This window comes from Pseudomonas sp. SM4 (assembly GCF_051913165.1).
Classification (GTDB): domain Bacteria; phylum Pseudomonadota; class Gammaproteobacteria; order Pseudomonadales; family Pseudomonadaceae; genus Aquipseudomonas.
Window position 1 is genome coordinate 114,585 of sequence record NZ_JBODOE010000011.1, and the last position, 54,384, is coordinate 168,968.

61 protein-coding genes and 1 tRNA gene (2 of these 62 running past the window's edge) are annotated in these 54,384 nt (G+C 58.9%); 21 read left to right on the top strand and 41 right to left on the bottom strand.

Annotated features, from left to right (window positions below):
- The 3 genes from ACQ4MY_RS20555 to cysK all read right to left on the bottom strand — a co-directional run.
- Positions 1-929, bottom strand: partial view of a TerD family protein gene (locus ACQ4MY_RS20555; RefSeq protein ID WP_440096292.1) — the 5' portion only. 304 nt of this gene lie to the left of the window's left edge; 929 of the gene's 1,233 nt are visible here — the first part of the coding sequence; the start codon lies at positions 927-929; its stop codon lies beyond the left edge, outside the window.
- A 174-nt stretch (positions 930-1,103) separates the two neighbouring features.
- On the bottom strand, positions 1,104-2,042 hold the full coding sequence (locus ACQ4MY_RS20560; RefSeq protein ID WP_440096293.1) for an aspartyl/asparaginyl beta-hydroxylase domain-containing protein: 939 nt from the start codon (positions 2,040-2,042) through the stop codon (positions 1,104-1,106).
- A 238-nt stretch (positions 2,043-2,280) separates the two neighbouring features.
- Complete coding sequence (gene cysK, locus ACQ4MY_RS20565) at positions 2,281-3,255, bottom strand: cysteine synthase A (protein WP_008085926.1); 975 nt, start codon at positions 3,253-3,255, stop codon at positions 2,281-2,283.
- 128 nt (positions 3,256-3,383) lie between these two features.
- Here cysK and ACQ4MY_RS20570 point away from each other — a divergent pair, with 128 nt between their 5' ends.
- Entirely contained in the window at positions 3,384-4,460 is a 1,077-nt protein-coding gene (locus ACQ4MY_RS20570) for a DUF748 domain-containing protein (protein ID WP_008085924.1), read from the top strand.
- Here ACQ4MY_RS20570 and ACQ4MY_RS20575 read toward each other — a convergent pair.
- Together ACQ4MY_RS20575 and ACQ4MY_RS20580 are read right to left on the bottom strand one after the other, a co-directional pair.
- A complete protein-coding gene (locus ACQ4MY_RS20575; protein WP_440096294.1) occupies positions 4,457-4,954 on the bottom strand; it encodes a helix-turn-helix domain-containing protein in 498 nt (165 codons plus the stop codon). The genes ACQ4MY_RS20570 and ACQ4MY_RS20575 overlap by 4 nt on opposite strands.
- Positions 4,942-5,172: a DUF4160 domain-containing protein gene (locus tag ACQ4MY_RS20580; RefSeq protein WP_440096295.1), complete on the bottom strand. Its 231-nt coding sequence runs from the start codon at positions 5,170-5,172 to the stop codon at positions 4,942-4,944. The genes ACQ4MY_RS20575 and ACQ4MY_RS20580 overlap by 13 nt, the downstream gene beginning before the upstream one ends.
- 201 nt (positions 5,173-5,373) lie before the next feature.
- On the opposite strand from ACQ4MY_RS20580, the gene ACQ4MY_RS20585 reads away from it, so the two are divergent.
- Positions 5,374-6,219: an AAA family ATPase gene (locus ACQ4MY_RS20585; RefSeq protein WP_008085923.1), complete on the top strand. Its 846-nt coding sequence runs from the start codon at positions 5,374-5,376 to the stop codon at positions 6,217-6,219.
- A gap of 12 nt (positions 6,220-6,231) precedes the next feature.
- Positions 6,232-7,410: a vWA domain-containing protein gene (locus ACQ4MY_RS20590; RefSeq protein ID WP_053118130.1), complete on the top strand. Its 1,179-nt coding sequence runs from the start codon at positions 6,232-6,234 to the stop codon at positions 7,408-7,410.
- A gap of 92 nt (positions 7,411-7,502) precedes the next feature.
- On the opposite strand, the gene ACQ4MY_RS20595 is transcribed toward ACQ4MY_RS20590, so the two are convergent.
- From ACQ4MY_RS20595 to ACQ4MY_RS20610, 4 genes are all read right to left on the bottom strand, one after another.
- Positions 7,503-8,426, bottom strand: coding sequence for a biotin-dependent carboxyltransferase family protein (locus tag ACQ4MY_RS20595; RefSeq protein ID WP_440096296.1), 924 nt, complete (start codon positions 8,424-8,426; stop codon positions 7,503-7,505).
- The gene (gene pxpB / locus ACQ4MY_RS20600) at positions 8,423-9,127 is read right to left on the bottom strand and encodes a 5-oxoprolinase subunit PxpB (RefSeq protein WP_440096297.1); all 705 of its coding nucleotides are present in this window, start codon (positions 9,125-9,127) and stop codon (positions 8,423-8,425) included. Before pxpB ends, ACQ4MY_RS20595 begins: the two co-directional genes overlap by 4 nt.
- On the bottom strand, positions 9,124-9,876 hold the full coding sequence (locus ACQ4MY_RS20605; protein ID WP_440096298.1) for a 5-oxoprolinase subunit PxpA: 753 nt from the start codon (positions 9,874-9,876) through the stop codon (positions 9,124-9,126). The genes pxpB and ACQ4MY_RS20605 overlap by 4 nt, the downstream gene beginning before the upstream one ends.
- Positions 9,877-9,938: 62 nt before the next feature.
- Positions 9,939-11,225 carry an MFS transporter gene (locus ACQ4MY_RS20610; protein WP_440096299.1) on the bottom strand — a complete coding sequence of 429 codons (1,287 nt, stop codon included), beginning with the start codon at positions 11,223-11,225 and terminating at the stop codon, positions 9,939-9,941.
- Positions 11,226-11,384: 159 nt separating this feature from the next.
- Between ACQ4MY_RS20610 and ACQ4MY_RS20615 the strand changes: the two genes are divergently transcribed.
- A complete protein-coding gene (locus ACQ4MY_RS20615) occupies positions 11,385-12,299 on the top strand; it encodes a LysR family transcriptional regulator (protein WP_158835425.1) in 915 nt (304 codons plus the stop codon).
- A 168-nt stretch (positions 12,300-12,467) separates the two neighbouring features.
- Here ACQ4MY_RS20615 and ACQ4MY_RS20620 read toward each other — a convergent pair whose 3' ends face one another.
- Genes ACQ4MY_RS20620 through ACQ4MY_RS20630 form a run of 3 tightly spaced genes read right to left on the bottom strand, consistent with a single transcriptional unit; the run spans position 12,468 to position 14,314 of the window.
- Positions 12,468-13,010 carry a DUF2937 family protein gene (locus ACQ4MY_RS20620; RefSeq protein ID WP_440096300.1) on the bottom strand — a complete coding sequence of 181 codons (543 nt, stop codon included), beginning with the start codon at positions 13,008-13,010 and terminating at the stop codon, positions 12,468-12,470.
- A 13-nt stretch (positions 13,011-13,023) separates the two neighbouring features.
- Entirely contained in the window at positions 13,024-13,800 is a 777-nt protein-coding gene (locus tag ACQ4MY_RS20625; RefSeq protein ID WP_440096301.1) for a class II glutamine amidotransferase, read from the bottom strand.
- Positions 13,801-13,816: 16 nt separating this feature from the next.
- The gene (locus tag ACQ4MY_RS20630) at positions 13,817-14,314 is read right to left on the bottom strand and encodes an MFS transporter (RefSeq protein ID WP_158835419.1); all 498 of its coding nucleotides are present in this window, start codon (positions 14,312-14,314) and stop codon (positions 13,817-13,819) included.
- Between the two features lie 226 nt (positions 14,315-14,540).
- Here ACQ4MY_RS20630 and ACQ4MY_RS20635 point away from each other — a divergent pair, with 226 nt between their 5' ends.
- Together ACQ4MY_RS20635 and ACQ4MY_RS20640 are read left to right on the top strand one after the other, a co-directional pair.
- On the top strand, positions 14,541-16,595 hold the full coding sequence (locus ACQ4MY_RS20635) for a S9 family peptidase (protein WP_440096302.1): 2,055 nt from the start codon (positions 14,541-14,543) through the stop codon (positions 16,593-16,595).
- Positions 16,596-16,797: 202 nt separating this feature from the next.
- A complete protein-coding gene (locus ACQ4MY_RS20640) occupies positions 16,798-17,271 on the top strand; it encodes a Crp/Fnr family transcriptional regulator (RefSeq protein ID WP_008085900.1) in 474 nt (157 codons plus the stop codon).
- Here the strand turns inward: ACQ4MY_RS20640 and ACQ4MY_RS20645 are convergent.
- Entirely contained in the window at positions 17,268-17,552 is a 285-nt protein-coding gene (locus ACQ4MY_RS20645; protein ID WP_440096303.1) for a hypothetical protein, read from the bottom strand. The genes ACQ4MY_RS20640 and ACQ4MY_RS20645 overlap by 4 nt on opposite strands.
- An 80-nt stretch (positions 17,553-17,632) precedes the next feature.
- On the opposite strand from ACQ4MY_RS20645, the gene ACQ4MY_RS20650 reads away from it, so the two are divergent.
- From ACQ4MY_RS20650 to ACQ4MY_RS20665, 4 genes are all read left to right on the top strand, one after another.
- Positions 17,633-18,319 (top strand): spermidine synthase, encoded by a 687-nt coding sequence (locus tag ACQ4MY_RS20650; RefSeq protein WP_007911335.1) that lies wholly within the window; start codon positions 17,633-17,635, stop codon positions 18,317-18,319.
- A 48-nt stretch (positions 18,320-18,367) separates the two neighbouring features.
- Positions 18,368-18,739, top strand: coding sequence for a YajD family HNH nuclease (locus ACQ4MY_RS20655; RefSeq protein WP_007911336.1), 372 nt, complete (start codon positions 18,368-18,370; stop codon positions 18,737-18,739).
- A 209-nt stretch (positions 18,740-18,948) separates the two neighbouring features.
- Entirely contained in the window at positions 18,949-19,419 is a 471-nt protein-coding gene (locus ACQ4MY_RS20660) for an RNA methyltransferase (protein WP_007911337.1), read from the top strand.
- A gap of 81 nt (positions 19,420-19,500) precedes the next feature.
- Complete coding sequence (locus ACQ4MY_RS20665; protein ID WP_008087099.1) at positions 19,501-19,878, top strand: YgaP family membrane protein; 378 nt, start codon at positions 19,501-19,503, stop codon at positions 19,876-19,878.
- A gap of 86 nt (positions 19,879-19,964) precedes the next feature.
- Here ACQ4MY_RS20665 and ACQ4MY_RS20670 read toward each other — a convergent pair whose 3' ends face one another.
- Together ACQ4MY_RS20670 and ACQ4MY_RS20675 are read right to left on the bottom strand one after the other, a co-directional pair.
- Positions 19,965-21,194, bottom strand: coding sequence for a hypothetical protein (locus ACQ4MY_RS20670; protein WP_440096305.1), 1,230 nt, complete (start codon positions 21,192-21,194; stop codon positions 19,965-19,967).
- Between the two features lie 78 nt (positions 21,195-21,272).
- Positions 21,273-21,722 carry a YcgN family cysteine cluster protein gene (locus tag ACQ4MY_RS20675; protein ID WP_440096306.1) on the bottom strand — a complete coding sequence of 150 codons (450 nt, stop codon included), beginning with the start codon at positions 21,720-21,722 and terminating at the stop codon, positions 21,273-21,275.
- Between the two features lie 280 nt (positions 21,723-22,002).
- Here ACQ4MY_RS20675 and ACQ4MY_RS20680 point away from each other — a divergent pair, with 280 nt between their 5' ends.
- Positions 22,003-22,596 (top strand): nitroreductase family protein, encoded by a 594-nt coding sequence (locus ACQ4MY_RS20680; protein WP_440096308.1) that lies wholly within the window; start codon positions 22,003-22,005, stop codon positions 22,594-22,596.
- Positions 22,597-22,719: 123 nt separating this feature from the next.
- On the opposite strand, the gene ACQ4MY_RS20685 is transcribed toward ACQ4MY_RS20680, so the two are convergent.
- The 4 genes from ACQ4MY_RS20685 to ACQ4MY_RS20700 all read right to left on the bottom strand — a co-directional run bounded on the left by ACQ4MY_RS20685 (position 22,720) and on the right by ACQ4MY_RS20700 (position 27,064).
- The gene (locus ACQ4MY_RS20685; protein ID WP_440096310.1) at positions 22,720-23,652 is read right to left on the bottom strand and encodes a D-2-hydroxyacid dehydrogenase; all 933 of its coding nucleotides are present in this window, start codon (positions 23,650-23,652) and stop codon (positions 22,720-22,722) included.
- A 105-nt stretch (positions 23,653-23,757) separates the two neighbouring features.
- Entirely contained in the window at positions 23,758-24,051 is a 294-nt protein-coding gene (locus tag ACQ4MY_RS20690; protein ID WP_008087107.1) for a YcgL domain-containing protein, read from the bottom strand.
- Positions 24,048-25,181 carry a ribonuclease D gene (gene rnd / locus ACQ4MY_RS20695; RefSeq protein ID WP_008087109.1) on the bottom strand — a complete coding sequence of 378 codons (1,134 nt, stop codon included), beginning with the start codon at positions 25,179-25,181 and terminating at the stop codon, positions 24,048-24,050. The genes ACQ4MY_RS20690 and rnd overlap by 4 nt, the downstream gene beginning before the upstream one ends.
- 233 nt (positions 25,182-25,414) lie before the next feature.
- Positions 25,415-27,064, bottom strand: coding sequence for a phosphoethanolamine transferase (locus ACQ4MY_RS20700; protein ID WP_440096311.1), 1,650 nt, complete (start codon positions 27,062-27,064; stop codon positions 25,415-25,417).
- Positions 27,065-27,409: 345 nt separating this feature from the next.
- Here ACQ4MY_RS20700 and ACQ4MY_RS20705 point away from each other — a divergent pair, with 345 nt between their 5' ends.
- Both ACQ4MY_RS20705 and ACQ4MY_RS20710 read left to right on the top strand, forming a co-directional pair.
- Positions 27,410-28,594 carry a cyanate transporter gene (locus tag ACQ4MY_RS20705; protein ID WP_440096312.1) on the top strand — a complete coding sequence of 395 codons (1,185 nt, stop codon included), beginning with the start codon at positions 27,410-27,412 and terminating at the stop codon, positions 28,592-28,594.
- 185 nt (positions 28,595-28,779) lie between these two features.
- Positions 28,780-29,715, top strand: coding sequence for a LysR family transcriptional regulator (locus tag ACQ4MY_RS20710; protein WP_158833723.1), 936 nt, complete (start codon positions 28,780-28,782; stop codon positions 29,713-29,715).
- A gap of 3 nt (positions 29,716-29,718) precedes the next feature.
- Here ACQ4MY_RS20710 and ACQ4MY_RS20715 read toward each other — a convergent pair whose 3' ends face one another.
- The 6 genes from ACQ4MY_RS20715 to ACQ4MY_RS20740 form a co-directional block, all read right to left on the bottom strand.
- Positions 29,719-30,084, bottom strand: coding sequence for a 5-carboxymethyl-2-hydroxymuconate Delta-isomerase (locus tag ACQ4MY_RS20715; RefSeq protein WP_008087117.1), 366 nt, complete (start codon positions 30,082-30,084; stop codon positions 29,719-29,721).
- A 146-nt stretch (positions 30,085-30,230) separates the two neighbouring features.
- Positions 30,231-31,151, bottom strand: a complete 921-nt coding sequence (locus tag ACQ4MY_RS20720) for a LysR substrate-binding domain-containing protein (protein ID WP_440096313.1) — start codon at positions 31,149-31,151, stop codon at positions 30,231-30,233.
- Positions 31,152-31,237: 86 nt separating this feature from the next.
- A complete protein-coding gene (locus ACQ4MY_RS20725) occupies positions 31,238-33,334 on the bottom strand; it encodes a DUF6311 domain-containing protein (RefSeq protein WP_440096314.1) in 2,097 nt (698 codons plus the stop codon).
- Positions 33,331-33,717 (bottom strand): GtrA family protein, encoded by a 387-nt coding sequence (locus tag ACQ4MY_RS20730; protein WP_008087124.1) that lies wholly within the window; start codon positions 33,715-33,717, stop codon positions 33,331-33,333. Before ACQ4MY_RS20730 ends, ACQ4MY_RS20725 begins: the two co-directional genes overlap by 4 nt.
- Complete coding sequence (locus tag ACQ4MY_RS20735) at positions 33,714-34,424, bottom strand: class I SAM-dependent methyltransferase (protein WP_440096315.1); 711 nt, start codon at positions 34,422-34,424, stop codon at positions 33,714-33,716. The genes ACQ4MY_RS20730 and ACQ4MY_RS20735 overlap by 4 nt, the downstream gene beginning before the upstream one ends.
- Before the next feature lie 3 nt (positions 34,425-34,427).
- Complete coding sequence (locus ACQ4MY_RS20740; RefSeq protein WP_008087127.1) at positions 34,428-35,393, bottom strand: glycosyltransferase family 2 protein; 966 nt, start codon at positions 35,391-35,393, stop codon at positions 34,428-34,430.
- Positions 35,394-35,670: 277 nt separating this feature from the next.
- Between ACQ4MY_RS20740 and ACQ4MY_RS20745 the strand changes: the two genes are divergently transcribed.
- Positions 35,671-35,862, top strand: a complete 192-nt coding sequence (locus ACQ4MY_RS20745) for a YegP family protein (RefSeq protein ID WP_440096316.1) — start codon at positions 35,671-35,673, stop codon at positions 35,860-35,862.
- A 151-nt stretch (positions 35,863-36,013) separates the two neighbouring features.
- Here ACQ4MY_RS20745 and ACQ4MY_RS20750 read toward each other — a convergent pair whose 3' ends face one another.
- The 7 genes from ACQ4MY_RS20750 to dapA form a co-directional block, all read right to left on the bottom strand.
- Positions 36,014-36,346 (bottom strand): type II toxin-antitoxin system HicB family antitoxin, encoded by a 333-nt coding sequence (locus ACQ4MY_RS20750; protein WP_440096317.1) that lies wholly within the window; start codon positions 36,344-36,346, stop codon positions 36,014-36,016.
- Positions 36,343-36,597 carry a type II toxin-antitoxin system HicA family toxin gene (locus ACQ4MY_RS20755; protein ID WP_440096319.1) on the bottom strand — a complete coding sequence of 85 codons (255 nt, stop codon included), beginning with the start codon at positions 36,595-36,597 and terminating at the stop codon, positions 36,343-36,345. Before ACQ4MY_RS20755 ends, ACQ4MY_RS20750 begins: the two co-directional genes overlap by 4 nt.
- A 299-nt stretch (positions 36,598-36,896) precedes the next feature.
- Positions 36,897-36,986, bottom strand: a tRNA-Ser gene (locus ACQ4MY_RS20760).
- A gap of 83 nt (positions 36,987-37,069) precedes the next feature.
- A complete protein-coding gene (gene purC, locus ACQ4MY_RS20765) occupies positions 37,070-37,783 on the bottom strand; it encodes a phosphoribosylaminoimidazolesuccinocarboxamide synthase (protein WP_008077821.1) in 714 nt (237 codons plus the stop codon).
- Positions 37,784-37,811: 28 nt separating this feature from the next.
- Positions 37,812-38,573, bottom strand: coding sequence for an MBL fold metallo-hydrolase (locus ACQ4MY_RS20770; RefSeq protein WP_008077820.1), 762 nt, complete (start codon positions 38,571-38,573; stop codon positions 37,812-37,814).
- A 6-nt stretch (positions 38,574-38,579) separates the two neighbouring features.
- Entirely contained in the window at positions 38,580-39,695 is a 1,116-nt protein-coding gene (bamC, locus tag ACQ4MY_RS20775; RefSeq protein ID WP_008077818.1) for an outer membrane protein assembly factor BamC, read from the bottom strand.
- A 17-nt stretch (positions 39,696-39,712) separates the two neighbouring features.
- Positions 39,713-40,591 (bottom strand): 4-hydroxy-tetrahydrodipicolinate synthase, encoded by an 879-nt coding sequence (dapA, locus tag ACQ4MY_RS20780; protein ID WP_007911392.1) that lies wholly within the window; start codon positions 40,589-40,591, stop codon positions 39,713-39,715.
- 337 nt (positions 40,592-40,928) lie between these two features.
- Here dapA and ACQ4MY_RS20785 point away from each other — a divergent pair, with 337 nt between their 5' ends.
- Both ACQ4MY_RS20785 and ACQ4MY_RS20790 read left to right on the top strand, forming a co-directional pair.
- Positions 40,929-41,489 (top strand): glycine cleavage system protein R, encoded by a 561-nt coding sequence (locus ACQ4MY_RS20785; protein WP_008077813.1) that lies wholly within the window; start codon positions 40,929-40,931, stop codon positions 41,487-41,489.
- Positions 41,490-41,499: 10 nt separating this feature from the next.
- Entirely contained in the window at positions 41,500-41,973 is a 474-nt protein-coding gene (locus ACQ4MY_RS20790) for a peroxiredoxin (RefSeq protein WP_440096320.1), read from the top strand.
- A gap of 135 nt (positions 41,974-42,108) precedes the next feature.
- Here ACQ4MY_RS20790 and ACQ4MY_RS20795 read toward each other — a convergent pair whose 3' ends face one another.
- Together ACQ4MY_RS20795 and ACQ4MY_RS20800 are read right to left on the bottom strand one after the other, a co-directional pair.
- Positions 42,109-43,179, bottom strand: a complete 1,071-nt coding sequence (locus tag ACQ4MY_RS20795; protein ID WP_158833713.1) for an AI-2E family transporter — start codon at positions 43,177-43,179, stop codon at positions 42,109-42,111.
- A 32-nt stretch (positions 43,180-43,211) separates the two neighbouring features.
- A complete protein-coding gene (locus tag ACQ4MY_RS20800) occupies positions 43,212-43,451 on the bottom strand; it encodes a sulfurtransferase TusA family protein (RefSeq protein ID WP_158833711.1) in 240 nt (79 codons plus the stop codon).
- A 99-nt stretch (positions 43,452-43,550) separates the two neighbouring features.
- Between ACQ4MY_RS20800 and ACQ4MY_RS20805 the strand changes: the two genes are divergently transcribed.
- A complete protein-coding gene (locus ACQ4MY_RS20805) occupies positions 43,551-44,984 on the top strand; it encodes a M48 family metalloprotease (protein ID WP_440096322.1) in 1,434 nt (477 codons plus the stop codon).
- 79 nt (positions 44,985-45,063) lie between these two features.
- On the opposite strand, the gene ACQ4MY_RS20810 is transcribed toward ACQ4MY_RS20805, so the two are convergent.
- Positions 45,064-46,497 (bottom strand): DegQ family serine endoprotease, encoded by a 1,434-nt coding sequence (locus tag ACQ4MY_RS20810; RefSeq protein WP_008077807.1) that lies wholly within the window; start codon positions 46,495-46,497, stop codon positions 45,064-45,066.
- Between the two features lie 34 nt (positions 46,498-46,531).
- Here ACQ4MY_RS20810 and ACQ4MY_RS20815 point away from each other — a divergent pair, with 34 nt between their 5' ends.
- Complete coding sequence (locus tag ACQ4MY_RS20815) at positions 46,532-46,693, top strand: hypothetical protein (protein ID WP_008077806.1); 162 nt, start codon at positions 46,532-46,534, stop codon at positions 46,691-46,693.
- An 11-nt stretch (positions 46,694-46,704) separates the two neighbouring features.
- Here ACQ4MY_RS20815 and ACQ4MY_RS20820 read toward each other — a convergent pair whose 3' ends face one another.
- From ACQ4MY_RS20820 to rpoE, 3 genes are read right to left on the bottom strand one after another with little or no spacing between them, the layout of a single operon-like run.
- Positions 46,705-47,670, bottom strand: coding sequence for a MucB/RseB C-terminal domain-containing protein (locus tag ACQ4MY_RS20820; RefSeq protein WP_440096323.1), 966 nt, complete (start codon positions 47,668-47,670; stop codon positions 46,705-46,707).
- A gap of 8 nt (positions 47,671-47,678) precedes the next feature.
- Positions 47,679-48,266 carry a sigma-E factor negative regulatory protein gene (locus ACQ4MY_RS20825; protein ID WP_039760898.1) on the bottom strand — a complete coding sequence of 196 codons (588 nt, stop codon included), beginning with the start codon at positions 48,264-48,266 and terminating at the stop codon, positions 47,679-47,681.
- Positions 48,267-48,296: 30 nt separating this feature from the next.
- The gene (gene rpoE / locus ACQ4MY_RS20830) at positions 48,297-48,878 is read right to left on the bottom strand and encodes an RNA polymerase sigma factor RpoE (RefSeq protein ID WP_003172477.1); all 582 of its coding nucleotides are present in this window, start codon (positions 48,876-48,878) and stop codon (positions 48,297-48,299) included.
- A gap of 559 nt (positions 48,879-49,437) precedes the next feature.
- Between rpoE and nadB the strand changes: the two genes are divergently transcribed.
- Positions 49,438-51,054 carry an L-aspartate oxidase gene (nadB, locus tag ACQ4MY_RS20835; RefSeq protein ID WP_440096325.1) on the top strand — a complete coding sequence of 539 codons (1,617 nt, stop codon included), beginning with the start codon at positions 49,438-49,440 and terminating at the stop codon, positions 51,052-51,054.
- On the opposite strand, the gene ACQ4MY_RS20840 is transcribed toward nadB, so the two are convergent.
- Positions 51,023-51,475, bottom strand: coding sequence for a protein YgfX (locus ACQ4MY_RS20840; protein WP_045122945.1), 453 nt, complete (start codon positions 51,473-51,475; stop codon positions 51,023-51,025). The two genes, nadB and ACQ4MY_RS20840, sit on opposite strands and share 32 nt — an antisense overlap.
- Entirely contained in the window at positions 51,459-51,713 is a 255-nt protein-coding gene (locus ACQ4MY_RS20845) for an FAD assembly factor SdhE (RefSeq protein WP_053118052.1), read from the bottom strand. The genes ACQ4MY_RS20840 and ACQ4MY_RS20845 overlap by 17 nt, the downstream gene beginning before the upstream one ends.
- Before the next feature lie 150 nt (positions 51,714-51,863).
- Here ACQ4MY_RS20845 and ygfZ point away from each other — a divergent pair, with 150 nt between their 5' ends.
- Positions 51,864-52,805 carry a CAF17-like 4Fe-4S cluster assembly/insertion protein YgfZ gene (gene ygfZ, locus ACQ4MY_RS20850; protein ID WP_440096326.1) on the top strand — a complete coding sequence of 314 codons (942 nt, stop codon included), beginning with the start codon at positions 51,864-51,866 and terminating at the stop codon, positions 52,803-52,805.
- A 35-nt stretch (positions 52,806-52,840) separates the two neighbouring features.
- Positions 52,841-53,662: an HDOD domain-containing protein gene (locus ACQ4MY_RS20855; RefSeq protein WP_008077797.1), complete on the top strand. Its 822-nt coding sequence runs from the start codon at positions 52,841-52,843 to the stop codon at positions 53,660-53,662.
- Positions 53,663-53,815: 153 nt separating this feature from the next.
- On the opposite strand, the gene ACQ4MY_RS20860 is transcribed toward ACQ4MY_RS20855, so the two are convergent.
- Positions 53,816-54,384, bottom strand: the end of a protein-coding gene (locus ACQ4MY_RS20860; RefSeq protein ID WP_008083567.1) for a sensor histidine kinase. It continues 817 nt past the right edge of the window; only the last 569 of its 1,386 coding nucleotides appear in the window; the start codon falls outside the window, past its right edge; its stop codon occupies positions 53,816-53,818.

The window sequence follows — 54,384 nt, forward strand, 5'->3', positions numbered from 1 at the left end:
CCGTTGTCCAGCGCAGAATAGACACTGCAAACCAACGCAACCTTGCCACCCATTTGCTGGGAGATGGCCGGGTTGATGTCGACTGTTTCGATGGCCGGTGCCGAATCGCTGGCGCTGACCACGTCGCCGGTGTGGAACACGAAAGGATCGATATCGAAGGCGCCACTCTTGTCCGGCGCCTGGATGAAGGACATTCGGCCATCGGGGCGCAGAATGCCGATCCGGAGGTCGAGATCGTCATTGTCGTCATCATCGCCGTTATCCACCCAGGTCGCGCTGACGCGGATGACTTTCGGTGCCGACGGGCCTTTTTCCAGGGAGACCTTGTGGCTGGTGCCCGGTTTGTCGAGGGTGATCAGTGACTTGGTAATGTTCACCGGTTTGGCAGCGGGAGCCGCTGGCGCCTCTTCTTCAACCTCCACCCCGTAGAGCCCGCACAGCCCGGCCAGTCCCGAGGCAAAACCCTGCCATACCGAACGCGCCTTGCACTGGCCGTTTCGCACGTACAGATCGAGCACGATAATGCCCGTTTCCTGGGTGAAACTACCCGGCGCGAGCTCCAGAACCTGATCGCCGACGACCACTTGGGCGCGCAGGTCCTTTACAGCGGCAAAACCACCACTGCCATCCTGAGTCAGGGTGATGGCGATCTTGGTGATACCCGCCGGCATGCGCGAAAGATCAAAACCGATGCGGTGGCTGACAATGCCGCTCTGTGTGACCGGTGCGATGAACATGGCGGCGCCGGACGCATGTTCCGGTGCGTTGAAAAACACCATGTCGCTGTCACTGGTGACCTTGCCGGCCTCAGTGACGAGAAACGCCGTGAGGTTCACGTCCAGATTGTCGCCTGCGGCATGAGTGACCACGACGTGCCCATTGGGCAGGTCCAGGGAGGTGTTTTCGCCAGGCTTGAGGGATTGATTCAAGGGGAGTCGCCTATTCCATGGGGTGTATGGCAGCACACTGCGGGTGCTGCGCCTTCATTGAGAGCTTGCGCGTGAGAGTTTAACGGCTGGCAGATGGCAGTGGTGCGTTGTAACAGTTTTGACCCGCATAAAAAAACCGCTCATTTAGAGCGGTTCCTTTAAACGAGACCGACTTTACCCAAACAGCCAATAGCCCAACAACGTCAGTACCACAACGGCCAATACCGGACGCATGATGCGGTAGGCCTTGGGGTTGCGACGCTTCCACTGTTTGACCACTCCGCTGAACTTGTCGCTGAAGTTCTTGCTCCAGGCGTAAGCCTGGTTGATCCCGCCGACGCGTTCATCATCGAGGTTCTGCGGTGCGGTCGCACGGCCGAGCCAGGCGCTGATGGTTCGGTTGATGCGGGTCATGTAACGGTTGCTCAGCGGTCGCTCGACGTCGCAGAACAGAATCACCCGGGTCTTTTCGGTTTCGTTCTTCACCCAGTGCACGTAAGTCTCGTCGAACATCACGTCTTCACCGTCGCGCCAGGCGTAGACCTGACCGTCGACGAAGATCCGGCAATCGTCGGAGTTGGGTGTCGACAGACCGAGGTGATAGCGCAAGGAGCCGGCAAACGGATCGCGGTGTGGGTTGAGATGACTACCGCCCGGCAACAGCGCGAACATGGCGCCCTTGACGTTGGGAATCGCACTGACCAGCGCCACGGTTTTCGGGCACAGGGTTTCGGCCGACGGCAGCGGTTTGTCGTACCACTTGAGGTAGAAACGCTTCCAGCCCTTTTTGAAGAACGACCCGAAACCGGCGTCATTGTTCTTCTCGGCGGCGCGGATGTAGCCCTCGTCGAACAGGTGCATGGCTTCGTCGCGAATGGTTTCCCAGTTATCGCGAAGTACGTCCAGCTCCGGGAATTTGCTGCGATCCAGGTAAGGCTTGGACGGCACGCCGGAAAACATGTACATCAAAGCGTTGTACGGGGCGAACAGCGCCGAATGGTTGACGAACTGACGCAGTACCGGCAAACGCGCCTTGCCGCGCAAATGCACATAGAGCGTGCTGCCCAGAAACAGCAACAGCACAAACGCCTTGGCGGCAAACGAAAAGGTCATCAACAACTCCTTGAATAAAGACAACGCTGCACAATGCCATTTACCCGGCATGGCAGCCGGCCATGATAAACACTACCGGCTTCGGGAAAAACCCGCTTCAGCCAAGATTCAGTGTTAAGGATTGCGCAACAAAGCGCTTATTAACATAACGATCCTGAACCTTGGCTGACCTGAATCATGAAGATCAAAAGATCGCAGCCTGCGGCAGCTCCTACAGGGACGGATTGCAGGCTGCGACTTATTGCTGGGTCTCCTGCTCGGTGAACAGGTCGCTGAACAACATGCTCGACAGATAACGCTCGCCCGAGTCCGGCAGAATCACCACAATGGTTTTGCCCTGCATTTCCGGGGTTTCTGCCAGACGCACGGCCACGGCCATCGCTGCGCCACAGGAAATCCCGCAGAGAATGCCTTCTTCCTGCATCAGGCGCAGGGCCATGGCCTTGGACTCTTCGTCAGTCACCAGCTCAACCCGATCCACCATCGACAGATCGAGGTTTTTCGGCACAAAACCGGCACCAATGCCCTGAATCTTGTGCGGGCTGGGCTTGATCTCTTCACCGGCCAGCGCCTGGGTGATCACTGGAGAGGACACCGGCTCCACGGCCACGGAAAGAATCGGTTTGCCCTGGGTATTCTTGATATACCGCGAAACGCCAGTGATGGTTCCGCCGGTGCCGACACCCGCCACCAACACGTCGACAGCGCCGTCGGTGTCGTTCCAGATTTCCGGGCCGGTAGTCTTTTCATGAATCGCCGGGTTGGCCGGGTTATCGAACTGCGCCGGCATGAAGTATTTATCGACATCGCTGGCGACGATTTCAGCGGCCTTCTCGATCGCGCCCTTCATGCCCTTGGCTGGCTCGGTCAGCACCAGTTCAGCGCCCAAGGCCTTGAGCACTTTGCGGCGCTCGATGCTCATGGAAGCCGGCATGGTCAGCATCAACTTGTAACCGCGAGCGGCGGCCACAAACGCCAGACCGATACCGGTATTACCCGAGGTCGGCTCGACGATGGTCATGCCCGGCTTGAGTTTGCCGCTGCTTTCGGCGTCCCAGATCATGTTGGCGCCGATCCGGCACTTGACCGAATAACCGGGGTTGCGCCCCTCGATCTTGGCCAGAATGGTCACGCCACGCGGCGCAATACGGTTGATCTGCACCAGCGGTGTGTTACCGATGGAATGGGCGTTGTCGGCAAAAATACGGCTCATGGCTGGGTCCTTATGCAGCGTTGAATTCAGCGCTCCAAGGTATGCCTGTTGCCCAGCACAGTCCAGTCGGGGCGAACGTCTGCAACACACAGTAGTCAATCGCTTTACATCGTTCGGGAATTGTCACCATGAAACGTCGCTACAGCTGGCCGTTATGGACTTTTGCGGGAATCGTCGTGCTGCTGATCGCACTGCACATCGCCCTGCCTTACGTGGTACGCGACTACCTGAACGACAAACTGGCGAATATGGGCGACTACCGTGGCCAGATCACCGATGTTGACCTGGCGTGGTGGCGCGGCGCCTACAAAATCAACGGTCTGAAGATCGTCAAAGTCGACGGCAAAGTACCGGTGCCGTTCGTCAATGCGCCGTTGATCGACCTTTCAGTCAGTTGGCACTCGCTGTGGTACGACCATGCCGTCGTCGCTCAAGTGAAGTTCTTCAAACCTGAAATCAACTTCGTCGACGGTGGCGCCAACAAACAGAATTCCCAAACCGGTCAAGGCACCGACTGGCGTGAGCAGTTGGGCAAATTGTTGCCAATCACGCTCGACGAAGTGCAGATCAACGACGGTCGTATCAGTTTCCGCAACTTCAATTCCAAACCGCCCGTGAACATGAATGCCACTGACGTCAACGCGAGCATCTACAACCTGACCAACGTGGTCGACAAGGAAGGTAAACGCGACGCCCGTTTCGAAGGCAAAGCCTTGCTACTCGGCCACGCGCCGCTGGAAACCACCGCCACCTTTGATCCGTTAAGCAATTTCGAAGACTTCGAATTCCGCCTGCGTGCCAAAGACATCGAACTCAAAAGCATGAATGACTTCGCCTCGGCCTACGGCAAGTTCGATTTCAATGCCGGCCACGGTGACGTGGTCATCGAAGCCAAAGCCAAAAAGGCGCAAGTCAACGGCTACATCAAACCGCTGCTGCGTGACGTTGAAGTCTTCAACTGGCAGCAGGACGTGGAAAACAAGAACAAAAGCATCTTCCGCTCCGTCTGGGAAGCGCTGGTCGGCGGCACGGAAACCGTGCTGAAGAATCAGGCAAAAAACCAGTTCGCGACCAAGGTTGAGCTGAGCGGCAATGTGCATCAGCAAAATATCAGCGCGTTTGAAGCGTTTTTGCAGATTTTGCGTAATGGTTTTGTGCAGGCCTTTAATGCGCGGTATGAGCGGCCTAAACCGGATGCAGGTTAGGGCTTTCGATTGACGATATAGCGACCGGACTCTTCTGCTGCCATTGTCGACTGCTGCTGCAAAGAGTCCCATCCCAAGCACGCTAGCGCCAAAGAGCGCGGCACCGCTTCACGACCATTGCTGTAGCGGCTGATACTACGAGCACTGATACCCAACGCCTCAGCGGCCTGATTGAGCGAAAGGCCCGTCCGGGCGCGCCATTCAATGAAAATCCGAGTGTTTTCATCAGGCGCATTCTGAGCCAGCGCATCCATATAAAGTGTATCTGCGCCAATCTGAATATCGGGTTCAAGCCACTCGACCGTCCAGCCGTCGTCGTCCAATGCCGCCGTCGCAAACACTTCGGGATCAAGTAATGGTCGTAGACCTGGATAAGCGTGAACATCGCGTTCCAGATCAAGTGTCAGCTCTTGACCATCAATAAAGGTCAGTGCCAACCGATAGTCTGGCAGTGCGCTCACAGTAGATAGGCGAGGCCGTTTCATGGGTAACATCGTTTCCAGTCCTCCAGCAGTTGCGCCTGATGGGAGGCAACCCACGCCAGCGCTTCTTTGATAATCAGTGGCGGCGCCTTGCCCGTCATCACTTCAACGGTCTCAAGACTCAGCATCACATCTACCCCTCCACCGATCAGGTGAACATGGGGTGGCGGGTGATCCTTCTCGCGCAACTGAATGCGGTATTTTTCGCGAAATCGGTATTTAGTCGTCATGCCCCAGAGGCTATCGCCAAATCGGCGATACCTGAATACTGGCCATGCGCCGAGACTGAGTCAACATGTGACGCCCCATTCAGAGACTGAATAAGCCGTCTGCGTTCACAGTCGACCGGCCTGCGCGTTATAGTCGGGCATCCGATTATTTCGCCCCCGCCCTGCCCGTTCAGGTCGGCGTTACCGTTCGAGGATTAGCAGATGAAGTTCGAAGGCACCCAGGCCTACGTCGCCACCGATGACCTGAAGCTGGCGGTCAACGCCGCCATCACCCTGGAGCGGCCGCTGCTGGTCAAGGGCGAGCCGGGCACCGGCAAGACCATGCTCGCCGAGCAACTGGCCGAATCGTTCAATGCCAAGCTGATTACCTGGCACATCAAGTCCACCACCAAGGCCCATCAGGGCCTGTACGAGTACGATGCGGTCAGCCGTCTGCGCGACTCGCAGCTGGGCACTGAAAAAGTCCACGACGTGCGCAACTACCTGAAGAAAGGCAAGCTCTGGGAGGCTTTCGAGTCCGAAGAGCGGGTCATTCTGCTGATCGACGAGATCGACAAGGCCGACATCGAGTTCCCCAACGACTTGCTGCAAGAACTCGACAAGATGGAGTTCTACGTTTACGAGATCGACGAGACCATCAAGGCCAAGAAGCGCCCGATCATCATCATTACCTCCAACAACGAGAAAGAGCTGCCGGACGCCTTTCTGCGCCGCTGCTTCTTCCACTACATCGCCTTCCCCGACCGCACCACCCTGCAGAAAATCGTCGACGTGCATTACCCGGACATCAAGAAGGATCTGGTCAGCGAAGCGCTGGACGTGTTCTTCGATGTACGCAAGGTGCCGGGCCTGAAGAAGAAGCCGTCGACCTCCGAGCTGGTCGATTGGCTGAAACTGCTGATGGCCGACAATATTGGCGAAGCCGTGCTGCGCGAACGCGATCCGACCAAGGCCATTCCGCCGCTGGCCGGTGCCTTGGTGAAGAACGAACAGGACGTGCAACTGCTTGAGCGTCTGGCGTTCATGAGCCGTCGCGGTTCTCGCTAAGAGGCTGATGCCATGTTGCTCAACCTGTTCAATGAAATGCGTGCCGCCAAGGTGCCGGTGTCGGTGCGCGAGCTGCTCGACCTGATCAACGCGCTGAAACAGCGCGTGACCTTCGCCGACATGGACGAGTTCTATTACTTGTCGCGGGCGATTCTGGTGAAGGACGAACGTCATTTCGACAAATTCGACCGTGCGTTCGGCGCCTACTTCAATGGCCTCGAAAAGCTCGACGATCATTTACAGGCACTGATTCCCGAAGAGTGGCTGCGCAAGGAGTTCGAGCGCTCGCTGAGCGACGAGGAACGCGCGCAAATCCAGTCCCTCGGCGGTCTCGACAAACTGATCGAAGAATTCAAGAAGCGTCTGGAAGAACAGAAGGAACGTCACGCCGGCGGCAACAAATGGATCGGCACCGGCGGCACTAGCCCGTTTGGCTCCGGCGGCTTCAACCCGGAAGGCATTCGGGTGGGCGATGCCGGCAAGCGTCAGGGCAAAGCGGTAAAAGTCTGGGATCAGCGCGAATACAAGAACCTTGATGACTCGGTGGAACTGGGCACGCGCAATATCAAAGTCGCTTTGCGTCGCCTGCGTAAATTCGCCCGCCAAGGCGCGGCGGAAGAGCTCGACATCGACGGCACCATCGACCACACCGCCAAAGATGCGGGCCTGCTGAACATCCAGATGCGCCCGGAGCGGCGCAACACGGTGAAGCTGTTGTTGCTGTTCGATATCGGCGGCTCGATGGACGCCCACGTGAAGATCTGCGAGGAGCTGTTCTCGGCCTGTAAAACCGAGTTCAAGCATCTGGAGTACTTCTATTTCCACAACTTCGTTTATGAGTCGGTGTGGAAGAACAACATGCGTCGCACTTCCGAGCGCACTTCTACCCAGGATCTGCTGCACAAGTACGGCGCTGACTATAAGGTGATTTTCATTGGCGACGCCGCGATGGCGCCTTACGAAATCACCCAGGCCGGCGGCAGTGTCGAGCACTGGAACGAAGAGCCGGGTTATGTGTGGATGCAGCGGTTTATGGAGAAGTACAAGAAGCTCATCTGGATTAACCCGTATCCGAAAGATACCTGGGGGTATACCTCGTCGACCAATATCGTGAGGGATTTGATCGAGGATCAGATGTATCCGTTGACGTTGCGTGGGCTTGAGGAAGGGATGCGGTTTTTGTCCAAATAATCTGCTTTGCCTGGGCGGACGCTATCGCGAGCAGGCTCACTCCTACATTTGGAATGCGTTCCCCTGTAGGAGTGAGCCTGCTCGCGATGCTTCTAGGTATGTTTAAAGCGCTGCAGATAATCGACATGCTCACGATGCGCAACGTCTTGCACCACCGGCCGCAACCGCACCTGCGCCCCCGGCAGGCACTGCGCCAACCGCGCCAACGCCAACGGCGTTAATGCCCCCAACCGTGGATAGCCACCAATCGTCTGCCGATCATTGAGCAACACAATCGGCTGCCCGTCCGGTGGCACCTGCACCGCGCCCAACGGAATCCCCTCGGAAATCATCGGCTGGCCTTGATATTCCAACGCCTTGCCCAGCAAACGAATGCCCATGCGATCCGCGCGACTGTCCAGCGTCCACGCACTGTTAAACACATCAAACAGACTCTGCCCGCTGAACTGACCGATCTGTGCGCCGAGCACCAGATCCAGCGGCGCATTCGATTTCAGATCCGGCCGTAAATCCACAGGCACCTCGCGAACATACAGCGATTCTCCGTGATAACTCAGCGCCGAACCCTTGGCCAATGGCAAGCCCATGCCATCGAGGCCGCCGAGCTCTTCGCGCACCACTGTGGCACTGCTGCCCAATACCTTCGGCGCCACAAAACCACCGGGCGCCGCCAGGTACGCCCGAGCGCCGAGCAGCGGTTGCGTGAACTGCAACCGCTGACCTTTGCCCAATTTGAAACTGCGCCACGGCGCCAACGGCTGACCATCAACCTGCGCGCCAAGATCCGCCCCGGCCAGCGCCAGCAAGCAATCCTCTTCAGCCAACACGGTAAAGCCGCCGAGGGTGATTTCGATCACAGCCACATCCAGCCCATTGCCCAGCAGCCAGTTGGCCCAGCTCATCGAGCACCAATCCGCCGCGCCGCCCTGGGTCACGCCCAGATGCCGCACGCCAAACCGCCCGGCGTCTTGCAACAGGCACAGCGGCGTACTCGCCTCAATCGTCAGTCGGCTCATGCCTGCACCTCCAGTGGCGTGTCGTCGCCGCCCAGGCGGATGAATTCGGCGTGGCTGACCGCCTCGAAACGCACAGTGTCGCCGGGTTGCATCAGGCTGTAGCCGTCGCGATGACGATCAAACAGTTTCGCCGGCGTGCGACCGATCAGGTTCCAGCCACCGGGAGACACGACCGGATAGGCTGCCGTTTGCCGTTCAGCAATACCGACGCTGCCAGCCGCGACTTTCTTGCGCGGGGTGTTCAAGCGTGGCGCTGCGAGGATTTCTTCGACCAGCCCCATGAAGGCAAAGCCGGGCGCAAAACCGAGAGCGAACACCTGATATTCGCGGCCGCTGTGGCGACGGATCACCTCCTCCAGCGCCAGCCCACTGCGCTCAGCCAGCAAGCTCAATTCAGGCCCGACGCTCAAGTCATACCAGACCGGCAGCACATGACATTGACCGGCGGATCGTGAATTCGGCGACAGATCAATCAGCGCCTCAGCGATCAATGCCCGCGCCTGATTCGGGCTCAAAACCGTCAAATCGTAATGCACCATCAACGTCGTGTACGACGGCACCAGATCGATCAATTGATCGCCGAACACCGCTCGCAAACGCTCACTGGCAGCGAGCATCCACGGCATGTTGGCCTCAGCGATTTCATCGAACAGGCGCAGCATCAGGCAATCCAGTGCCACCACTTCAATCCTTGGGTTCATTGCGCATCCTGCTGATTCAAGGCCTCGCGAATACGCTGCACGGCGGCCACCGAACTGGCGTTGTCGCCGTGTACGCAGAGGGTATTGGCATGCAGGCGCAAGGCGCTGCCATCGCTGGCGGTGAGGTTGTCACCAAGGGCAATGGTCAGTGCCTGTTCGATGATTTTTTCAGGCTCGTGATGCACCGCACCCGGCAGTTGTCGCGAGACCAGTTTGCCGGCGCTGTCATAGGCGCGGTCGGCGAAGGCTTCGAACCACAACGTCACGCCATACTCATCACCAATTTGCTGTGCAGCCGAGTTGTCGCGAGTGGCCATCAACATCAGCGGCAGACTGCGATCGTAAGCTGCTACGGCCTGAATCACCGCACGCAGTTGTGCCGGGTTGGCCATCATGTCGTTGTACATCGCGCCGTGCGGTTTGACGTAGCTGACCCGCCCGCCCTGCGCTTTGCAAATGCCGTCGAGGGCGCCGATCTGGTAATGCAGGATGTCTTGCAGCTCTTGCGCTGAATACGCCATGGAACGGCGGCCGAAGCCGACCAGATCCTGATAAGCCGGATGCGCGCCGATCTTGACCCCGTGGCTCAGCGCCAAGCTGACGGTCTTGCGCATGATGCTCGGATCGCCGGCATGGAAGCCGCAGGCGACGTTGGCGCAATCGATTAAGGGCATGACCTCGGCATCCAGACCCATGGTCCAGCTGCCGAAGCTCTCGCCAATGTCGCAATTCAATAGCAGGCGGCTCACGGTGAACACTCCTGTAGCGTCTTGTCTTTTTATCTGTAGGAATTTGTTTCGCAGGTTATCAGCTACTGCGCGTCCAGTTGCTTGCCACGGGTTTCCGGCAGGCTCAACGCCGCGATAATCACTACGCCGTAAGACACTGCAGCAAAGGCACCAATACCGACGCTCAATGGCACGGTCTGGCTAAGCAAACCGATCAGCAGCGGAAACAATGCCGCCAGCGCCCGCCCGATGTTGTAGCAAAAGCCCTGCCCCGAACCGCGAATCCGTGTTGGAAACAACTCAGTGAGAAACGCGCCCATGCCGCTGAAGATCCCCGAGGCAAAGAAGCCCAGCGGAAAGCCCAGCCACAGCATCACGCCGTTACTCACCGGCAATTGCGTATAGAGCAGCACGATGGTGAATGAGCCGACCGCGAACAGGATGAAATTCTTTTTGCGGCCGAGCAGATCGGTCAGATAGGCGCTGATCACATAGCCGACGTAAGAGCCAACAATCACCATCGCCAGATAGCCGCCAGTGCCGAGCACGCTCAAGCCGCGTTCGTTCTTGAGGAAGGTCGGCAGCCAGGAAGTGATCGCGTAATAACCGCCCAAAGCTCCCGTGGTCAGCAGCGAAGCGCGGAACGTGGTGAAGAGCATGCCCGGCGCGAAGATCTCGTAAAACTTCGATTGATTCTCCGGCGTTTGTTGGGCTTTAGCCTCGCGATAGATCTCCGGATCCTTGACCAGACGGCGGACGAAAATCACAAAAATCGCCGGTACGATGCCGAGGATGAACAGCGCGCGCCAGGCGTCTTCCGGCGGCAACACCGAGAACAGCAGCGCATACAGAATCGCCGTCAGGCCCCAGCCCAACGCCCACCCGGATTGCACCATGCCCACCGCTTTGCCGCGATCCTTGGCGCGGATCACCTCACCGATCAGCACCGCGCCGGCCGTCCATTCGCCGCCGAAACCGAAGCCCATCAAGGTGCGGGCGATCAGCAATTGTTCGTAGTTTTGCGCGAAGCCGCAGAGGAAGGTGAAGAAGGCGAACCACAGCACCGTCAATTGCAGGGTGCGCACGCGGCCGATGCGGTCGGAGAGAATCCCGGCGACCCACCCGCCAATCGCCGAAGCAATCAAGGTGCTGGTGTGAATCAGCCCGGCCTCGCCGGTGGTGATGCCCCACATCGCAATCAGCGTCGGCACGACGAAGCTGAGCATCTGCGTGTCCATGCCGTCCAGACCGTAGCCGATCTTGCAGCTCCAGAACGTGCGGCGCTCCTGCTGGTTGATGTTGCGATACCAGTCGAACGGCCCCGGACGCGCCGGTGCCGAGGATGCTTCTAGGGTGTCGGGAGCACTCATGGCTTATCTCCGCAGGTTTTTTATTGGTCTTGTTCGCAGCCCCGACGACGCCTATCGTGGGGACCGGATGCATCGATTTTTCGTCGCCCGGCCCTTGCGCGTCCAACGAATAAAAACCCGCCTTAGGCATAAGAAAAATTTGTCACCCGAGCCTTGCCCATGAACCTGAAGTTTCTCGAGACCTTTGTCTGGGTCGCCCGCCTGAAGAGCTTTCGCCTGACCGCCGACAAGCTGTTCACCACCCAGGCGTCGATTTCGAGCCGCATTGCGGTGCTGGAGGGCGAGCTGGGGGTTAAGCTGTTTCTGCGCGATTCGCGCGGTGTCAGCCTGACGCCCGAAGGCCTGAAAGTGCTGGAATATGCCGAGCAGATGCTCGACACCATGTCGGCGCTCAAGCAGTCGATCGAAACCCGCTCAAGCAAGGTCGGCCGCGTGCGCATCGGCGTGATGGACACGGTGATCCACACTTGGCTGAGCCCGTTGGTGGCGCAGATGACCGATCTGTATCCACGGGTGGAAATCGAACTGGTGGCGGATACCTCGCTGAACCTCTGCGATCAGCTGCAAAAAGGCTTTCTTGATCTGATTCTGCAAACCGATCTGGTGCGCCATGAAAGTGTGCGCAGTTTGGAGTTGGCCAGCCATCCGTTGGGCTGGATCGTCGCCAGTAATTCGATCTACAACCGCGACTACGCCGACCTCGCTGAACTGGCGCAGGAACGCATCATCACTTACTCGAAAAACTCCCGGCCGCATCAAGACCTTGTGGCGTTGATGCAGGCGAACGGGGTGCTGGCACCGCGCTTGAACTGCGTGAATTCGGTGTCGGCGATCACACGGTTGTTGCGCGATGGTTTCGGGATTGGCGTGCTGCCGCCGGTGCTGGTAGCGGAAGAATTGGCGCGGGGGGAACTGACCTTGCTGGCCATTGATCAGCGGCCGCCGGACTTGCAGGTGGTGGTGTCGTGGCGGGTGGGGGTTGAGTGGGTCGAGGAGATTGTGACGTTGTGTCAGCAGGTGTTGGCGGGGTATGCGCAAAAGGTCGGCAAGGACTACATCACCCTCACTGTCTGAACACACCTTTGTGGTGAGGGGATTTATCCCCGACCGGCTGCGCAGCAGTCGTAATCCAACCATCGCGGTCTTTCTGAAACACCGAGTCTCATGGTTTTGGGGCTGCTTCGCAGCCCATCGGGGATAAATCCCCTCGCCACAAAATCCCTTTAGCCACAAAGTTGGTGATCAGAGGCCACGCATGTCGCGGTCTTCGATCGGGCGGCTCTGGCGCAAGCGGCGGCCACCGAGCACCACCCAGTCGATCAGGCGGAACAGGCACTCAATGCCGAAGGACAGCAGCAACGCCCCGCTCATGCCCCAGATCATCGCTTCCGGGGTTAGCAGAATCTGGTAGCTGTAGCCATTCCAGGTTTCCTTGCGAATGTCCGGATCCGCCGCCAGCACTACTTGCAGGAAGCGGATGTACCACGGGCCCTGCATTGCCTGGAACTGTTTATCCAACGCGAGCTGACGATCGAGCAAGGTGCTCAGGCTGTCGGCATCGCTGCGAAACACCGGGTCTTCGCTGGCGCGGTAATGCGCCACCAGCGCCTGGATGTCGCCCTTGAAGAACTGCTCGGCGGTGCCCTGGAACCCGCGCAAACCAGTCTGCGCTTCAATCAGATGCGCTTCGACCCGTTTCGCGTAATCGTTGATAAACCCCGGCACCTGGACACCGATCAACAGGCCCGCCGCAAACAACACCAGCCGTAGATAACTGAGCAACATCGGGGATAGATCCTTATGCGGTCTTGCCCTGGCTGACGCATTCGCCGCGTCGCCACAGGCTCCATTGGCCCGGTTCGTAGCGGGTCCAGGTTTCGTTTTCGGTCAACGGTTCGGTGGCAATCACCGTCACTACGTCGTTGGGCGTGGTTTCGGCCTGGAAATCGACGATCACGTCGACATCCTTCAGCCGTGCCGGGCCGAACGGTGCGCGCCGGGTGATCTGTGCGAGTTTGGTCGAGCAATAGCAGAACAGCCAGTCGCCATCACTGAGCAGGCAGTTGAATACGCCTTTGCTGCGGTATTCGGCACAGGCAGCGACCAGATCCGGCAGTAGCGCTTCTATATCGACCGGCTCCGGAAAAGCTGCACGTACGCGGTTGAGCAAATCGCAGAACGCCGCCTCGCTGTCGGTATCGCCGACCGGGCGGTAGAAACTTTTGATCGGCGTGAAGTCGGCGAGCTGGCCGTTGTGCGCGAAGCACCAGTTGCGCCCCCACAACTCGCGGACGAACGGGTGGGTGTTGGACAGGCAGACCTTGCCGACGTTGGCCTGGCGGATGTGGCCGATGACCACTTCGCTTTTGATCGGATAACGCTGCACCAGATTGGCGACTTCCGATTCGCAACTCGCTGCCGGGTCCTGGAACAGGCGCAAACCGCGGCCTTCATAGAAGGCGATGCCCCAGCCATCGCGGTGCGGGCCGGTACGCCCGCCGCGCTGCATCAGACCGGTGAAGCTGAAGACGATGTCGGTCGGCACGTTGGCACTCATGCCCAGTAATTCACACATGTGCGGACTCTCGGGATTACAGACGCGGCTCGACCCGCATGCGCTGCGGATTGTTCGGGACCGGTGGCCGGCCGTAGCGGTCATCACCGGCAGCGCCGAACGGTTGATCGTCGTCGCGGTCATCGGCACGGGCGGCGGCTTTGGCCGCTTCGGCCTGTTCGCGGCGAGCCTTGGAGGCACGTTCGATCGGGAAGCGGATCAGCACGAAGATCAGGTAGATGCCGAAAGCGATCATGCCGTACATGAACAGATCGGAGACTGCACGCCAGGCGTTGTTGCCGACCTTGAAGGCCAGGTCCAGCGCGGTGATGGCGATGGCCGGCGCAACCTTTTCCTTGACCGGGTCAATGATGGTCGGGCTGAACAGCAACACCGCCATCAACACGCGCAGCGGTTCGCGCAGCCAGCGCCACATCCAGGTAGTCAGGCGCATCCATACCAACAGGCAGCCCACAGCGGCAAAGGCGTAGAGGCCCCAGGCGATCAGATAGTCGTTCTCGGTCATGGTGTCCATGGCAAGGCAGGCAAAGAGGCGCTTATAGTAACGACTTTTCGCCCATCCGGCTTGTCCCAATAGACATGCGACCTGTAGGAGTGAGCCTGCTCGCGATGACGGACAGCCTGACAACATTGATGTTGAATGTGCCGGCCTTATCGCGAGCAGGCTCACTCCTACAGGGTCTGCGGCGGTTTCAAGCGCTGCGAAAACCCCTATTCCGTACATTGTTCGAGAGCCTTCCATGCCCCAATCCGCCAATGCCATCAGTGCCCCGATTGCCCACAAGGCGCCCGGTGCCGACCCGTACGCCTGGCTGCAGGAACGCGACACCGACGCGGTGCTCGATTACCTCAAGGCCGAAAACGCTTACCAAGAGGCACAGACCGCCGATCAGGCCGAGTTGCGCGAATCTCTGTTCGAAGAGATCAAGGGGCGGATTCTGGAAACCGACCTGTCCCTGCCCTCGCCGTGGGGCCCCTACCTGTATTACACGCGCACCACGGCAGGTGACGAATACGCCCGGCACTATCGCTGCCCGCGCCCGGCCGACGACAGCCTGACCCTCGACGAAAGCCGCGAACAACTGCTGCTCGACCCGAATGAACTGGCCAATGGCGGTTTTTTCTCGCTGGGTGCCTTCAGCATCAGCCCCGACCACCAGCGTCTGGCCTACAGCGTCGACGCCACGGGCGATGAGATTTACACGCTGTTCGTCAAGGAACTGTCCAACGACAAAGTCAGCGAGCTGGAATTCGCAGACTGCGACGGCAGCATGACCTGGGCCAACGACAGCCTGACGCTGTTCTTCGGCGTGCTCGACGACACCCACCGGCCGCACAAACTGTTGCGTTACCGCCTCGATGGCACTGCCGCTGAAGAGGTCTTCCACGAGGCGGACGGGCGTTTCTTCCTGCATTGCTACCGCGCAAGCTCCGAACAGCAATTGCTGTTGTCGCTGGGCAGCAAGACCACCAGCGAAGTCTGGGTGCTCGATGCCAATCAGCCGCACCTGCCGTTCACCTGCCTGGCGCCACGGGTCGAAGACCACGAATACGACGTCGATCACGGCCTGCTCGATGGCGCGTGGACATGGTTTATCCGCACCAACCGCGACGGCATCAACTACGCCCTGTATCAGGCACCGGACACCGGCATTGCGCCGACCGAAGCCGAGTGGCAGAACCTGATCCCGCACAGCGACACGGTGATGCTCGATGGCGTCAGCCTCAACACCGAGGCGATGACCCTGAGCTTGCGCGAAGGTGGTCTGCCGATCATCGAAGTTCACCCACAAGGCCTGGCGCCTTATCGCGTGCAATTGCCGGACGCGGCCTACAGCCTGTATGTGCAAAACAGCCTGGAGTTTGAAAGCGACCGCATTCGTCTGCGCTACGAGGCCTTGAACCGTCCGGCGCAGGTGCGCCAGTTGTTGCTGGCGAGCGGCGAGCAAGCCGTCCTCAAGGAAACCCCGGTGCTCGGTCCGTTCGACGCCGACGCCTACGTCAGCCAGCGCCTGTGGGCGTCGGCGCCGGACGGCACGCTGGTGCCGATCAGCCTGGTGATGAAACGCGAAATGGTCGGTAAGGCCGTGCCGCTGTATCTGTACGGTTATGGCGCTTACGGTTCGAGCCTCGATCCGTGGTTCTCCCACGCGCGCCTGAGCCTTTTGGATCGCGGCATGGCCTTTGCCATCGCCCACGTGCGTGGCGGCGGTGAGCTGGGCGAGGTCTGGTATCGCGCCGGCAAGCAGGAACACAAGCACAACACCTTCAGCGATTTCATTGCCTGCGCCGAATTTTTGATCCTCAACGGCATCACCACTGCCGAGAAACTGGCGATCAGCGGCGGCAGCGCCGGTGGCTTGCTGATCGGCGCGGTGCTCAACCAGCGTCCGGATCTGTTCGGCGTGGCGATTGCCGAAGTGCCGTTCGTCGACGTGCTCAACACCATGCTCGACCCGGAGTTACCACTGACCGTCACCGAATACGACGAGTGGGGCAACCCTGAAGAGCCAGACGTTTACGAGCGGATCAAGGCCTACGCGCCGTACGAAAACGTCAGTGCGCAGAATTATCCTGCGACGCTGGTAATCGCCGGCTACAACGACAGCCGCGTGCAGTACTGGGAAGCGGCCAAGTGGGTGGCGAAGTTACGCGCGACCAAGACCGACGATAATCTGCTGCTGCTCAAGACTGAACTGGGAGCCGGCCACGGCGGGATGAGCGGGCGTTATCAGGGATTACGTGACGTAGCGCTCGAATACGCATTTGTTTTCAAGGTTTTGGGCATTGCCTGAGGAACTCCACCGGTCACTTGGGTCTTAACTCCAGACCCAAGAGGCCGATACTCATAGATCCCTGTAGGAGCTGCCGAAGGCTGCGATCTTTTGATCTTGCCTTTTAAAAAATCAAAATCAAATGATCGCAGCCTTCGGCAGCTCCTACATGGGGATTGTGTAATGCCTGGAATCCGTGACAACAGAATAAGACCGTGACGACATGTCAGAACCGACCTTCCTGAACAACGAAATCCGCGACTGGCTGATGGACTGCGGCCTGTTCGATCAATTGCAACTGGCCGACTTTGCGGCCGCTTCCGGCTATTTCAGCATCAGCACCGTGGCTGAAGGCGAGGCGATTTTCCGTGAGGGCGATGCCGGCAGTTTCATGTGCATCCTCCACACCGGTCAGGTCGCCGTGCAGAAAACCGGGCCCGACGGCCAGGTCATCACCATGGCCACCCTGCGCAGCGGTCGGGCCTTTGGCGAAATGGCCGTGCTCGACGGTGAACGCCGTTCGGCTACCTGCATCGCCGCGAGCAACTGTCAGTTGCTCAACCTCGGCAAAGACTCCCTGGAAAAAATGCTCAACGACGCACCGAAAATCGCCGCGAAGATCATCCGTGCCCTCGCCGTTTCGCTGTCGAAACGCCTGCGCATGGCCGACGGTCAATTAGCGGCGCAACAGGTTTAACCGCCGGGGGATTTTGCCTTGGTGCCGGTCGGCTCAATGCCTTGCACCGGTTGATCCTTGCTCGGCGGGCTGGGCATTTCGATCGGCACCAGCGGCGGGCTGCCACTGCCGGCGCCCGACTTGGGAATGTTGATCGGGGTGATCTGCGGATACGGTGTCGGCGTTGCAGTACCGGGCGAGCCGGGTTGCGGCGCCGGGCTGAGCGGAATCGACTGTTGCGCCTGCGCTGCAGTAATCGTGAGCGCGGCCAAGGCAATGACCGTTAGAATGGTGCGCTTCATCAAGGGCTCCGTTTGGCCTCTAGTCTGCGCTCAGGCTACTCCCAACGGGCCTGCTTGCCTTCCCCCTTGTAGAGATTTCCATGAAACGTTTCGTTCTGCTCGACACCACCCCGATCCCTGAAAGCGGCGGTGCCCTGTGCCTGTTCGAGTATGGCGAGGACTTCGTCATCAAGATCCAGGGCGGAGACGGCGGGCAATTGATGAACACGCGCATGCACGGCTCCGAAGATGCGCTGGCCGAGATTCCGTGCCGCAAGGTCGCTGGGCGGCCGGATTCGCGGGTGCTGATCGGCGGCTTGGGCATGGGTTTCACCCTCGCCTCGGCGCTCAAGCATCTGGGCAAGACCGCTGAAGTGGTGGTCGCAGAACTGGTGCCCGGCGTGGTCGAGTGGAACCGTGGCCCGCTCGGCGAGAAGTCTGGCCGGCCGTTGCTCGATCCGCGCACCGTCATCCGTCAGGAAGATGTGGCCAAGGTGCTGCAAAGCGAACCGAACGGCTTCGACGCGATCATGCTCGACGTCGACAACGGCCCCGAAGGCCTGACCCAGAAGGCCAACAGCTGGCTGTACTCCGCCGCTGGCCTGAATGCCTGCGCCAAGGCATTGCGTCCGAAAGGCGTACTGGCGGTGTGGTCGGCCAGCGCTGATCGGCTGTTTTCCGACAAATTGAAGAAGGCCGGTTTCAAGGCCGAAGAGGTCCAGGTCTTCGCCCACGGCAACAAGGGCACGCGCCACACAATCTGGATTGCCGAGAAGCTCAAGGGCTGAGCTAAACTCTGCGCATAACCGTCATTAGTCTTTTACAAAGGTGAACCCATGAGTTCGTCCACCCCAACCAATACGTCGAAGCTGGATCGCATCCTCGCCGACAACCAGCGCGACAAGGAAATGGGCTACCGCGACAAGGCCCTGAAGATGTATCCGCACGTCTGTGGCCGCTGCACCCGTGAATTTTCCGGCAAGCGCCTGAGCGAACTGACCGTGCACCACCGCGATCACAACCACGACAACAACCCGCAAGACGGCTCGAACTGGGAATTGTTGTGCCTGTATTGCCACGACAACGAACATTCGCGGTATACCGATCAGCAGTACTTCAGCGAAGGCTCGCTGAGCACGCCGAAGATTGCCAAGGCGACGCACAACCCGTTTGCCGCCCTCGCCGGGCTGATGAAAAAAGAAGATTAATGATCTTCATCGCCTGAACTGGCCCCATCGCTGGCAAGCCAGCTCCCACAGTGATCAGGCTCGTTCACAAATTTTGTGTGTATCCAGGAAACCTGTGGGAGCTGGCTTGCCAGCGATGAGGCCGGGCCAGACACCGCAGATCTCGAATCTGCCCGCACTCCCCCAATCCCCGTATAATCGCGCTCTTTTTTCCCGAAGGCACCCCGCTCGTGGCAGACAAACGGTACAGCTGCATTGGTTTGTATAACCCCAAATCACCGGAGAACGTCGGTTCGGTGATGCGCGCCGCAGGCTGCTATGGCGTGGCATCGGTGTTCTACACCGGCAAGCGTTATGAACGCGCCGCCGATTTCGTCACCGACACCAAGCGCGTGCACTACGACATCCCGCTGATCGGCATCGACGATCTGAAAAAGATCCTCCCGCTCAACTGCGTACCGGTTGCCGTGGAACTGGTCGAGGGCGCCCGCCCACTGCCGGAATACACCCACCCGGATCGCGCGCTGTACATCTTCGGCCCGGAAGACGGCTCGCTGGATAAAGAAATCCGCGACTGGTGCGAAGACGTTGTGTACATCCCGACCACCGGCTGCATGAACCTCGCCGCCACGGTCAACGTCGTGCTCTACGACCGCATGGCCAAAGGCTTGAACACCCGCTCCGGGCCAAAATTCCGCTAAAGCGTCGAACATCCGATGGAACAAGCTGGCCGCTTGCGCAGTCAGCTTGTTTATCCATTATTCATTGCCTGGAGAAAGATCATGACCGAGCTCAAACGCGTCGAGCGTATCGAATCCACCCCGTTCCAAAGCCGTTCCGAGCAGAACGTTGAAGGCTGGGAGCGCATCGGCTCGTTGGCCGGTGGCGTGATCATGGTCGGCAAGGGCCTGCGCCGTGGCGGTGTGTTCGGTCTGATTCAGGTGGCGATTGGCGGCGTGGCCATGGCGCGCGGGATTACCGGGCACAGCTCGGTGAAAAGCCTGATAGAGAAAAGCCGTCAGGACATGAACAACGTGCGGGCGAAGATCGAGCGTGCCGGGGAAGAGTTGAGCAAGCTGAAGGCGAATGCCGAAGCAGCGACCAGCTCGGCGACGGTGACCGGCAATGATTCAGTGAAATCGCCGAAAGCCGGGGTTTAAAAGCACAAGATCGCAGCCTGCGGCAGCTCCTACAGGGAAACGCATTCCACATGTAGGAGCTGCCGCAGGCTGCGATCTTTTGATCTTTATTGCAGTAACTCGGTATCAAGGACTTTCGAGGACTCGCCGAGCACACTCTCAGCCAGTCGCACAAACTCTTTAGTACTCACCGTCCCCAAATGCATCGCCCCGCGCAACACATCATCCAGCGAGCGCTTGTTACGCGTTTTCAGACGAATCTCGCGATCCAGTTCCTGCAACAAAATCACCGCTTTTGACACCTGCGCCGGGCTGACCTGCGCGCCACGCAACGTCGTGACTTTCTGACTGTCCTTGGCCAGTTTCGCCTGCAACCCCTGATAGCGCTCATCACTCATGCCACCGGCGCGGCGCACCAGTTCGATCGCGTAATACTCGGCAAAACCCTCGCTGATCCAGTCGCTGCGCTGCTCGTCACTGATCCGTCCGAACACCTGCGCCAGCTCCCGCACCAATGCGCTGCTGCCGCTTTCACTGACCAGCGGCAATCGGCTATTCACGAAGATCGATTCATGCGCGCCAAGGCTGCCACGCCACATCGGGTCATTGGCGCCGACGATCAACAGTTTCGCCGGATGCCGTGGGTAAACCGCCTGCACCTGCGGCCAGACGAATGTCAGCAACGTCAGCACGTCCATGCGGCGCATGCCCTGCCCTTGCGGCGAAGCCACGGTGACTTCGGTTTCGCCCAGTCGCGTGCGGCGACTGCCGAGGTGGCCGGCGAGCATCCAGCCGGTCGGGCGGTCGAACAGGCGTGACGGGTTATCGATGCGGAATTTGTTCTTGCCGATACGTGGCCATGCGGTTTCGACGCTTTTCCAGCCTTCGGGCAATTCGAATTGCAGGCGCGCGACCAGTTCGGTGCCGTCCTGTTGATCGAGTTTGGCCGGCGGCACCAACTCGTCGCCGCGCATCAACGCCCAACTCGGGGTCATGCGTGTGTCGAAGCTGCCGTTCTTGCGACCGTGGCTGAGGCGTACGCGGTAGGTCAGGCTGGCCTTGTCACTGTTCGGCCGCCAGACGCCGCGAGCGTGTGTGCCCGGCGTCAGCAGCCATTGGCCGTCGGCCTTGAAATCGCTGTAATGGCTGCCGTCGCCGAGGTCGAAATCGAGGCTGCGCACGGCTTCGCCTTTGGCCAGGGTCAGGCGCACTTCGGCCTGATCGCTTTGCGGCAACAGGCGCACGTGGTAATCGAGGTCGACTTTCTGCGCCGCCCATACCGGTGCGCTCAGCGCCAGCAGTACGACGAGCAGCGCCTGAGGCAATCCCACAGCCATACACACTCCTTGTGGCTAGCGAGCCTGCTCGCAGGCCCGAATGATCGGGAGCAAGCTCCCTCGCTACAGATTGTTCAGTTAACCCGCGCGGAAAATCAGGTGATCTTCCCAATCGTCTTCCGGCACGCTGCCCTCGGCGAGCATGCGCCCGGACTGGGAAATCCGCTCGCGGTGCACCGCGTCACGGTCGCCGCAGACCAAGTGATGCCACAGCGGCAGGTCCTTGCCCTCGCTGACCAGACGATACCCGCAGGTCGGCGGCAGCCATTTGAACTCTTCGGCCTGGCCCGGCGTGAGCTGAATGCAGTCGGGGACAAACTTGATGCGATTCGGGTAGTCGCTGCACTGGCAGGTGTTCAGGTCGAGCAGTGTGCAGGCGATGCGCGTGTAATAGACGCTGTTGTCTTCTTCATCCTCGAGCTTTTGCAGGCAGCACAGACCACAGCCGTCGCACAGCGATTCCCATTCCTGGTGATTCAACTGATCGAGGGTTTTGTGTTTCCAGAACGGTTCGACTTCGGCGGCCATGGCTCAAGCATCAACATCAGGTGGTGAAAAGGCCGCCAGTCTAGTGCCCAAGGCCTTGTCGGCCAAGCGCTGGCGACTATCGGTTACACAGGGCTTGTCAGCTTTTGTGCAGACAAGTAGTTTTGCCTGTCGCAATGAGCCCTGCCCCAGTGCCATTAACGCTCGACCGCGTTACACGCCGGTGAACCCTCAGGCTCGGAAAACCCTCATCGTTCAGCGCAACTGATCCCGCCGGGTTTTCGTTCGAATCTCTTATTCAACCGTAGCAAGGAATCTCTCGATGAGTGCCAACCCTCGCGTTGCCGAATACGCCATTCACCCGCAATTCACTGACCGCTGGTCGCCGCGCGCTTTCACCGGTGAAGCGATCCCGGAAGAAACTCTGCTGAGCTTCTTCGAAGCAGCGCGCTGGGCACCGTCGGCGTACAACTCGCAGCCATGGCGTTTCCTCTACGCCCGTCGCGACACGCCGAACTGGCAGCGTTACCTGGGCCTGCTCAATGAGTTCAACCGAAGCTGGGCGCAGCATGCCTCGGCACTGGTAATCGTGATTTCGAAAACTACCTTCACTGCTCCGGGCGCGACGGAAGAAACGCCAGCGCTGTGGCACACCTTTGACACGGGTTCGGCGTGGGGCCATCTGGCGCTGCAAGCGAGTCTCAGCGGCTGGCACACCCACGGCATGGCCGGGTTCGATCAGGAGCTGACGCGCAAGGAACTGAATATTCCGCAAGGTTATGCGCTGCATGCGGCGGTTGCGGTGGGCAAGTTGGGTGACAAGGCAACGCTGGCCGAGTACCTGCAAGCGCGCGAAGAACCGAGCCCGCGCCGCCCGCTGGGCGAGCTGGCGGCTGAAGGCGACTTCACCCTCTAAGCCACACCGCGAAACCAATTGTAGGAGTGAGCCTGCTCGCGATGAGGGCGTAACATTCAAAATCATTAATGACTGTTACACCGCTATCGCGAGCAGGCTCACTCCTACATTGTTTGTGGTGAATCAATACCCGCGATTGAAATCCACTTCACCGCGCAGCGCTTCACCCGCCTGATATGCCGTCAGGTTGTCGACAAACAACTGCACCATCAACGCCGGCGACGTCGGTGCCGAGCTGTGCCCGGTCAGCAGCAAGCCCCACGCGGTCCAGAACGGATGCCGTTGCGGCAATGGCTCCTGACGGCAGACGTCGATGACTGCACCGGCCAGATGCCCTTCCTTCAAGGCTTCGACCAGATCCGCATCCACCACCGCCACACCGCGCCCGGCGTTGATGAACAACCCGGTCGGCTTGAATTGCTTGAACAGCGCCGCGTCGTAGATATCGTGGGTGTGCTCAGTGTTCGGCAGCAGATTGACCACATAATCGACTTCGCCGACCAGACGCGGCAGATCCGCCATCGAACCGACTTCGACAAACGGCGCCTGCTCGCGGGCACTGCTGGCAATGCCGTACAGCTCGACGCCGAACGGTAGCAGGAACTGCGCCACGCTCTGGCCGATGTCACCGGTGCCGACAATCAAGACTTTGCGCCCGACCAGACTCTGGCCGGTGCGGTTATCCCACTTGCGCTCGACCTGGCTGACCAGCCGCGCCAACACTTCGCGCTCGTGACCGAGCATGTAGGTCAGCACGTACTCGGCCATCACCTGGCCGAAAATCCCCACCGCCCGGGTCAGGCGATAATCGCGGCGCAAGCCGTCGGCCAGCAGCGGCGTGATGCCCGCCCAGGTCGATTGCAGCCATTGCGGTTGATGGCCCTGCCGCAGCAGGGTTGCCAGCAGATCCGGTTGCCCCAGCCACACCGGGCAATCCGTCGCCAGCCGCGCCAGTTCGGCAGAGTCGCCGCTGGTCAGCACTTCAAGCTCGGGCGCTGCCTGACGCAGCAAGCGGGCGTATATCGCGTGGTCGTGTTCAGCAATCAGAACGCGCATCTTCAAACCTTTCGCAAACCGTGCAGACGGCCACCGGATTTCGGTCGGCCATCGCGGTAAAAACAGTTCCAGGGTTAACCGAGGCCCAGAATAGAGCCTCGCGGATCAGACCGGGTCGTTGCGTCGCAGCAACTCTTCGGGCAAGTGTTCGATGTACTCGTCCTCAGCCGGCGGCATTTGCAGGTGATAGCCCTGCTTGTCGAGGTTTTCCAGCACCACAACGATGTCTTCGCTGGCCAGTTTACGCTCGGGCGTCAACACCAGACTGAAGGTAAATATGGCTTTGCCGAAGGCCGCCATCAGGGCCTCGGGCACGCGTTCCAACTCATCGCTCTTGAGCACATAGAGATACATGCCCTTGCGCTTCGAGCTTTGGTAAATAGAGCAAATACGCTTCAAGGCTGTTCTCCGGCGGTGGCCAGGCTGTCGAGCAGCGTCTGGCCCATGAGTTCGCGGCGCCAGCCACGCAACGACTCAGGCAATTGGTAAGGACCCTCGGGATAGCCACTTTTGACCAGGGCTTCGAGGGTTTTCTTGCGCAGCATCAGTTCCGGCGCGATGTCCAGACGCTCGGCCTCAGCCTGACCCAATGCACGCAGCTGTTTGATCAGTGCAGCGGCTTCGACCGGCAACGGCTCCGGCACAGCGGGCGGCCATTGATCAGGCCCCACACTGCCAGAGCGCTTGATCAGATCAAGCAGAAACTGGCCGTCCTGACGCACGGTACGAGGGTGCATGTCTTCGATCTTGCCCAGCGCCGCGAGATTGTCCGGTTGCGTGCGGGCCAGCGGCCACAGCGAGTGCTCGCGGACAATGCGGTTGCGCGGCAGGTCACGGGCACGCGCCTCCGTTTCACGCCAGGCGCACAGCTCACGCAGTACCGCCAGTTGCGCGCGGGAGAGTTTCCACGCCAGTTTGGCGTCGCGGTAAACCTCGTACGGATCGGTCTCGCGGCGCAGGTTGGCGACCAGTTCGGCACCGTCCTCCAGCACCCAGGCGAATTTGTCGTCAGACAGTTTCGGCCGCAGTTGTACGAAAACTTCCGCCAGATGCACGGCGTCTTCGGCGGCGTAGCTGATTTGCGTGTCGGACAGCGGGCGCTGCAACCAGTCGGAACGGGTTTCGCCCTTGGGCAATTCAATGCCGAGGACGGCCTGCACCAGCCGCGAGTAGCCCATCGAGAAACCGAGGTTCAGGTAAGCGGCCGCCAGTTGTGTGTCGAACAGCGGCGCTGGCAGGCTGCCGGTCAGGCGCAACAGCACTTCAAGGTCTTCACTGCACGCGTGCAGGACTTTGAGCACCGCCGGGTTCTCCAGCAGCGCCGCCAGCGGTTGCCAGGCGTTGATGGTCAACGGATCGATCAGGTAGGCGCGTTTGCCGTCGCCGACCTGCAACAGACCGGCAATCGGGTAGAAGGTGTCGACCCGCATGAATTCGGTGTCGAGGGCAACGAACGGCAGCTGCTGCCACTCGGCGCAAAACTGCGCGAGGCTTTCGTTGTCTCGAATCCAGTGAATATCGATGGCCACACGGCTCTCCCTTGAAGAATGGCGCGCAGTATATATCGCCACCGGCGATTTACGCGCCTGCGAAGGGCAAGAGCTGTAACGAAATGTCCTGCCCAAGGGAAAGAATAGTCTTACACACGTTGCAGGCAGAGCCATTACCTGTAGGCGCTGCCGAAGGCTGCGATCTTTTGATCCTGTTTTTAAGGGCAAGATCAAAAGATCGCAGCCTTCGGCAGCTCCTACAGGGGGCGGGTTCAGTCCTTGGCTAGCACGCCGTCGATCACTGACCCGCGGCAACCGGCGAACAGGTCCAGATCGGGCTGATAGACCGAGCTCTTCACTTCCAGCAGGCCAAGCATCGAGTGGAACAGGTTGTCCTGACTCAGCGGTTTGTCGCGGCTCATCTGCAGGCAATGGGTGTCGACCGAATAGGCCTTCTGATAACTGTCACTGAACCACGCCAGCATCGCGACATGCTTCTGTTGTTCCGGCGCCAGCATGTAAGGCGTGCCATGCAGGAACAAGTTGTACTCGCCCAACGATTCGCCGTGGTCCGACAGATACAACATCGCGGTATCGACTTTGTCCTGATTGCTGCGCAATACATCGATCAGGCTCGACAGCACATGGTCGGTATACACCAGGGTGTTGTCGTAGCCGTTGACGATACTTTCGCGACTGCAATTGTTCAGTGCGTTACTTTCACAGACTGGGGTGAAGTGCTCGTATTCCTTTGGATAACGCTTGAAGTATTCCGGGCCGTGGCTGCCCATCTGGTGCAGCACCAGCACAGTGTCTTTGTCCAGATGGTCGATAAAGCTCTGCAAACCCTGCAACAGGATTTCGTCGCGGCATTCGCTGTTGGCGCACAACGCCGGGTCTTTCAAGTTACTGACGTCCTGCAGCGTGACGCGATCGCAAGTACCTTTGCAGCCGGACTGGTTATCACGCCAGATCACATCGATACCGGCACGCTGGAGCACATCGAGCAGGCCCTCTTCATTCTTCGCCTTGCTCGCGTCGTAGTCCTTGCGGCCCATGTTGGAGAACATGCACGGCACCGAAACCGCGGTTTCCGTACCGCAGGAATGCACATCGGTAAAGGCGATCAGCCCGGCTTCCTTGTCCAGTTTCGGCGTGGTGTCGCGGTCGTAACCGAGAATACCGAAGTTCTCGGCACGAGCGCTTTCACCGACCACCAGTACGGTCAGGGATTTGCGCGGCTGAAGTTTCAGGTCGGGATTGCGCTGGGCGTCTTCGCCGATCTTGATGAACGGTTGCTGCGCCGAGACCACCTGCTCACGCAGGTAACCGGCCGAAGCGCCAATGTAATTGCTTGGCACCAGCATCAAGCGAATTTCGTGGTGATTGCGAAACAGCGAAGACAAGCCCTGATAGTTGGCCAATGCCACCCCGCCAACAACCGCTACCGAGGCCACACTGACAATAACTTTGCTGATTAACTCACGGTGCCAGCGACGATAATTGACTGGCACTTTCCACAATAACCACGACGGTAAAACACCGAGCAACAACATATAAACAAACAACTTCAACGAGAGCAGATCACGCACTTCCGTTGCATTGGTCTCGGCAAAGTTACGGAACATCCCGGCATCGATCATGACGCCATATTGACTCATGAAATACGCCACGCCGGCGCTGATCAGAAAGATCAGGGTCAACAGCGGCTTGAGCAGCGGACGAAAGGCCAGAAGGGTCAGTACGATGTTGAACGCCGCCAGGATCATCAGCCCGAAAGCCACGCGCATGGCGATACCCTTGCCATCGGCGGCAGTGATCTCGAACAGATGCTGCCAGAGGACAAAGTTGCAGCCGATCAAAAGAAAGGCACTGGCCATCAACGTCACCCATTCCGGGCGCACGGCTTTTAACTTCAACATAAAGGTGGGCTATTCCTGAAAAGACTGGCCACGGGTTAATTGTGAAAAATTCATTAACCAAGGCATGACAAACTTTAGGCAGGCAACCATCAATTTTTTGTGAAAAAGACGCCAACGATTAGTTGGCGCCGAATTATTCAGCAAAAACTTAACCGTGTAGGAGCTGCCGAAGGCTGCGATCTTTTGATTTTTGTTTTTTAACAGCACGATCAAAAGATCGCAGCCTTCGGCAGCTCCTACAGGGGCGGGGTATTTGATTTTTAGGCACGGGCGTGGATTTTCTGGTTTGCCTGGCTCTGCGGGTCGCGCGCCTAATCCTCGACCTCAGGTATCAAAGGTTTGATGATGGAAAACGTGCGCACCACCTCCCGCTCCACCGTCTGGCTGATGCTCGCCATTGTGTTAGTCGCGGTGAATCTGCGGCCGTCGATGGCGGCCATCGGGCCATTGCTCTCGGCCATTCGCGGCGATATTCCATTGAGCTTCAGCCTCGCCTCGCTGCTGACCATGCTGCCGGTCATGGCGATGGGACTGGCGATGTTTTTCGCTATCGGCATCAGTCAGCGTCTGGGCGAACAGCGCACGGTGCTGCTGTCGCTGCTGATCATTGGTCTGGCAACGTTGGCGCGGTTGTTTGTCGACTCTGCTGCGCAATTGATTGCCAGCGCTGTGCTGGCGGGTGTGGGCATCGCGCTGATTCAGGCGTTGATGCCGGCGCTGATCAAATCGCGTTTCGCCGACAACGTGGCGCTGTGCATGGGCTTGTATGTCACCTCGATCATGGGCGGCGCAGCGATTGCAGCCTCGTTCGCACCCTTGGTGATGATGCAAGCCGGCAGTTGGCGTGTGGGCCTGGCCATCTGGGCCGGACTGGCACTGCTGGCCCTGGTGTTCGGCTGGACGCAGCGCGCCAACCTGCCGCCCGCCACGCCCCGGGTAACAAAAAAAGAATCCTTTTTCGGCAATTCCCGCGCCTGGTTACTCGCACTGTTCTTCGGTTTGGGGACGGCGTCCTACACCTGCGTGCTGGCATGGTTGGCGCCGTACTACGTGGAAAAAGGCTGGAGCGAACAAAACGCCGGCCTGCTGTTAGGTTTTCTGACGGCCATGGAGGTAATTTCCGGTTTGGTGGTACCTGCCATCGCCAATCGCCGCCGCGACCGGCGCGGGGTGCTGATGGCCCTGCTCGGGCTGATCATTGCCGGCTTCTGTGGGTTGATCCTCAGCCCGCAGCACCTCAGCCTGCTTTGGCCGTGTCTGCTGGGCCTGGGCATCGGCGGGTTGTTCCCGATGAGCCTGATTGTCTCGCTCGATCACCTCGACAACCCGCAACGTGCGGGCGGCCTGACGGCGTTCGTGCAGGGCATTGGCTATCTGATTGCCGGCCTCTCGCCGCTGATGGCGGGTATGATCCGCGATCAACTGGGCAGCTTCGAGTGGGCGTGGTGGTCGTTGACTGCCGTCATGGTGGTGATGCTGCTGATGGTGTTGCGCTTCGATCCACGGCACTACGCGCGGCATTTTTCCTGATCGGGCTAAAGGCTTCTGGCCATCTTTTCGCGGTTTGAAGCATGACGTCGTGTTGCTAAAACTTTCTGTCCCACAACTGTCCGTGAAACGTCCTACAAGGCTTTGTCCTGGCACCATCGTTCCGCTAGGATCGTTCGCACACGTTTGCGCGGATTCAGCGCAAGGAGCACAGCGGGACGGAACGGATGCTGAACAGTAACTTGCTTCGAAAGCTCGACATGCAGGATCTCATGGTGTTTATCGCCGTGTATGAGCAGAGCAGCGTCACCGATGTGTCGGAAACGCTGTGTGTCAGTCAGTCCACGGTCAGTTACTGCCTGAAAAAACTGCGCACCAGTTTCGAAGACGAACTGTTCATCAATACCCGCACCGGCATGCGCCCGACCTACAAGGCCAGCAGCATGTACGGCCATGTGCAGAAGATCCTCGAAAGCATCAATTTGTGTCACGCCGGTGCCCCGGTGTTCGACCCGACCCAACAAGCGGTCACCTTCAATATCTGCGCCCCGGAATACTTCGAGCAATTGATCCTGCCGCGCCTGTTGAAGCGCTTCGACTTCGATGATTTGCCGGTGATGGTCAACATGCACAAGTTTGAAACCGATGTGCCGGCAGATGAGTTGCGCGACGGCACACTCGACTTGGTGATCAGTTTCGGTCCCAACTTCCACCGTCATCACACCGACTTGAAATCGCGGATGCTGCTTGAAGATGATCTGGTCTGCGTCTTCGACAAACGCGCCACGCCACTGGAGCCGCGTCTGAGTCTGCAAGCCTTTACCGAACGTCGGCATGTGTTCCCGACGCCGTGGACGTCGACCACCAACATGGTCGACGGCTGGCTGGCGCGACAGGCGCAGAAGCGCCAGATCGTGGCACGTTCGAACAGTTACAGCGCAGCGTTGAAGATGATCACCGGCACTGACTTCATCCTCACCCTGCCCCGGCGCATTCAGCGTTTGCTGACCAATGAGGCGGTGTTCAATCACTGCGAGGCGCCAAACGGTTTGCCGGGCTTCACCCTCGACATGCAGTGGAGCCAGAACGTCGACCAGGACAGCGCCAACGTCTGGCTGCGCGAGCAGGTGATCAAAGTGTGCAGCGAACTGGAGACAGTCTGATTCCTACGCGCCGATGGCGGTTTTGCTGTAGGACTCGCGATCAATGTCGACCAGCTCGACACACAACTGCACTTCGACCCCGGCCGGCCATTCGCAGAGGTCCTGCAGCACGGCCAACAGACTTTGCGACAGCTGCTTTTTGATCTCGGGCGAACGGCCGCTGAGCAGCGCCAGCTTCACGTAGACAAAAGCGCGCTCGCTCATGGCAGTGCCGACCTTGAAGGTCTCGACCTTCACCGCACGGCTCTTGATATCGAACTCCGCTGCAAACTGACCGGACCCCACCAGGGTGTTGTTGAGCCGGATCAACGCGACGTCAGCGTTCAATTGCGGCAGGTTGGCGGTGTATTCCATGTGCAGATGTGGCATTGCAAGTCCCCGGTCAGTTGGCAGAAAGATCGTACATATAGCACATGCGCCCATCACCAACCCCTGTAGGAGCTGTCGAGTGAAACGAGGCTGCGATCTTTTATCTTGAAATTTGAAAATCAAAAGATCGCAGCGTGCCGCAGCTCCTACAGGGGGTTGAGTGGCCGTTCGCTCATGAATTGCTCCAGCCTGGAGCGCAACCAGCGCTCTGCCGGATCGCTGTCGACATGGCTGAGCCAGACCATCGACAGATCGAGCGTCGGCGTCTTGAACGGGAACGGCTCCTTGAACAGCAACCCGGAGGTGGCCATGGCGGCCGCGGTGTAATCCGGCAGGCTGGCAATCAGGTCTGTGCCGGCCAGCAGCGCCGGCAACGCACTGTATTGCGGCACCGACAGCACCACTTGGCGCGTGCGGCCGAGTTCCGCCAGCCACTCGTCAGCGAAACCGCTGACGTTGGCCGTGTGTGACACCAACACATGCGGCCGCGCGCAATATTCATCAAGGGTCAGCGGTGTGTCGCAAGCATCGGCACGCAGGATGCTCGGCTGAATGTGCCGCAACAGTTTGCGCTTGGCATTGGCCGGCAGGCCACGGGTCTGGCTGATGCCGACGGTAATGTCGCCCGCCGCCAGCAAGTCGGGGATGCGCCAGTAATCGACGTGTTGCACCACAAACACCACATTCGGCGCTTCCTGACGCAGAGCACGCAACAGCGGCGGCAGCAGGCCGAACTCAACGTCATCGGACAGGCCGATGCGAAAAGTCATGGTGCTCACGGCCGGATCGAAATCGCGGGTCAGGCTCAGCGCCACCGACAGCGAATCGAGCGCCGGCTTGAGATGACGGAAGATATCTTCGGCGCGGGCGGTCGGCTCCATGCGGTGGCCGACGCGGATGAACAGCGGATCGTTGAGCATCGTGCGCAAGCGGTTGAGCGCCGAGCTGATGGTCGGCTGACCGAGAAACAACTTCTCGGCCGCCCGGGTCACGTTGCGTTCGAGCATCAAGGTCTCGAACACCACCATCAGGTTGATGTCGGCCTTGCGTAGTTCATTGCGGTTCATCCATTGCCCCCTGCCCCCGGAATACCGGCAGTGTAGAAACGCACGGGGCCCGGCGTCCATAAACCTTTGCGCCGCCGACAGAGGATTCAGCGAACGGTCAGTGACTTCAACCCCAAACCCATCAGCCGCGCATCATCGTTCAATCCCAGGTTTCTGGGGCTGGTAGCGTCGGGCAAATGCAACTGGATATTCAAAACCCGCCCCTCCACCAATGTTTCCCGGATCGCCGCGCTCAGCGGGATTTCCAGCAAATTGCCCTGAACCTGCGTCAGACGTGTCGACAAGGCTTCAACCCCATTGATACTGACGATGACCCGCTGAGTCAGCTTGGGGGGTATGACGAAAGCCAGAACGTCGATCACGATCGAGGTGGTGCCCGGCGCTACACGCAGCGCAATTTCCGCGTCCTGGCCCTCACTCCAAGTGCCCCAGGTTTCCGGAGCAGCCCAACCTTTGACCAACTGACGGCTCTTGCGATTGAACGCCTGCACCAACCCCGGCTGGCTCAGGGGCACCAGTGACATCGCATGCCCCTCATCGACCATCGCCAGACATTGAGCGCAGCGCTTCCAGCCCGGCGCCAGTACGACGAAGTCGTCAACCCTGGTCAGCAGATCGGTATCGCTGTGAACATTTTTGATCGCCAGTTCCAGCGAATCATCGTCAAGAATGTACAGCGAGTCAGCTTCGTATCGCCCAGTGCTCAGCCGGCGTTGCGCATCACGCTGGGCATTGTCGAGCGCCTTGGGACTCATGCGCCCCATATAAACTGCGTCGGTCTTCAAGCCATGAGTCGCGGCAAAATCGGCAATGACCTGCCACTGATCTGTCTGGTTTTTGGGGCTCAGCACACGAATATTCTTGTAGTAGGCGGCCGCGCTGTTCCAGAACGGATTTTGCATAGGGCTGGCCCAAACCGAAGTTTGCGGCACCATTTTTGCCGCTCTCAGACCCGCCCAAGCGATGTGGCTGTCGACGATTTGCGCCGTCAGCGCCACCGCCAGCAGCCCCATGGCGATCACCGGTCGATAGCCGCGCACCACCAGAAACAGAATCAGCAATACGATGGCATAGAACACCGGCCAGAACATGCGACCCGAGGCCCGGAAAATGCTCGCCAGTCCCTCAATGGCATTCGGTATCGGGTAGCTGAACGTTTGTGCCCCCAGGCCGATTTGATTGGACAGCGCAAATACGGTCAACCCGATCATCGCCAGCAATAACCATGGCCAACGGCTGAGCAACGCCTTTACGCCGATCTTGCTTCGGACAATGGCAATACCCGCCAATGGCACCAGCAGCAGAACACCGAGCCCCAAATAGTTGAAGCCTTCGTAGTCCCCGCCGCCCTTCACAAATCCAGGCAGTACGTAAGACCACCCATCAGCGTCGAACAGGGATACCAGATTCATCCGATACCAACCGAAACCTCCACCGCCCGCCCCATCGACAATGCTGAAATAACCCGCTTGCCAACAACACACGCTGACCAGGGCGAACAGACTGACAAACTCGACCAATCCCCGGCGACGCGTCAGTTTGCCGATCATGATTTTCCCAAGCAGATCAGCCACCCAAATCAATGCCACCATGACCAACAGATAGGCGTGCACCAGCGCCGTCGCGGCGAGTAACACGCCCCATGCCAGTCGTCGCCGTGCTAGCGCCGGGTGCAGGGCCAGATAAAGGGCGGCGAGGATCAGGAAATGTCCGGCAAGGGAGAGATGTCCGCCCGTGCGCAAAAACATCGGCGGCGAAAACACCAATAAACCGGCGCCTAACAGCCGCAGCACGGGGTTGTCGGTGATGAGACCGAGCAGCTTCCAGGCGAACCAGGCTTGCAGAACAAAACAGAGCAGCAGCCAGAATCCGAAATACTGGAACGTTTCCGGCAGCCAGCCGTTGAACGGTTTGAACAGCAGTGCCAGCAGTGGATTGGAGTCAGAAAAAATGATCGCACTGCCCAGCTCCAGCCCATAAGACGGGTTGAGCCCGAGCGGAAACGTCCAAGGGGCATGCCGGAAATACAACCAGCCCAGGTAATGCGTCGCCGGGTCGCCGTCCTTCAACCAGGCAATGTTCTGCGGTTCCAGCGCGCGCGGGCCGATCACCAGAAAAAAAGCGAGGACTCCCAGCAGCAATGGCAGCAGCGCGAGGGCCGGATGCTTGTTCAAATCCCTCATCGGTACGTCCAGAAGTTATGCAGCACAAAAGTGAATGCCGGAATCGTCAGCGCCACGGCGACGATGCCCAGCAAGTAGTGGAGCCCGGCCATTTGCGCGGCCCAGGCGACGAACATCGCCAACAGAAACCCACAGACCGACACCAGCAGAAACCGCAGCAGGGTTCTGCCCTGCAATCGCGCCGAGAAACTCCAGGTGGTGTTGATCACATACGACACCACCGTCGCCACGGCGAATGCCACGCCATTGGCGAGGGGTGGTAACGGACTGATGAAATTGATGAACGCAATGGCTACCAGCGCATGCAACGCCGTCACGAACAATCCGGTCACGGCAAAGCGCAAACCGCGTTGGATCAACGCCGTTTTTTGCGCTGAGGTCACGGCTTCTGCGCCAATACAAAAACGCTCAAACCGGCCAGACGATTGATGCCCATCAACGGCAGCTCAAGGCGACAAAGGGTCTTCAGCACCGTGTTGACCAGCGGGTGATGACGCTTGAGTTGCGAGCGCGGCGGTTGGTCTTGCGCACCTTGCGGCAACAAGCGCAACGCCGCCGCAATCGGGAACACCGCGCCGAAATAATAGGCGCCACGCTGCACCGTCAAACCGGCATCGCGGGCCAGTGTTTCGAACTGTGCCAGGGTGTAGCGGCGCTTGTGTTCGAGAAAGTCATCGTGACCGCTCCACATGAACTGGAACGCCGGCACGGTCATCAGAAAGCGGCTGCCCGACGGCACTTTATCGACATACATCTTGAGCAGGCCGAGGTCGTCGTCGACATGCTCAAGCACGTCCATCAACAGCACCAGATCGGCATCGAGGGTGTCGACACCGCGACGGTAATGCACCGGTTTGCCGGCGGTGGTTGCGCTGGAGTCGGCGGCATAGCTGATGTCCACGCACCACGCTTCCCGTGCATCGGTATGCGTGAGCAAATGATGGGAAAAAAACCCTGACCCCGCGCCCACATCGAGGATCCGTTCAATCGGTGCATCCCCCAGCAAACGCCTGGTGGCGGCGGCTTTGGCGCAGTAATACCAATGCTCGTTGATGCTATCGCCGAGGATGTCGGTTTCCTTCAGATCCATGGGTCAATCCTTGGGGTCGTAGACGCGACGCACCAGATAAACCGGCCGGCGTTTGGATTCGATATAGGTGCGGCCCAGGTATTCGCCGAGCACGCCGATGCCGATCAGTTGCAGGCCACCGAGGAAGGTCACGGCCACCATCAACGAGGCATAACCGGGCATGTCGATACCGTGGATCAATGTGCGCACAACGATGAAAATGGCGAAGGCAAATGACACCAGCGACACCAGCGCCCCGACGTAGGTCCAGATCCGCAGCGGTTCGGTGCTGAAACTGGTAATGCCTTCGAGGGCGAAGTTCCACAGCCGCCAGCCGTTGAACTTGCTCTGCCCGGCCACGCGCTCCGGGCGCTCGTAATCGACGTGAGTGGTGCGAAAACCGACCCAGGCGAACAGGCCTTTCATGAAGCGCCGGGATTCGGGCAACGTCAGCAAGGCATCGACCACACAGCGATCCATCAGGCGAAAATCGCCGACGTTCTCGGGTAACGGTTGCTCGGCAATTTTGTTGTGCAGGCGATAGAACCAGTGCGCCGAGGTCTGCTTGGCCCAAGTGTCACTGCGACGGCTGATGCGGTGACCGAGCACGACCTCATAACCTTCGCGCCAGCGTTCGATCATCAGCAAAATGATTTCCGGCGGGTCCTGCAGGTCCGCATCGATCGGCACTACGATCTGCCCGGTCGCCATCTGCAAACCGGCGGACAACGCCGCCTCCTTACCGAAATTGCGACTCAGGTCGACGATGCGCAGACGGGGATCGTGCCGTTGCCGCTCAAGCAGACGCTCAAGCGTGGCATCCGTGCTGCCGTCGTTGATGAACACCAGCTCAAGATCGATCAACGCTTGCGTCTGAAAGACTTCATTGATGCGCTGCAGAAACGTGTCGAGGCTGTCCTCTTCGTTAAAAACGGGGACCACCAGCGATAACGTCACCTGCCCGGCCTGTTGCGTTCCGTGCTCAGTCAAAGGAGTGCTCTTTTTATAGTGTTTGTCGGTCGCCGACTGATTTTCGACGCCATGAGCCGTCCCGTATTAAGCAGTAGCGTCGTCGCTGTTGCAAGGGTCAGAGGGCGTCATATTGGCCAATCCAGAGGCCTATTCCTGCGCTCTGGCTCGCGGTTCTCGGAAACATTCGCGAACGATTGGAAACAAATCCTCGATAGCCAAAAAACCCGCCTGCGCTAGGCTTGCGTCGATGCGCCACACAGGCTGTCGCACACACCCATCGCACGGAGCGAACTGAATGTATTTCGAGATTTACAGGCAATCCAGAGGCACCTCGAGCACCGGCAAAGGACAATGGCGCTGGAGACTGCGCGCAGGCAACCACGAGACCATCGCCAGTGGCGAGTCGTATGTGAGCAAGGCGGATTGTCTGCATGTGATCGGGTTGATCAAAGCGGTGCATGGCGAAACACCGGTGAAGGAAATTTAACCGTGTAAGCGAATGATTGGACGCACAGGGTGATGTAACCCTGTGAAATGCAAAAGCCCCACAGCCGTATGGTCTGTGGGGCTTTTTTATCCTCGGTGCGAACTGAGAGCATCAGGGCGACGCGCAAGTTTCGGCTCGACCACATGCCAGATCATGCATGCGCTTCACGGTCAAGAACATCAGCCACCCACTGATTGATACTTTTGCTGGCCAACTGCGCTTTGATCGCAACGGTTGCATGAAGTGCGGGAGCTAAACGCAGGCTCAGGTTTCCGGAGTAAGGCTTCTGAGGGGCTCGACCGACCTTGGTGCAGGTATCCAGATAATCAATAACCGCTTCTTCAAAAGCTGCCCGAAGCTCTCTGACTGACTCCCCATGAAAACCTACAACATCCTTGATGCCGGCGATGTGACCAACGAACAGGCCGTCTTCATCGCTATATTCGATTCGGGCCGCATACCCGTTGTAATTCATCACATTCATGGAAAGACTCCTGCTTGTTCAAGGAAAGCCCGAGCATCACGAACCTGATAGGGCTTTGCTTCTTTGTCTGGATGGGGACGGTGGAAAGTCGCAACCACACCGCTGAGTTCAAATCGTACCCGTGATCCATTGCCCTCTACAGCTTTGGCGCCCGCCGCGAGGAACAGAGACTCTATACGTGTGCATTCCAATGTTGCGGGTGTCGGTCTTGAAAATATGGCTCTGAGAGTACCAAGCTGCTTATTGTTCATAGTATTACATCATGATACCGCACAGGAAATTGGCATCCGCGAATACCTGTTACGGATGCGTGAAGCGCCCTCTTGGCACAAACAGAAACGCCGCTTGTCCAAAAATGGGAAGCGGTATTGTCGGTTATGCATTTAAGCGGGTATCAGGATAATTGAGTAAACAGTGGCCAGGTTGTAGGCAAACTCTGAGAGTCATGTACGAACAGACATCAGCCACGGTATCCAGGAGTTATCGTTTCAATGACACTGGAAACAAAAAAGCCCCGTAGCTTCTCAGCTACGGGGCTTTTTCTATGTAATGGCGGAGAGATAGGGATTCGAACCCTAGGTACCGGTGAAGGTACAACGGATTTCGAATCCGTCCCATTCGGCCACTCTGGCATCTCTCCAACGGCGCGCATCATAACAACACTTTTACCGAAAGCAAACCCTCTTTCGAAAATTTCTTCGTGCTATCAGATGCTTGCGTCGATTAAAGCGGTACACCCAGACGATTGGCGACTTCTTCGTAGGCTTCGATGACGTCACCGAGGCCCTGACGGAAGCGGTCTTTGTCCATTTTCTTCTTGGTGTCCTTGTCCCACAGACGGCAGCCGTCCGGGCTGAACTCGTCACCGAGGACGATGGAGCCGTCGCTGAACACGCCGAATTCAAGCTTAAAGTCGACCAGCAGCAGACCGGCGTCGTCGAACAGTTTGGTCAGCACTTCGTTGACCTTGAGCGACAGTTCTTTCATGCGAACCAGTTGCTCGGCAGTGCCCCAACCGAATGCCACAACGTGGGATTCGTTGATGAACGGGTCGCCCTTGGCGTCGTCCTTGAGGAACAGTTCGAAGGTGTAAGGATTGAGCTTCAGACCTTCTTCGACACCCAGACGCTTGACCAGGCTGCCGGCGGCGTAGTTACGCACGACGCACTCGACCGGGATCATGTCGAGTTTCTTCACCAGGACTTCGTTGTCGGCCAGCAGTTTGTCGAATTGGGTCGGAATGCCGGCCGCTTCGAGTTTCTGCATGATGAAGGCGTTGAACTTGTTGTTGACCATGCCTTTGCGGTCGAGCTGCTCGATGCGCTTGCCGTCGAACGCCGAGGTGTCGTTGCGAAACAGCAGGATCAAGCGGTCAGCGTCGTCGGTCTTGTAAACCGATTTGGCTTTGCCGCGGTAGAGTTCTTCACGTTTTTCCATGATGGGCTCCGCTTGCTAAGTAGGTGGGCTAGGCGATGTGGCGCCAGTCGAGCCCTGAATCTTGATCGGCCAGTTGCAGCCAGTCCGGGTCGCACCCGAGGGTGTCGACAAAACATTGCCGGGCCAGCTGCGGCAGGTTGTTCTTGCTGCTCAGATGAGCCAGGACAAGGTGTTGCAAGCCCTGCCAGCCCAACTCGGACACCAGGAATGCCGCCTGATGGTTGTTCAAATGTCCCAGCTCGCCGCCCACCCGTTGCTTGAGAAAGTACGGGTAGTGCCCACGGGCCAGCATGTCACGACAATGGTTGGACTCGATCATCAACGCATCGAGATCCCGATAACCGTCCAGCACCCGCTCGCAGTAGGAACCCAGGTCGGTCAGCAGGCCGAAGCGCCGCTGCTCTTGATCACTGAAGACATACTGAGTCGGTTCCTGCGCATCATGGGCCACGGCAATGACCCCGATGTTCAGTGCACCGATCTGCAGTTGCTCGCCGCCGGCCAGAAAGCCTGCGGGTTCTATCGGTTTGCGCATCCCGCGCAGGGTGCCGCGACTGAGGTAGACCGGTAGATTGTAGCGCCGAGACAGTAAACCCACGCCATGCACGTGGTCGGCATGTTCGTGGGTTACGAGTATCGCGCTCAATTGCGCCGGGTTCACACCCAGGCGCAACAGGCGTTTTTCGGTTTCCCGCAGGGAAAAACCACAATCCACCAGCACATACGTATCAGCACTGGCGATCAGCGTGCCGTTCCCTTGGCTACCGCTGCCGAGAACGGCAAAACGCATGGTTGATCAGCCTAGGTTGTCCTGAATCACGCTCAGCACTTTGCGCGCCACTTCAGCCGGCGCAACGGTGTTGATGTTTTTCTCGACGGTGACCTGGATGTTCTCGCCAACCTTGCTCAGGCGAACCTGATAACGCTCGGCACGGGATTCAACTTCTTCCTTGGTCGGCGCACTGCCGAACAGGCTGCTGAAGAAACCAGGCTTGTCGTCTTTCTTCTCGGCTTTTTCGGCCAGGTTGATGTAGTACAGGCCGAGGCTGCGGTTGATGTCTTCAACGCGCCATTCGCCTTGTTCCAGTGCACGGCCAACGCTTGACCAGGCACGATCCAGATCGGTACCAACGTTCAACACCGGGTTACCGCTGCCGTCTTCGCTGAGGCTGACACGGCTCGGCGTATCGAAATCACGCGAAGCCAACATCGACACCGAACCGCCCTTCTCGGAGATCCGGCTCATGCTCGCGAGCATGTCGTCGACCAGCGCTGCGTCCAGGCCAGTGTTGACCGAACGGTTGGTGAAATCGACATCGGCGGTGCTGCCGGCAGGACGCTCGGCGCTGACCACGTAGATTTCACTGGTGTTGCGCTGCACGCCTGGCTCGATACGCACACGGACGCGGGTTTCGCTGTCGCTGGCGATACCGGCTGCGCTCAGGCGCTTGGCCATGGACGCGGACAGTTCGTCGGAATGCTGCCAGGTGGTGGTGAATTCACCGGTCTGCGGGCGCTGTTCGTCCAGACGGAAACCGTTGTCCTGGAAGAACTGCACCGCCACTGGCCAGACTTCGGCCGGTGGATGCTGGGCCACGACCCAACGCGAATCACCGCTCTTTTGCAGCGAGTAATCGCTGGCATCGGCAACGGCCGACAGCGGCTGAGGACGCGGCACAATGTATTCGCCCTTGGCGGTGTCATCAGCGACGTTACGCGGGATCGGCAGCAGCGGATCCAGACGCTTGGAAGTGTTGACATCCGGTGGCAGTTGCATCGGTGCAGTCTGTTGCGCTTCCAGGTAATCGCTACCACGGTCACGGAAATAACCTTCCGGGCCCCAGACCCATCCGCAGCCACTGGTGCTGGAGATAATCAAGGCAAGTGCGGAAAGTCCGGCCATTCGCTTCATGCGTTGTACTTCCTCAATTAAACCAGGACGCTGCACTGGCGCAGGGCCGAGCGCAGCGTTTCATGACAAGGTGTGCTCAGCCAGGTCAGCGGCAAGCGGATGCCTTCGTGCATCAGGCCCATTTCAACCAGAGCCCACTTCACCGGAATCGGGTTGGCTTCGATGAACAGGTCTTTGTGCAGCGGCATCAGTTTTTCGTTGATTGCCCGTGCGGTGTCGGCGTCGCCCTTGAGAGCGGCCTCGCACAGGTCGGCCATTTCGCGCGGAGCGACGTTGGCGGTCACGGAGATGTTGCCTTTGCCGCCGAGCAGGATCAGTTCAACGGCGGTCGGATCATCGCCGGACAACACGATGAAATCCTTGCTCACACCATCGATGATCGCTTTGGCGCGCTTCAGGTCGCCAGTGGCTTCCTTGATACCGATGATGTTCGGCACGGTAGACAGGCGAATCACGGTCTCGGCCTGCATGTCGCAAGAGGTGCGGCCCGGAACGTTGTAGAGAATCTGTGGAATGTCGACCGATTCAGCGATGTGCTTGAAGTGCTGGTACAGACCTTCCTGAGTCGGCTTGTTGTAGTACGGAACGACCAGCAGGCAGGCATCGGCGCCGGCTTCTTTGGCGTTGCGGGTCAGCTCGACGGCTTCGCGGGTCGAGTTGGCGCCAGTGCCGGCGATGACCGGGATGCGCCCGGCAACCTGTTTGACCACGGCTTTGATGACGGCGATGTGTTCTTCTACATCAAGGGTTGCCGACTCGCCGGTAGTACCGACCGCGACAATGGCATGGGTGCCGTTCTTGAGATGGAAGTCCACGAGTTTGCTGAGGCTGTCCCAGTCAAGACGCCCTTGTGCATCCATGGGAGTGACCAGTGCCACCATACTGCCCGCAATCATGAAACCGCTCCTGCCGGAAAAAGAGAGCGGTAATGGTACTGGCGCCAAGATGCTTGCACAAGCGAAGTACTGCGCTGCCGCCATTCCCCTTGGCGCCGCTTTTCGCTACCCTTCAGACTTTGATCGGTACTGATCAGCTTGTACGCCGGGTTCCAGCCTCCCTTTACGGCCTCCCAGACCCCGTTCCTGCGTCGCATCGACGCGCTCCCGCTATAGTGGAGCGAGCCGCGAGCTTGCCGGAGTTTTCTGAAAGGACAGCCAGACAGGGTCACTACAGGCACGCCCCGGCCACCAATGCCCGTTTACTACCGACCGCTCATCGCTTTAGGAATGCTGCATGTCCACCCCCACAGTTCGCGAACAATTCCTTGTCATCAGTGCCCTCGGCGCCAACCCCATGGAGCTGACTAACGTCCTGTGCCGCGCCAGCCATGAAAATCGCTGCGCCGTGGTTACTTCGCGCCTGACTCGCCACGGCGAATGCAGTGCGCTGATCCTTGAGGTCTCCGGCAGCTGGGATGCCCTCGCTCGCCTGGAAGGCAGCTTGCCGAGCCTGTCCAAAAAACACGCCTTCACCGTTAACGTAGTGCGCAGCGCGCCGCTGGAAAATCGTCCGCAGGCCCTGCCGTATGTGGCTTATGTGAGTTCGGCGTATCGCCCGGACATCATCAATGAACTGTGCCAGTTCTTCATGGACCATAACGTCGAACTGGAAAACCTGACCTGCGACACGTATCAGGCACCACAGACCGGCGGCACCATGCTCAACGCCACGTTCACCGTGACCCTGCCGGCCGGCACCCAGATCAGTTGGCTGCGCGACCAGTTCCTCGACTTCTCTGATGCGATGAATCTGGACGCGCTGATCGAGCCTTGGCGCCCACAGAACCCAATGTAAGGAAGCTTTCATGGCCGTTGTCATCGACCAACCGGTTGCCGATTTCGAAGCACCTGCCACCAGCGGGCAAACCGTCAGCCTGTCTGCCCTGAAGGGCAAGCAAGTGGTGATCTACTTCTACCCGAAGGACAGCACGCCGGGCTGCACTACCGAAGGCCAGGGCTTTCGTGATCAGTACGCGGCGTTCCAGACTGCCAACACCGAAATCTTCGGTATCTCCCGCGACAGCTTGAAGTCCCACGAGAACTTCAAGTGCAAGCAGGAGTTTCCGTTCGAGTTGATCAGCGACAAGGACGAGGCGGTTTGCCAGTTGTTCGACGTGATCAAGTTGAAGAAGCTGTACGGCAAGGAATACCTGGGCGTTGATCGCAGCACCTTCCTGATTGATAAGGACGGCGTGCTGCGTCAGGAATGGCGCGGTGTGAAAGTGCCGGGGCATGTTGATGCCGTTTTGGCTGCTGCGCAGAATTTGAACAAGGCCTGATGTTTCTCTGGCGTCTTCTCTGACGCCATCGCTGGCAAGCCAGCTCCCACAGGTTTTGTGTGCACCGAAAACCCTGTGGGAGCTGGCTTGCCAGCGATGAGGCCTTAAGCCGCACCGAACAATCTGGATCAACTACTAAAGCAGCGGCGAAACTTCAGGCTCCTTGCGCGGCCACGCATCCAGCACCGCCTTGAACAGCGTCGCCAGCGGGATCGCGAAGAACACGCCCCAAAACCCCCACAACCCGCCAAACAACAGCACTGCGCAGATAATTGCCACCGGGTGCAAGTTGACCGCCTCCGAGAACAGTAACGGCACCAGCACGTTGCCATCCAGTGTCTGGATGATCCCGTAGACCGCCATCAAATAGATGAACTGATCGCTCCAACCCCACTGGAACAGCGCAATCAGCAGCACCGGCACGGTCACCACCACTGCACCGACATACGGCACCACCACCGACACCCCCACCAACAATGCCAGCAGCGCCGCATAGTTGAGCCCGAGGGCGACGAACGCGACGTAAGTCACGCCGCCACAAATGACGATCTCGATGACCTTGCCGCGGATGTAATTGGCGATCTGACGGTTCATTTCCTGCGCGACCCGGGTAATCAGCGCACGCTCACGCGGCAGGTAACCGCGCACCCATTCGCCGATCATCACCCGATCCTTGAGGAAGAAAAACACCAGGATCGGCACCAGCACCAGATAGATCATGATGTTGACCAACAGCGGCAGGCTCGACAGCGAAAAGGTCAGCGCCCACTGACCGAACTTGCCGATCTCGCCACGCGCCGCCTCGATGGCCTGCAACACTTGCTCGTCGGAGACCAGGTGCGGATAACGCTCCGGCAACAATAAAAGCAACGATTGCCACTTGGCGAGCATGCCCGGCAGCTCGTTGAACAGCGTGATCAATTGATGCCAAAGCAGCGGCAATACCACGACGATGAACAGCAGCAACACGCCCATGAACAGCGCAAACACCAGACCCACCGCCGCACCACCCGGCACGCGCAAGCGCTCAAGGGTGACGACCAGCCCCTGCATCAGGTACGCCAGCACCATCCCAGCCAACACCGGCGCGAGCATGCCGCCGAGGGTGAGCACGGCGGTGAAGGCGAGAATCAGCAGCACCGCCAGCACCACGGCTTCTTCATCGGAGAAGTAACGCTGAATCCAATCGCGTAACACTTTGAACATCAATAATCCTTAGGTCTTTTACGCAGTCGCTTTCAGGCTTTTTTCAACCAGTAACGGTAAACGCCGGCGCCGTCTTCTTCGCGCAGCAGCGTATGACCGGCCAATTTGGCAAAGGTGCGAAAGTCGCGTTGCGAGCCGGCATCGGTGGCAATTACCTTGAGCACCGCGCCACTCTGGAGCTTGTTGAGTTCCATTTTTGCCTTGAGCAACGGCAACGGACAATTCAGGCCACTGGCGTCCAGTTCCACGTCATGGGCTACAGCGTCGGTCATTGCGTCACTCCGGTTCAGGTCTGTCGAGCTGCCTAGAATATCTGGTCGCAAGCCCGGTGTCCGGCTACAGTAAGGTCTTTGTCTTCTAAGGCTTTGTGCATGACTTTTCTGCGCCCTACCCTGCTGACGCTCGCTTGCCTGCTCGCCTCACCGGGCTTTGCCGACGATCTGCCGTCACTCGGCGATGCCAGTTCTGCCATTGTCTCGCCGCAACAGGAATACCAGCTTGGCCGCGCGTGGCTGGCGATGTTGCGCAGCCAGGTTTCACAGCTCAATGATCCGCAGCTCAAGGACTACGTCGAGTCCAGCGTGTACAAGCTGGTGGAAACCAGCCAGGTAACCGACCGACGCCTCGAATTTATTCTGATCAACAGCCCGCAGCTCAACGCCTTCGCGGCGCCGGGCGGTGTGGTCGGGGTCAACGGCGGCTTGTTCCTCAACGCACAGACCGAGGGCGAATACGCTTCGGTACTCGCGCACGAATTGGCTCACTTGTCGCAACGCCACTTCGCTCGCGGCGTCGAAGCCTCGCAACGCATGCAGGTGCCGATGATGGCCGCGCTGCTGGCCGGTATCGTCATCGCCGCCGCGGGTGGCGGTGATGCCGGGATCGCGGCCATCGCCGGCACCCAGGCGGCGGCTATACAGGCACAACGCACGTTCTCGCGCCAGAACGAACAAGAAGCCGACCGCATCGGCATTCTCAATCTGGAAAAGGCCGGTTACGATCCACGCTCGATGCCGACCATGTTCGAACGCTTGATGCGTCAGTACCGTTTCGATGCAAAACCACCCGAATTCCTGCTGACTCACCCGGTTACCGAATCGCGTATCGCCGACACCCGCAACCGCGCCGAACAGGCGAAACCGGGCGGCATCGAAGACAGCATGCGCTATCAATTGATTCGTGCGCGCGTGCAGTTGATCTACGAAGAAACCCCAGGCCTGGGCGCCAAGCGTTTCCGCGCACAATTGGATGAGAACCCGCAAAACGATGTGGCTCGCTACGGTCTGGCAATCGCGCAGATCAAGGGTGGCCAGTTGAATGAAGCGCGCGAGAACCTGAAACAGCTGCTGGCCAAGTCGCCGAACGAGATCATCTACAACCTCGCCCAGGTCGATCTGGACATCACCAACAATCGCCTGCCCGACGCACAATCGCGTGTCGACCGGATGCTCACGCAGTATCCTGGCAACTACCCGCTGAATCAGGTGCGCGTAGATTTGCTGCTGAAGCAAAATCGCTCCGCCGATGCGGAGAAGGCACTGGAAGGTCTGCTGAAGTCACGCCCGAACGATCCGGACGTCTGGTATCAGGTCGCCGAAACCCGTGGCTTGTCGGGCAACATCATCGGCCTGCATCAGGCTCGCGCCGAATACTTCGCGTTGGTTGGCGATTACCGTCAGGCGATCCAGCAGCTCGACTTCGCCAAGCGCAAGGCGGGTAACAACTTCCCGTTGTCGTCTCGCATCGATGCCCGCCAGCGCGAGCTGATGGAGCAGGAACGCATGATCAAGGACATGATGGGCTGAGTTTCATCCAGCAACACAAAACCTTCGGACACAAAAAAACCGCCTCTTTCGAGGCGGTTTTTTTTACCTTGCCGCTGGTTTATTCAGCCAGTTTGAAGGTGATGAAGCTGGCGCGACCTTGACGCAGAACCCGCATCGATACCGAGCGATTCTTCGGCAGCGCCTTGGCGATCTCGCCGAACTCCTTGGTGGAGCCGATGGCCTGGTTGTTCAGGTGCGTGATCACATCACCCGGTTGCAGACCGATCAGGGCAGCCGGGCCGTCCTGCACTTCCTTGATCACCACACCACCCTTGAGGTCGTAGGTTTTCTTCTGCTCGGCAGTCAGTTCGCCAACGGCAACACCGAGACGGTTGCTGGTGGTTTCAGCGCCGGACTTCGGCAGTGCATCCAGTTCTTTGTCTTCGTCCGGGATGGCGCCAACAGTCAGTTCGACGTTCTTGCGCTTGCCTTCACGAATCACTTCCAGATTGGCTTTGGCGCCGGCTTTCAACGCACCGACAAGATGTGGCAGGTCAGCGGACATGACGATCGGCTGGCCGTTCATGCTCAGGATCACGTCACCCACTTGCAGGCCGCCCTTGGCTGCCGGACCGTCATCCTGGATTTGTGCCACCAGCGCACCGGCCGGTTTGTCCAGACCGAACGATTCGGCCAGATCCTTGTTCACTTCCTGGATGACCACGCCCAGCCAGCCACGGCTGACCTTGCCACCGCTCTTGAGCTGATTGGAAACGTCCATCGCCACATCGATCGGGATGGCGAACGACACGCCCATGAAGCCGCCGGAACGGGTGTAGATCTGCGAGTTGATGCCGACCACTTCACCGTTCAGGTTGAACAGCGGGCCACCGGAGTTACCCGGGTTGATCGGCACGTCGGTCTGGATGAACGGCACATAGTTTTCGTTCGGCAGGCTACGGCCGACGGCGCTGACGATGCCTTGGGTCACGGTATGATCAAAGCCGAATGGCGAGCCGATCGCAACAACCCACTGGCCGGCTTTCAGGTCCTGGGATTTACCCAGTTTGAGCACTGGCAGGTCTTTGCCTTCGATTTTCAGCAGGGCCACGTCGGAGCGCGGGTCGGTGCCGATCAGCTTGGCTTTCATTTCGCTGCGATCGGCCAGACGCACGAGGATTTCATCGGCATCGGCGATCACATGGTTATTGGTCAGGATGTAGCCATCCGAGGAAATGATGAAGCCCGAACCCAGCGACTGCGCTTCACGCTGACGGCCACCACCGCCCGGCGAACGCTGCTGAGGCGGCATGCCGCGTTCGAAGAACTCGCGCAACATCGGCGGCAAGCCTTCCAGATCCGGCATCTGCTGGTTCACTTTGCGATCCGGCAGTTTCTGCGTGGTACTGATGTTCACTACCGCAGGCGACGCTTGTTCGACCAATTGGGTGAAATCAGGCAGATCGGCTGCTTGCGCAGCAGGGATCGCCTGACCGAGCACCAGCACGGTGGCGAGAATGGAGAAATAAGACTTCAAGCTAGGTATCGACATACAGCTCCCGTTACGACGAGCAGGGTTAAGCGATATGGAGCAAGGAACACCGGAAACCACAGACCGGCATTTTTGTTCCGGCAACAACAAACAAGGCCAGAGCCGTGAGGCTCTGACCTATAAAAAACTTTCAAGTGATTTGCAAATGAAAATGCTCAGCAAACATTTCTACGTCTCGACGACGGAGTGGGAATGACTGAAATCAGCTCACTGCTTGCTGGTTGCAGCGCCATCAGTATTACGCATTGACAGAGCAATTCGTTCGGCGGTGCCGATTGGAATCTCACCGACCACCGTCACCATCATCTCGCCTTCAGGCGTTGTCAGGCGACGAGAAACAGCAACCGTAGGACCCAACTGCGTGCGGGTGTCGGTAACAGTCGCACCGTTCAACGGCTCAAGGAATACCGAGAAACGCGCCAGACCGTCGTCATACAGCAAGCTGTTGACCTGGGTCTTGGTTTCCGGATCTTTGTGCGAATTACTACTGGTCAATTCGAACCCTGGCGGCAGCCACTCCGAGTGCCAGACCTGAGCGGTTTTGACCGCAGAGGCCTTGTCACTGTCCAGCGCAATGGCCTTGCAGTCGGCGTCTGCTTGCAGATCTTTGTCCGACGGCACGTCGTCAGTGTTGAGGCTGGTGAACTGGAAGCGCTCAAGCAACTGCCCCTTGTCGTTCAACAGCAACGACTTCAATGGCAGGCCTGTCTTCTTGTCCAGATGCAGTTCAAAACCGTAGCGATGCTGGTCACGGGGCGTCAGCGCTACGATCACTGCGTCCCGCCCGGCCACGCGCGACTTGCCGATGACAGCAAGGTCATACCAGTTCTTCAGCTTTTGCGGATCGAGAGCACGAGCGGCAGAGTTGGGAGAATCCCCCAGCCCGGCGATCAGGGTGCCGCTGACGCATTGAGTATGTCCATCAATGCGCACGACTTCCTGAGCCGAGCCGTCGAGCTGAAGCAAACGCTCGCGGACCTGGCCATTCTGGACGCGGTGCCAGATGTTATGGGTAGAAAAACTACCGTTACGCTCGTAAACGAAGGTGCCGTGAAAGCTTTGCTGCTGCTCGGCCTGGCCCAGACGGGTCAACCAGTCCTGGGCCTCGTCGGCGTGGGCTGGAACAATGAACCAGCCACTCAGCAGAAGCGAAAGTAGAGGTATGGCGCGCATGATCCTCCTTAACGGTTTTCCAGGCTTGCTGCACGTGCGTATGGCAGCGCGCTTTCAGTGCCTTTCAGTGCAGCCTGTTGCGCGTGCTGGCGCAGGTAACCTGGCAGACGCTGATCGTGCCAGCCCGGTTGACCTTGCAGTACGCCGTTGGCCATAGGGCCAGTGGTTTCGGAACTCTCACTATAGCCTGCCAGAACAGCCGGACCTTTCACCTGTGGGGTGGCCAGGGTTGGCTGATTGGATTGCTGAGCCAGTTCAACACCAGCGATTTCGTCCTGGTTGTACAGGCGAACACCGGCCAGAACGGCAACAGTTACCGAGGCGGCTACAGCCAGACGGCCGAGGTTGCGCCATGGGCTACGCGATACTTTGGCCGGAGCCGTTTCGTCTTCCAGTGCAGCAGATACTGCCGCAGCGATGTCCAAGCGTGGCAGCAGCAGATCCTTGTGCATGGCTGCCCGAGCGATCTGGTAACGAGCCCAGGTCTCACGGGTATCAACATCATCAAGTGCGCTAAGCACTCGACGCAATTCCAGTTCGTCCGCTTCGTTATCCATCACTGCGGACAGCGATTCCTGCAGGGCTTCACGACTCATGGCGTTCCTCTCTTGGCTGTCGCCGCTGTCTCAGTTTTCCTGCAACAACGGCTGCAGGGCTTTATCGATGGCCTCCCGAGCGCGGAAAATCCGGGAGCGCACGGTACCCACCGGACACTGCATGACGCTCGCAATGTCCTCGTAACTCAGACCATCGAATTCACGTAAAGTTAACGCCGTACGCAAATCCTCTGGCAGTTGCTGAATGGTTCGATGGACGGTGCCTTCGATCTCATCCCGCAGCAGTGCACGTTCTGGTGATTCGAGATCCTTGAGGCCGTGATCGCCATCGTAGAACTCTGCATCCTCTGAACTTACATCGCTATCCGGCGGCCGACGGCCGCGAGAAACCAGGTAGTTCTTCGCCGTGTTAATGGCAATACGGTACAGCCACGTATAAAACGCACTGTCGCCGCGAAAGTTTCCAAGTGCTCGATACGCCTTGATAAAGGCTTCCTGAGCCACGTCCTGGGCTTCATGGGTGTCGTGCACGAAACGCACGATCAACCCGAGAATCTTGTGCTGATATTTCAGCACCAACAGATCGAAAGCTCGCTTGTCGCCGCGTTGAACGCGCTCGACCAGCTGCTGATCCTCTTCCTGGGTTAGCATGAACACTCCTCGATAAGCCCGAAGGAGACTTGCATAACTAAACGACCAGACTTGCAAACATAGACTCGGGCTTTTCGCAAAAGTTCTCCCCCTCCAGGCAAGTTTCCTGCGGGCTCTGATTTGGCACGCACGAAAAACGCAGCGCGGGATAAACCGGCTGCGCGAATAATCTTGTTATCGGTTTCGCCGGCAGGAACCTCAACCACAGATTCCGCACTGAAGCCGATACTGTCCCTTGTTTCTGGCACCGTCTATTGATCTTGGGCCTTTGGCAAAAGTTCCAATTATTTATAGCCGTGCCGACCCGACAATGGGCAACCCTGGGCAGAAAAACACTGTTTCAGCGCCGATACAGTCGTCTTTTCCCGCCGCAGCCGAAAAAAACTTCCGACGAAGCACCCGCCTTTCCCCGTCACAGTAGTTTCACAATGCCATATGGGCCCGGCTATTGTGCCGCTCCACCCCTCTATATACTAGTGGGCTGTGTGGCTGACTTGACTCGCCGATCCAGGCGAATTGCGCCACCCCCGACCCGGGTCGCTTTGAGCGGAATCCTGTAATGAGCCAACAATTCCAACATGATGTTCTGGTCATTGGCAGCGGTGCTGCCGGTTTGAGTCTTGCGCTGACCCTGCCGGGTCATTTGCGCATTGCTGTTTTAAGCAAAGGCGATCTCTCCAACGGCTCCACTTTCTGGGCCCAGGGTGGCGTCGCTGCCGTTCTCGACGACACCGATACTGTCGAATCCCACGTCGACGACACCCTTAACGCCGGTGGCGGGCTGTGTCACGAAGACGCTGTGCGCTTTACCGTCGAGCACAGCCGTGAAGCCATTCAATGGTTGATCGACCAAGGCGTACCGTTCACCCGCGACGAACAGTCCGGCACGGAAGACGGCGGTTTCGAATTCCACCTGACCCGCGAAGGCGGTCACAGCCATCGGCGCATCATCCACGCCGCCGATGCCACTGGCGCGGCCATTTTCAAAACCCTGCTGGCCCAAGCCAAGGAGCGCTCAAACGTTGAACTGCTCGAACAGCGGGTTGCCGTCGATCTGATCACCGAACGCCGCTTGGGCATGGAAGGCGATCGCTGCCTCGGCGCCTACGTGCTGAACCGCAAAACCGGCGAAGTCGACACCTACGGCGCACGCTTCGTGATTCTCGCCTCGGGTGGCGCGGCCAAGGTCTACCTCTATACCAGCAACCCCGACGGCGCTTGTGGCGACGGCATTGCCATGGCCTGGCGCTCTGGCTGCCGGGTGGCGAACCTGGAATTCAATCAGTTCCACCCGACCTGCCTCTATCACCCGCAAGCGAAAAGCTTCCTTATTACCGAAGCCCTGCGCGGCGAAGGCGCCCACTTGAAGCTGCCGAACGGCGAACGCTTCATGTACCGCTTCGACAAACGCGCCGAACTGGCCCCGCGCGATATCGTCGCCCGCGCCATCGACCATGAAATGAAGCGTCTGGGCATCGACTGCGTTTATCTCGACATCAGCCACAAGCCCGAAGATTTCATCAAGACGCACTTCCCCACTGTTTATGAGCGCTGCCTCGGTTTCGGCATCGACATCACTAAACAGCCAATCCCGGTTGTCCCCGCCGCGCATTACACCTGCGGCGGCGTGATGGTCGACCAGAGCGGCCGCACCGATGTGCCGGGCTTGTATGCCATCGGCGAAACCAGCTTCACCGGCCTGCATGGCGCCAACCGCATGGCCAGCAATTCGTTGCTGGAATGTTTCGTCTATGCCCGTTCGGCGGCGGCGGACATTCTCGCGCAACTGGACGATGTCGATGCGCCAAGCGCCCTGCCCGTCTGGGACGCCAGTCAGGTGACCGACTCTGATGAAGACGTGATCATCGCCCACAACTGGGATGAACTGCGCCGGTTCATGTGGGACTACGTCGGCATCGTGCGCACCAACAAGCGCCTGCAACGGGCGCAACATCGCGTGCGCCTGCTGCTGGACGAGATCGACGAGTTTTACAGCAACTATAAAGTCAGCCGCGACCTGATCGAGTTGCGCAATCTGGCACAAGTCGCCGAACTGATGATCTGCTCAGCCATGGAACGCAAAGAAAGTCGCGGCCTGCATTACACCCTCGACTATCCGGACATGCTGCCCGAGGCACTCGACACTATTCTGGTGCCGCCCACCTACGCCGGCTGAACTTGAGCCGCACGCGCAGGCGTCGATGCACATCGGCGACCTGCGAGTCTCGCGGCACACAAACCGATCGTACCCGCCATTCCCCGCGCAAACGAAAGCGCAGCACCACGATCAGTGGCAGCGCCAGACTGTCCGGGCGCAGTTGCACCGCTTGCCAGCCCTTCGCCTGATTCCACAGCTGCCAGCCATCGGCGTCGCGGCGTAACCCGCAGAAAGCCGTTCGGTGAGTCAGCAGAATCTGTCGGGGCAAGGTCCAGAACCCGTGGAGCAGACAGCCAAAAACCCCGAGCAGACTGGCCCAGAGTGGAATCGACAGAAGAAACAAAGCACCCAGGGCGAACGCCTGGGCCAACAGATACGCCGCCAGCAACTGCCCAGAGGCATGCCAGCGGCATTCGAACGTATTACTTGGGCTGGACACGATCCAGAATCATGCGAACCATGCGCTGCAATTCCGGATCTTCAGACTCGCTGCGCTCCATGAACCAGCCGAACATGTCCTGATCCTCACACGTCAGCAGACGCACATACAGATCGCGATCCACCTGGTTCAACGTCGCGTAAACCTCCTTCACGAACGGCACCAGCAACACGTCAAGCTCAAGCATGCCGCGACGGCTGTGCCAAAAGAGGCGATTCAGTTCAACTTGTTCGACCATGGGGCCCTCCTCAAATTTGGCGGCAAGTATACAGCCCCGAGGCGGGTCGCACAGTCGGCTTTGGTCGGGCACCATCGATCCTTTATCAACTACCCATTTCAACAACGCGCCCTTATGATGTGCCCCAGTCTATTTACCCTGCGATGACCCATGGCCGATTCTGCTTTTTTCTGCACCCTGTCTCATGAAGGCGTTCTCGCGGTTCGCGGCGCGGATGCCGGAAAATTCCTGCAAGGCCAACTGACCTGCAACCTCAATTACCTCAGCGACAGCCGCGCCAGTCTCGGCGCCCGTTGCACGCAGAAAGGCCGGATGCAGTCGAGTTTCCGCATTCTGCTCGAAGGTGACGGCGTGGTTCTGGCAATGGCCAGCGAGTTGCTCGAGCCGCAACTGGCGGACTTGAAAAAGTACGCGGTGTTCTCCAAGTCGAAACTGACCGATGAAAGTGCTTCCTGGGTGCGCTTCGGCCTGGAGCACGGTGACAGCGCCCTGACCAGCCTCGGTCTGGACTTGCCAACAGAAACCGACAGTGTGGTGCGCAACGAAGGCCTGATCGCGATTCGCGTCTCGCCCCATCGCGCCGAACTCTGGGTGCCTGCGGATCAGGCTGATGCGATCAAGACCAAACTGGCGTCAATGCTCGCGCAAGGTGAACTGAACCAATGGTTGCTGGGCCAGATCCGTGCCGGTATTGGTCAGGTCATGCCGAGCACCCGCGAGTTGTTCATCCCGCAGATGCTCAACCTGCAAGCCGTCGGCGGCGTGAGTTTCAAGAAAGGCTGCTACACCGGCCAGGAAATCGTCGCGCGCATGCAGTACCTGGGCAAACTCAAGCGTCGCTTGTATCGCTTGAGCCTGAACGCCACCGAACTGCCGGAGCCAGGCACACAACTGTTTGCGCCGAGCCACAACAGCGCCATCGGTGAAGTGGTACTGGCCGCCAGCGCAGGCGAAAACATTGAACTCCTGGCGGTGCTGCAAGCCGAAGCTGCCGAAGCCGGTGATTTGCATCTGGGCGCCCTCGAAGGCCCTGCGCTGCATCTGCTCGACCTGCCGTATGAACTGGATCGCGACCGCGAAATCCAGCGCTGATCGCAGCATTTGTTGCAACACCCTAGAGAGTCTAAATGAGCGAACTGGCGGAAAAGGTCCAACAGGATTTGGTTGAGGCCATCGATAACGATGACCTGGTTCTGCCCACGTTGCCGGAAGTGGCCCTGCAAATTCGCAAGGCCGCCGAAGACCCGGAAATCAGCGTCAGCGATTTGAGTAAAGTCATCGGCCGGGACACGGCGCTGTCGGCGCGCCTGATCAAAGTGGTCAACAGCCCGTTACTGCGCGCCGCGCAGGAAGTCACCGACCTGCACACCGCCATCACCCGGTTGGGAATCAACTACAGCAGCAACCTGGCGATCGGCCTGGTGATGGAGCAGATTTTCCACGCGCGCTCCGAGGTGGTCGAACAGAAAATGCGTGAAGTCTGGCGCAGCAGTCTGGAGATCGCCGGGGTCAGCTACGCGCTGTGCCGTCGCCACACCCAACTCAAGCCGGATCAAGCGGCGCTGGGGGGGCTGGTGCATCAGATCGGCGTGCTACCGATTCTGACGTACGCCGAAGATCACTACGAACTGCTGTCGGATCCGGTCAGCCTCAACCATGTAATCGACCACATTCATCCGTTGCTCGGCGACAAACTGCTGCGCGTCTGGGAGTTTCCCGAACGATTGGTGGAACTGCCGGGGCTGTATCAGGATTTCAAGCGCGATTCGGCGGAGATCGATTACGTCGATCTGGTGCAAGTGGCGAGCCTGTATTGCCACAAGGGCACCGATCATCCGTTTGCGCGGATTGATCCGTTGAGCGTGCCGGCGTTCAGGAAGCTTGGGATTGACCCGGACAACAAGGAACTGTGCGCGGATCTGGAAGAATCGCGGACGATGTTTTACTAAAATTTGTGGCGAGGGGATTTATCCCCGATGGGTTGCGAAGCGACCCTAAAATCAGTCGACTCGGTTTACCTGACACACCGTAAATTGAGGAATTGCGACTGCTGCGCAGCCGATCGGGGACAAATCCCCTCGCCACAAAAGCCAACTTGCCGATCACCCGGCAACAAAGCTGACCCGCACCTTCAACCCCGCCTCCTCGCCATCATGCAGACTGATCTGCGCCAGATGCGCCCGGCAAATCTCGCCGACAATCGCCAAGCCCAATCCAGACCCGGCCACCTGCTGATTACGCCGGTAAAACCGCTCGAACACCCGATCGCGCTCTTCCAGCGGAATCCCCGGCCCGTCGTCTTCCACCTCAAGCACCGCCGGCGCCGTCACGCGCAAAATCACGTTGCCGCCCGGTGGCGTGTGCGCCAGGGCGTTATCCACCAGATTGCTCAGCAGCTCATTGAGCAATGTCGGTTCACCGCGCAGCCACACCGGCTCATCCGCCTCCAATGCCAACGCCACCCCGCGCTTGTGCGCCAAGGGTGCCATGGCCATGCCCAGTTCCCGCGCCAACTGGCTCAGATCAAGCAACTGCGCCCCGCCCTCCGCTATCGCCCGCGCGCCGTTTTCTACGCGCGCCAGCGACAGCAATTGATTGGCCAAATGAGTCAGGCGATCGGTGCTTTGTGCCGATGATTCCAGCGTCGTGCGCCAGGTTTCCGGTTCATTCG

Bases quoted from the DNA above. Each gene is read 5' to 3' on its own strand.
- ACQ4MY_RS20640 (WP_008085900.1), top strand. From the start codon at position 16,798: ATGTCAGAACCGACCTTCCTGAACAACGAAATCCGCGACTGGCTGATG.
- ACQ4MY_RS20705 (WP_440096312.1), top strand. From the start codon at position 27,410: ATGGAAAACGTGCGCACCACCTCCCGCTCCACCGTCTGGCTGATGCTC.
- rpoE (WP_003172477.1), bottom strand. From the start codon at position 48,878: ATGCTAACCCAGGAAGAGGATCAGCAGCTGGTCGAGCGCGTTCAACGC.
- ACQ4MY_RS20805 (WP_440096322.1), top strand. From the start codon at position 43,551: ATGACTTTTCTGCGCCCTACCCTGCTGACGCTCGCTTGCCTGCTCGCC.
- ACQ4MY_RS20560 (WP_440096293.1), bottom strand. From the start codon at position 2,042: ATGACCTTTTCGTTTGCCGCCAAGGCGTTTGTGCTGTTGCTGTTTCTG.
- ACQ4MY_RS20820 (WP_440096323.1), bottom strand. From the start codon at position 47,670: ATGCGCGCCATACCTCTACTTTCGCTTCTGCTGAGTGGCTGGTTCATT.
- ACQ4MY_RS20770 (WP_008077820.1), bottom strand. From the start codon at position 38,573: ATGCGTTTTGCCGTTCTCGGCAGCGGTAGCCAAGGGAACGGCACGCTG.
- ACQ4MY_RS20625 (WP_440096301.1), bottom strand. From the start codon at position 13,800: ATGTGTGAATTACTGGGCATGAGTGCCAACGTGCCGACCGACATCGTC.
- ACQ4MY_RS20610 (WP_440096299.1), bottom strand. From the start codon at position 11,225: ATGAGTGCTCCCGACACCCTAGAAGCATCCTCGGCACCGGCGCGTCCG.
- ACQ4MY_RS20855 (WP_008077797.1), top strand. From the start codon at position 52,841: ATGAGCGAACTGGCGGAAAAGGTCCAACAGGATTTGGTTGAGGCCATC.
- pxpB (WP_440096297.1), bottom strand. From the start codon at position 9,127: ATGAACCCAAGGATTGAAGTGGTGGCACTGGATTGCCTGATGCTGCGC.
- dapA (WP_007911392.1), bottom strand. From the start codon at position 40,591: ATGATTGCGGGCAGTATGGTGGCACTGGTCACTCCCATGGATGCACAA.
- ACQ4MY_RS20750 (WP_440096317.1), bottom strand. From the start codon at position 36,346: ATGAATGTGATGAATTACAACGGGTATGCGGCCCGAATCGAATATAGC.
- ACQ4MY_RS20755 (WP_440096319.1), bottom strand. From the start codon at position 36,597: ATGAACAATAAGCAGCTTGGTACTCTCAGAGCCATATTTTCAAGACCG.
- ACQ4MY_RS20745 (WP_440096316.1), top strand. From the start codon at position 35,671: ATGTATTTCGAGATTTACAGGCAATCCAGAGGCACCTCGAGCACCGGC.
- cysK (WP_008085926.1), bottom strand. From the start codon at position 3,255: ATGAGCCGTATTTTTGCCGACAACGCCCATTCCATCGGTAACACACCG.
- ACQ4MY_RS20570 (WP_008085924.1), top strand. From the start codon at position 3,384: ATGAAACGTCGCTACAGCTGGCCGTTATGGACTTTTGCGGGAATCGTC.
- ACQ4MY_RS20670 (WP_440096305.1), bottom strand. From the start codon at position 21,194: ATGGCTGTGGGATTGCCTCAGGCGCTGCTCGTCGTACTGCTGGCGCTG.
- ACQ4MY_RS20590 (WP_053118130.1), top strand. From the start codon at position 6,232: ATGTTGCTCAACCTGTTCAATGAAATGCGTGCCGCCAAGGTGCCGGTG.
- ACQ4MY_RS20595 (WP_440096296.1), bottom strand. From the start codon at position 8,426: ATGAGCCGACTGACGATTGAGGCGAGTACGCCGCTGTGCCTGTTGCAA.
- ACQ4MY_RS20655 (WP_007911336.1), top strand. From the start codon at position 18,368: ATGAGTTCGTCCACCCCAACCAATACGTCGAAGCTGGATCGCATCCTC.
- ACQ4MY_RS20720 (WP_440096313.1), bottom strand. From the start codon at position 31,151: ATGAACCGCAATGAACTACGCAAGGCCGACATCAACCTGATGGTGGTG.
- ACQ4MY_RS20680 (WP_440096308.1), top strand. From the start codon at position 22,003: ATGAGTGCCAACCCTCGCGTTGCCGAATACGCCATTCACCCGCAATTC.
- ACQ4MY_RS20665 (WP_008087099.1), top strand. From the start codon at position 19,501: ATGACCGAGCTCAAACGCGTCGAGCGTATCGAATCCACCCCGTTCCAA.
- ACQ4MY_RS20785 (WP_008077813.1), top strand. From the start codon at position 40,929: ATGTCCACCCCCACAGTTCGCGAACAATTCCTTGTCATCAGTGCCCTC.
- ACQ4MY_RS20825 (WP_039760898.1), bottom strand. From the start codon at position 48,266: ATGAGTCGTGAAGCCCTGCAGGAATCGCTGTCCGCAGTGATGGATAAC.
- ACQ4MY_RS20645 (WP_440096303.1), bottom strand. From the start codon at position 17,552: ATGAAGCGCACCATTCTAACGGTCATTGCCTTGGCCGCGCTCACGATT.
- ACQ4MY_RS20815 (WP_008077806.1), top strand. From the start codon at position 46,532: ATGGAGCAAGGAACACCGGAAACCACAGACCGGCATTTTTGTTCCGGC.
- ACQ4MY_RS20735 (WP_440096315.1), bottom strand. From the start codon at position 34,424: ATGGATCTGAAGGAAACCGACATCCTCGGCGATAGCATCAACGAGCAT.
- ygfZ (WP_440096326.1), top strand. From the start codon at position 51,864: ATGGCCGATTCTGCTTTTTTCTGCACCCTGTCTCATGAAGGCGTTCTC.
- ACQ4MY_RS20700 (WP_440096311.1), bottom strand. From the start codon at position 27,064: ATGTTGAAGTTAAAAGCCGTGCGCCCGGAATGGGTGACGTTGATGGCC.
- ACQ4MY_RS20650 (WP_007911335.1), top strand. From the start codon at position 17,633: ATGAAACGTTTCGTTCTGCTCGACACCACCCCGATCCCTGAAAGCGGC.
- ACQ4MY_RS20790 (WP_440096320.1), top strand. From the start codon at position 41,500: ATGGCCGTTGTCATCGACCAACCGGTTGCCGATTTCGAAGCACCTGCC.
- ACQ4MY_RS20715 (WP_008087117.1), bottom strand. From the start codon at position 30,084: ATGCCACATCTGCACATGGAATACACCGCCAACCTGCCGCAATTGAAC.
- nadB (WP_440096325.1), top strand. From the start codon at position 49,438: ATGAGCCAACAATTCCAACATGATGTTCTGGTCATTGGCAGCGGTGCT.
- purC (WP_008077821.1), bottom strand. From the start codon at position 37,783: ATGGAAAAACGTGAAGAACTCTACCGCGGCAAAGCCAAATCGGTTTAC.
- ACQ4MY_RS20615 (WP_158835425.1), top strand. From the start codon at position 11,385: ATGAACCTGAAGTTTCTCGAGACCTTTGTCTGGGTCGCCCGCCTGAAG.
- ACQ4MY_RS20795 (WP_158833713.1), bottom strand. From the start codon at position 43,179: ATGTTCAAAGTGTTACGCGATTGGATTCAGCGTTACTTCTCCGATGAA.
- ACQ4MY_RS20675 (WP_440096306.1), bottom strand. From the start codon at position 21,722: ATGGCCGCCGAAGTCGAACCGTTCTGGAAACACAAAACCCTCGATCAG.
- ACQ4MY_RS20585 (WP_008085923.1), top strand. From the start codon at position 5,374: ATGAAGTTCGAAGGCACCCAGGCCTACGTCGCCACCGATGACCTGAAG.
- ACQ4MY_RS20630 (WP_158835419.1), bottom strand. From the start codon at position 14,314: ATGGACACCATGACCGAGAACGACTATCTGATCGCCTGGGGCCTCTAC.
- ACQ4MY_RS20800 (WP_158833711.1), bottom strand. From the start codon at position 43,451: ATGACCGACGCTGTAGCCCATGACGTGGAACTGGACGCCAGTGGCCTG.
- ACQ4MY_RS20685 (WP_440096310.1), bottom strand. From the start codon at position 23,652: ATGCGCGTTCTGATTGCTGAACACGACCACGCGATATACGCCCGCTTG.
- ACQ4MY_RS20810 (WP_008077807.1), bottom strand. From the start codon at position 46,497: ATGTCGATACCTAGCTTGAAGTCTTATTTCTCCATTCTCGCCACCGTG.
- ACQ4MY_RS20710 (WP_158833723.1), top strand. From the start codon at position 28,780: ATGCTGAACAGTAACTTGCTTCGAAAGCTCGACATGCAGGATCTCATG.
- ACQ4MY_RS20635 (WP_440096302.1), top strand. From the start codon at position 14,541: ATGCCCCAATCCGCCAATGCCATCAGTGCCCCGATTGCCCACAAGGCG.
- ACQ4MY_RS20845 (WP_053118052.1), bottom strand. From the start codon at position 51,713: ATGGTCGAACAAGTTGAACTGAATCGCCTCTTTTGGCACAGCCGTCGC.
- ACQ4MY_RS20725 (WP_440096314.1), bottom strand. From the start codon at position 33,334: ATGAGGGATTTGAACAAGCATCCGGCCCTCGCGCTGCTGCCATTGCTG.
- ACQ4MY_RS20620 (WP_440096300.1), bottom strand. From the start codon at position 13,010: ATGTTGCTCAGTTATCTACGGCTGGTGTTGTTTGCGGCGGGCCTGTTG.
- ACQ4MY_RS20575 (WP_440096294.1), bottom strand. From the start codon at position 4,954: ATGTTACCCATGAAACGGCCTCGCCTATCTACTGTGAGCGCACTGCCA.
- ACQ4MY_RS20580 (WP_440096295.1), bottom strand. From the start codon at position 5,172: ATGACGACTAAATACCGATTTCGCGAAAAATACCGCATTCAGTTGCGC.
- bamC (WP_008077818.1), bottom strand. From the start codon at position 39,695: ATGAAGCGAATGGCCGGACTTTCCGCACTTGCCTTGATTATCTCCAGC.